The 57671-nt window shown below is 45.2% G+C and carries 50 protein-coding genes and 1 pseudogene (2 of these 51 only partly in view); 40 read left to right on the plus strand and 11 right to left on the minus strand.

The features are described from left to right. The 3 genes from purN to purD form a co-directional block, all read left to right on the plus strand. On the plus strand, positions 1-480 hold the 3' portion of the coding sequence (purN, locus tag HWX64_RS01245) for a phosphoribosylglycinamide formyltransferase (protein WP_175986590.1). It extends 96 nt beyond the left edge of the window; the window shows 480 of its 576 coding nt (coding positions 97-576); the start codon falls outside the window, past its left edge; the stop codon is at positions 478-480. 105 nt (positions 481-585) lie between these two features. Beyond that, positions 586-2121 (plus strand): bifunctional phosphoribosylaminoimidazolecarboxamide formyltransferase/IMP cyclohydrolase, encoded by a 1536-nt coding sequence (purH, locus tag HWX64_RS01250; protein WP_175986591.1) that lies wholly within the window; start codon positions 586-588, stop codon positions 2119-2121. A 348-nt stretch (positions 2122-2469) separates the two neighbouring features. Continuing rightward, positions 2470-3741: a phosphoribosylamine--glycine ligase gene (purD, locus tag HWX64_RS01255; RefSeq protein ID WP_175986593.1), complete on the plus strand. Its 1272-nt coding sequence runs from the start codon at positions 2470-2472 to the stop codon at positions 3739-3741. On the opposite strand, the gene HWX64_RS22150 is transcribed toward purD, so the two are convergent. Both HWX64_RS22150 and HWX64_RS21820 read right to left on the minus strand, forming a co-directional pair. Further along, complete coding sequence (locus HWX64_RS22150) at positions 3719-3832, minus strand: EYxxD motif small membrane protein (RefSeq protein ID WP_341985401.1); 114 nt, start codon at positions 3830-3832, stop codon at positions 3719-3721. The two genes, purD and HWX64_RS22150, sit on opposite strands and share 23 nt — an antisense overlap. Positions 3833-4215: 383 nt before the next feature. Then, positions 4216-4410 (minus strand): annotated as a pseudogene (locus tag HWX64_RS21820) (DUF2892 domain-containing protein); the annotation flags it as partial. 225 nt (positions 4411-4635) lie between these two features. Between HWX64_RS21820 and HWX64_RS01265 the strand changes: the two are divergent. From HWX64_RS01265 to HWX64_RS01360, 20 genes are all read left to right on the plus strand, one after another. Beyond that, positions 4636-6375 (plus strand): adenine deaminase C-terminal domain-containing protein, encoded by a 1740-nt coding sequence (locus HWX64_RS01265; RefSeq protein WP_175986594.1) that lies wholly within the window; start codon positions 4636-4638, stop codon positions 6373-6375. A 43-nt stretch (positions 6376-6418) separates the two neighbouring features. Continuing rightward, positions 6419-7459: a DUF3048 domain-containing protein gene (locus HWX64_RS01270; RefSeq protein ID WP_175986596.1), complete on the plus strand. Its 1041-nt coding sequence runs from the start codon at positions 6419-6421 to the stop codon at positions 7457-7459. 21 nt (positions 7460-7480) lie between these two features. Beyond that, complete coding sequence (locus HWX64_RS01275) at positions 7481-7783, plus strand: YerC/YecD family TrpR-related protein (RefSeq protein WP_175986597.1); 303 nt, start codon at positions 7481-7483, stop codon at positions 7781-7783. 517 nt (positions 7784-8300) lie between these two features. Then, positions 8301-8987: a heptaprenylglyceryl phosphate synthase gene (locus HWX64_RS01280; protein ID WP_058299112.1), complete on the plus strand. Its 687-nt coding sequence runs from the start codon at positions 8301-8303 to the stop codon at positions 8985-8987. An 83-nt stretch (positions 8988-9070) separates the two neighbouring features. Beyond that, the gene (gene pcrA, locus HWX64_RS01285; protein WP_175986599.1) at positions 9071-11308 is read left to right on the plus strand and encodes a DNA helicase PcrA; all 2238 of its coding nucleotides are present in this window, start codon (positions 9071-9073) and stop codon (positions 11306-11308) included. A 394-nt stretch (positions 11309-11702) separates the two neighbouring features. Next, positions 11703-13709: an NAD-dependent DNA ligase LigA gene (gene ligA / locus HWX64_RS01290; protein WP_175986600.1), complete on the plus strand. Its 2007-nt coding sequence runs from the start codon at positions 11703-11705 to the stop codon at positions 13707-13709. Positions 13710-13724: 15 nt separating this feature from the next. Next, entirely contained in the window at positions 13725-14879 is a 1155-nt protein-coding gene (locus HWX64_RS01295; RefSeq protein WP_175986602.1) for a CamS family sex pheromone protein, read from the plus strand. A gap of 105 nt (positions 14880-14984) precedes the next feature. Then, on the plus strand, positions 14985-15245 hold the full coding sequence (locus HWX64_RS01300) for a DUF3949 domain-containing protein (RefSeq protein ID WP_175986603.1): 261 nt from the start codon (positions 14985-14987) through the stop codon (positions 15243-15245). 480 nt (positions 15246-15725) lie between these two features. Next, positions 15726-17234: a sodium/proline symporter PutP gene (gene putP, locus HWX64_RS01305; protein ID WP_175986605.1), complete on the plus strand. Its 1509-nt coding sequence runs from the start codon at positions 15726-15728 to the stop codon at positions 17232-17234. A 335-nt stretch (positions 17235-17569) separates the two neighbouring features. Further along, positions 17570-18853 carry an isocitrate lyase gene (aceA, locus tag HWX64_RS01310; protein WP_175986607.1) on the plus strand — a complete coding sequence of 428 codons (1284 nt, stop codon included), beginning with the start codon at positions 17570-17572 and terminating at the stop codon, positions 18851-18853. A gap of 179 nt (positions 18854-19032) precedes the next feature. Then, entirely contained in the window at positions 19033-20067 is a 1035-nt protein-coding gene (argC, locus tag HWX64_RS01315) for an N-acetyl-gamma-glutamyl-phosphate reductase (protein WP_175986608.1), read from the plus strand. 195 nt (positions 20068-20262) lie between these two features. Next, positions 20263-21495 carry a bifunctional ornithine acetyltransferase/N-acetylglutamate synthase gene (argJ, locus tag HWX64_RS01320; protein WP_175986610.1) on the plus strand — a complete coding sequence of 411 codons (1233 nt, stop codon included), beginning with the start codon at positions 20263-20265 and terminating at the stop codon, positions 21493-21495. Further along, positions 21458-22264, plus strand: a complete 807-nt coding sequence (argB, locus tag HWX64_RS01325) for an acetylglutamate kinase (RefSeq protein WP_254871008.1) — start codon at positions 21458-21460, stop codon at positions 22262-22264. The genes argJ and argB overlap by 38 nt, the downstream gene beginning before the upstream one ends. Further along, the gene (locus HWX64_RS01330; protein ID WP_175986612.1) at positions 22261-23421 is read left to right on the plus strand and encodes an acetylornithine transaminase; all 1161 of its coding nucleotides are present in this window, start codon (positions 22261-22263) and stop codon (positions 23419-23421) included. The genes argB and HWX64_RS01330 overlap by 4 nt, the downstream gene beginning before the upstream one ends. A gap of 71 nt (positions 23422-23492) precedes the next feature. After that, positions 23493-24557: a carbamoyl phosphate synthase small subunit gene (locus tag HWX64_RS01335; protein ID WP_175986614.1), complete on the plus strand. Its 1065-nt coding sequence runs from the start codon at positions 23493-23495 to the stop codon at positions 24555-24557. After that, positions 24550-27633 (plus strand): carbamoyl phosphate synthase large subunit, encoded by a 3084-nt coding sequence (locus HWX64_RS01340; protein WP_175986615.1) that lies wholly within the window; start codon positions 24550-24552, stop codon positions 27631-27633. Before HWX64_RS01335 ends, HWX64_RS01340 begins: the two co-directional genes overlap by 8 nt. 2 nt (positions 27634-27635) lie before the next feature. Next, positions 27636-28595 (plus strand): ornithine carbamoyltransferase, encoded by a 960-nt coding sequence (argF, locus tag HWX64_RS01345; protein ID WP_175986617.1) that lies wholly within the window; start codon positions 27636-27638, stop codon positions 28593-28595. A 214-nt stretch (positions 28596-28809) separates the two neighbouring features. Then, the gene (locus HWX64_RS01350) at positions 28810-30186 is read left to right on the plus strand and encodes a VWA domain-containing protein (protein ID WP_175986619.1); all 1377 of its coding nucleotides are present in this window, start codon (positions 28810-28812) and stop codon (positions 30184-30186) included. Between the two features lie 950 nt (positions 30187-31136). Then, entirely contained in the window at positions 31137-32348 is a 1212-nt protein-coding gene (locus HWX64_RS01355; RefSeq protein ID WP_175986621.1) for a hypothetical protein, read from the plus strand. Positions 32349-32468: 120 nt separating this feature from the next. Further along, a complete protein-coding gene (locus HWX64_RS01360) occupies positions 32469-32915 on the plus strand; it encodes a YueI family protein (protein ID WP_175986622.1) in 447 nt (148 codons plus the stop codon). On the opposite strand, the gene HWX64_RS01365 is transcribed toward HWX64_RS01360, so the two are convergent. Beyond that, positions 32912-33970 carry an AbrB family transcriptional regulator gene (locus HWX64_RS01365; RefSeq protein WP_175986624.1) on the minus strand — a complete coding sequence of 353 codons (1059 nt, stop codon included), beginning with the start codon at positions 33968-33970 and terminating at the stop codon, positions 32912-32914. The genes HWX64_RS01360 and HWX64_RS01365 overlap by 4 nt on opposite strands. A gap of 248 nt (positions 33971-34218) precedes the next feature. Here HWX64_RS01365 and gatC point away from each other — a divergent pair, with 248 nt between their 5' ends. The 4 genes from gatC to HWX64_RS01385 all read left to right on the plus strand — a co-directional run bounded on the left by gatC (position 34219) and on the right by HWX64_RS01385 (position 39374). Beyond that, positions 34219-34509 (plus strand): Asp-tRNA(Asn)/Glu-tRNA(Gln) amidotransferase subunit GatC, encoded by a 291-nt coding sequence (gene gatC, locus HWX64_RS01370; protein WP_175986626.1) that lies wholly within the window; start codon positions 34219-34221, stop codon positions 34507-34509. 12 nt (positions 34510-34521) lie between these two features. Then, a complete protein-coding gene (gene gatA / locus HWX64_RS01375; protein ID WP_175986628.1) occupies positions 34522-35982 on the plus strand; it encodes an Asp-tRNA(Asn)/Glu-tRNA(Gln) amidotransferase subunit GatA in 1461 nt (486 codons plus the stop codon). 12 nt (positions 35983-35994) lie between these two features. Continuing rightward, on the plus strand, positions 35995-37425 hold the full coding sequence (gene gatB, locus HWX64_RS01380) for an Asp-tRNA(Asn)/Glu-tRNA(Gln) amidotransferase subunit GatB (protein WP_175986629.1): 1431 nt from the start codon (positions 35995-35997) through the stop codon (positions 37423-37425). A gap of 284 nt (positions 37426-37709) precedes the next feature. Next, positions 37710-39374: a M4 family metallopeptidase gene (locus tag HWX64_RS01385; RefSeq protein ID WP_175986631.1), complete on the plus strand. Its 1665-nt coding sequence runs from the start codon at positions 37710-37712 to the stop codon at positions 39372-39374. A gap of 91 nt (positions 39375-39465) precedes the next feature. Here HWX64_RS01385 and HWX64_RS01390 read toward each other — a convergent pair whose 3' ends face one another. Further along, positions 39466-39618 carry a hypothetical protein gene (locus tag HWX64_RS01390; RefSeq protein ID WP_175986633.1) on the minus strand — a complete coding sequence of 51 codons (153 nt, stop codon included), beginning with the start codon at positions 39616-39618 and terminating at the stop codon, positions 39466-39468. Positions 39619-39719: 101 nt separating this feature from the next. On the opposite strand from HWX64_RS01390, the gene HWX64_RS01395 reads away from it, so the two are divergent. The 5 genes from HWX64_RS01395 (at position 39720) to HWX64_RS01415 (ending at position 42956) form a co-directional block, all read left to right on the plus strand. Beyond that, positions 39720-40148: a DUF4257 domain-containing protein gene (locus tag HWX64_RS01395; protein ID WP_175986635.1), complete on the plus strand. Its 429-nt coding sequence runs from the start codon at positions 39720-39722 to the stop codon at positions 40146-40148. After that, positions 40114-40299, plus strand: a complete 186-nt coding sequence (locus HWX64_RS01400) for a hypothetical protein (RefSeq protein ID WP_175986636.1) — start codon at positions 40114-40116, stop codon at positions 40297-40299. Before HWX64_RS01395 ends, HWX64_RS01400 begins: the two co-directional genes overlap by 35 nt. 379 nt (positions 40300-40678) lie before the next feature. Beyond that, a complete protein-coding gene (locus tag HWX64_RS01405) occupies positions 40679-41245 on the plus strand; it encodes a thioredoxin family protein (protein WP_175986638.1) in 567 nt (188 codons plus the stop codon). Positions 41246-41481: 236 nt separating this feature from the next. Continuing rightward, positions 41482-41862, plus strand: a complete 381-nt coding sequence (locus HWX64_RS01410; RefSeq protein ID WP_175986640.1) for a helix-turn-helix transcriptional regulator — start codon at positions 41482-41484, stop codon at positions 41860-41862. 296 nt (positions 41863-42158) lie between these two features. Then, positions 42159-42956 carry an arylamine N-acetyltransferase gene (locus HWX64_RS01415; protein WP_175986642.1) on the plus strand — a complete coding sequence of 266 codons (798 nt, stop codon included), beginning with the start codon at positions 42159-42161 and terminating at the stop codon, positions 42954-42956. Between the two features lie 83 nt (positions 42957-43039). Here the strand turns inward: HWX64_RS01415 and HWX64_RS01420 are convergent, their stop codons facing one another. After that, positions 43040-43495: a DUF2269 family protein gene (locus HWX64_RS01420; RefSeq protein ID WP_175986644.1), complete on the minus strand. Its 456-nt coding sequence runs from the start codon at positions 43493-43495 to the stop codon at positions 43040-43042. 396 nt (positions 43496-43891) lie between these two features. On the opposite strand from HWX64_RS01420, the gene HWX64_RS01425 reads away from it, so the two are divergent. Beyond that, positions 43892-44806 carry a diacylglycerol kinase gene (locus HWX64_RS01425; RefSeq protein ID WP_175986645.1) on the plus strand — a complete coding sequence of 305 codons (915 nt, stop codon included), beginning with the start codon at positions 43892-43894 and terminating at the stop codon, positions 44804-44806. Positions 44807-45052: 246 nt separating this feature from the next. Here HWX64_RS01425 and HWX64_RS01430 read toward each other — a convergent pair whose 3' ends face one another. Then, entirely contained in the window at positions 45053-45403 is a 351-nt protein-coding gene (locus tag HWX64_RS01430; RefSeq protein WP_175986647.1) for a hypothetical protein, read from the minus strand. 293 nt (positions 45404-45696) lie between these two features. Here HWX64_RS01430 and HWX64_RS01435 point away from each other — a divergent pair, with 293 nt between their 5' ends. From HWX64_RS01435 to HWX64_RS01455, 5 genes are all read left to right on the plus strand, one after another. After that, positions 45697-46002 (plus strand): antibiotic biosynthesis monooxygenase, encoded by a 306-nt coding sequence (locus tag HWX64_RS01435; protein WP_175989580.1) that lies wholly within the window; start codon positions 45697-45699, stop codon positions 46000-46002. Beyond that, a complete protein-coding gene (locus HWX64_RS01440) occupies positions 46002-46373 on the plus strand; it encodes a hypothetical protein (protein ID WP_175986649.1) in 372 nt (123 codons plus the stop codon). Before HWX64_RS01435 ends, HWX64_RS01440 begins: the two co-directional genes overlap by 1 nt. 260 nt (positions 46374-46633) lie before the next feature. Continuing rightward, on the plus strand, positions 46634-48007 hold the full coding sequence (rlmD, locus tag HWX64_RS01445; protein ID WP_175986650.1) for a 23S rRNA (uracil(1939)-C(5))-methyltransferase RlmD: 1374 nt from the start codon (positions 46634-46636) through the stop codon (positions 48005-48007). Positions 48008-48031: 24 nt separating this feature from the next. Further along, on the plus strand, positions 48032-48262 hold the full coding sequence (locus HWX64_RS01450; RefSeq protein ID WP_175986652.1) for an excisionase family DNA-binding protein: 231 nt from the start codon (positions 48032-48034) through the stop codon (positions 48260-48262). A gap of 344 nt (positions 48263-48606) precedes the next feature. Further along, positions 48607-48801 (plus strand): YwbE family protein, encoded by a 195-nt coding sequence (locus HWX64_RS01455; RefSeq protein WP_175986654.1) that lies wholly within the window; start codon positions 48607-48609, stop codon positions 48799-48801. Positions 48802-48888: 87 nt separating this feature from the next. Here the strand turns inward: HWX64_RS01455 and HWX64_RS01460 are convergent, their stop codons facing one another. From HWX64_RS01460 to pxpB, 3 genes are read right to left on the minus strand one after another with little or no spacing between them, the layout of a single operon-like run. Continuing rightward, positions 48889-50073 carry an NRAMP family divalent metal transporter gene (locus tag HWX64_RS01460; RefSeq protein ID WP_175986656.1) on the minus strand — a complete coding sequence of 395 codons (1185 nt, stop codon included), beginning with the start codon at positions 50071-50073 and terminating at the stop codon, positions 48889-48891. A 35-nt stretch (positions 50074-50108) separates the two neighbouring features. Then, the gene (locus HWX64_RS01465) at positions 50109-51110 is read right to left on the minus strand and encodes a biotin-dependent carboxyltransferase family protein (protein ID WP_175986658.1); all 1002 of its coding nucleotides are present in this window, start codon (positions 51108-51110) and stop codon (positions 50109-50111) included. Further along, complete coding sequence (gene pxpB, locus HWX64_RS01470) at positions 51107-51814, minus strand: 5-oxoprolinase subunit PxpB (protein WP_175986660.1); 708 nt, start codon at positions 51812-51814, stop codon at positions 51107-51109. The genes HWX64_RS01465 and pxpB overlap by 4 nt, the downstream gene beginning before the upstream one ends. 435 nt (positions 51815-52249) lie before the next feature. On the opposite strand from pxpB, the gene HWX64_RS01475 reads away from it, so the two are divergent. Next, positions 52250-53410, plus strand: a complete 1161-nt coding sequence (locus HWX64_RS01475; RefSeq protein WP_175989581.1) for an MFS transporter — start codon at positions 52250-52252, stop codon at positions 53408-53410. Positions 53411-53675: 265 nt separating this feature from the next. Beyond that, positions 53676-56420, plus strand: coding sequence for a GTP-binding protein (locus HWX64_RS01480; protein ID WP_175986662.1), 2745 nt, complete (start codon positions 53676-53678; stop codon positions 56418-56420). 295 nt (positions 56421-56715) lie between these two features. On the opposite strand, the gene HWX64_RS01485 is transcribed toward HWX64_RS01480, so the two are convergent. Then, on the minus strand, positions 56716-57252 hold the full coding sequence (locus tag HWX64_RS01485; protein ID WP_175986664.1) for an RNA polymerase sigma factor: 537 nt from the start codon (positions 57250-57252) through the stop codon (positions 56716-56718). 30 nt (positions 57253-57282) lie between these two features. Then, positions 57283-57671, minus strand: the 3' end of a protein-coding gene (locus HWX64_RS01490) for a DUF6449 domain-containing protein (protein ID WP_175986666.1). Its footprint extends 1609 nt past the window's final position; 389 of the gene's 1998 nt are visible here — the last part of the coding sequence; its start codon lies off the right edge, out of view; it ends in the stop codon at positions 57283-57285.

Below are 57671 nucleotides of genomic sequence, written 5' to 3' on the forward strand. Positions count from 1 at the left end.
CTTCTGGTATGTGACCAGCCTGGTGCGTTTGTCATCCACAGGGCGCAGTCAGCAGGAATCCCCGCTTTTGTTTTCCGGGCAAAAGATTACGAAAACAAACAAGCATTCGAACGTGAGATTTTGCATCAGCTCGAACTTGCAGGAGTAGATTTCATTGTGCTCGCAGGCTATATGAGGCTGATCGGCCCTGTACTGCTTGAAAGCTACGGGGGCAGAATCGTGAATATTCATCCGTCCCTCCTGCCTGCTTTTCCGGGCAAGGATGCCATCGGGCAGGCACTTGAAGCCGGAGTGAAAATTTCAGGGGTGACCGTTCATTATGTAGATGCAGGGATGGACACAGGGGAAATCATCGCTCAGGAAATTGTCCGCATCTCAACGGGGGAGTCGAGGCAGTCACTTCAGGAAAAAATACAGCATGTCGAACACTTCCTATACCCGACCACCCTGAACCACCTCTTCCTCACCACCGGCTACTGACCGATAACAGAAATCATATTGCTTTATTATGGTAGTGTGGTAAAGTGGTGAGGGACGGGCCTTGGAAGAGGCAGATAAAAAGTGACTAGTCAGAGGAGGAGCCATATGAAAAAGAGAGCGTTAATCAGTGTTTCAGATAAAAGCGGGATTGTGGAATTCGCACAAGAGTTAAAACAATTGGGTTACGAAATTATTTCTACAGGGGGAACCAAACAGCTTCTCCTTCAAAATAATGTTGAAGTCATGGGAGTGGAAGACGTAACAGGATTTCCTGAGATCCTTGAAGGACGAGTGAAGACTCTTCACCCATCGATTCATGGAGGACTGCTTGCGAAACGCGGTGAAGAATCCCACCGTCAGCAGCTTGAAGAACAAGGGATTGAAGGAATCGATCTTGTCTGCGTCAATCTGTATCCTTTTCAGCAGACAATCGCCAAGCCGAACGTAGGCGTTGAGGAAGCGATTGAAAATATCGATATCGGCGGACCGACGATGCTTCGTGCAGCAGCCAAGAATCACGCGTATGTGACGGTTGTCGTCGATGCACTTGACTATGATCATGTCATTGCCGAATTAAAGCTGAACGGAGAGGTTTCTCATGAAAACCGACGGAAACTTGCTGCGAAAGTGTTCCGTCATACAGCAGCTTATGACGCGCATATCGCAGGGTACATGACGGAAGTGTCCGGTGAGGAGAACCCTGAACGTCTGACGATGACGTACGAACTGAAACAAAACTTGCGATATGGGGAGAATCCTCATCAGAAGGCTTCCTTTTACCGGGCGCCGCTGGGTTCTGAATTCTCAGTTGCGATGGCAAGGCAGCTGCATGGGAAAGAGCTTTCCTATAATAATATCAATGATGCAAATGCAGCCCTGCAGATCGTAAAGGAATTCACCGAGCCGGCAGCAGTCGCTGTCAAGCATATGAACCCATGCGGAGTCGGTGTGGGTGAAAACATTCATGAGGCATTCTCGAAAGCTTATGAAGCGGACTCGACGTCAATCTTTGGCGGCATCATCGCATTGAACCGCGTAGTTGACGAAGAAACGGCAAAACAGCTTCATGAAATCTTCCTGGAGATCGTCATCGCTCCATCTTTCAGTGATGAAGCCTTCGAGATTCTCTCAAGTAAAAAGAACATCCGGTTATTGACGGTCCCGTTCGAATCCACGAACAAACTCGAGGAGAAAATCACCACCGTGGAAGGCGGACTTCTTGTACAATCAGATGATACCTTCACACTTGAGGATGCTGATGTAAGAGTCGTGACCAAACGTGAGCCTACAGCCGAAGAGTGGGCAAGCATGACATTGGGATGGAAGGTCGTTAAGCATGTGAAATCAAACGCGATCGTTCTGACCGATTCCCAGATGACCGTCGGAGTAGGAGCAGGACAGATGAACCGTGTCGGTGCTGCCAAGATTGCAATTGAGCAGGCTGGAGAAAGAGCAGTCGGATCAAGTATGGCTTCAGATGCTTTCTTCCCGATGGACGACACCGTTGAGGCAGCAGCCAAAGCAGGCGTCACAGCCATCATCCAGCCGGGAGGATCGATCCGTGATGAAGACTCGATCAAAAAAGCGGATGAATACGGAATTGCCATGGTATTTACAGGGGTTCGTCATTTTAAGCATTAAGATTATTAGCCGGTTGGTGCCGGGTACGGATTAGGGTTTTTGTGCCAGGCACCATTCGACTGATTTGAGCCAGGCACAAATGGTGTAGTTTGTGCCAGGCACAAATGGTGTAGTTTGAGCCAGGCACAATTTAGCCGATTTGTGCCTGGCACCAGCAGAATCCCACTGAACTGCGGGATGCCAGGTACATATATGGAGGTGTGTACCAGGTACACCGACCCTCATTTGTACCAGGTACAACCAACACGTTCTGTACCAGGTACAACCATTCCATTCAAACAATCATTCCACCCCTCATCATTCCGTAATAATGGGGGGTTCACTCATTTATAAGGGGGGCTTTTTCTAATGAAGGTACTTGTAATCGGGCGAGGCGGCCGTGAGCATGCCATAGCCAGAAAGCTGGCTGAGAGCGAAAGTGTATCAAGTGTTTTTTGTGCACCGGGTAATCCCGGGATGGCGGAGGTCGCAGAATGTTTCCCTGTCCAAGAGACAGACTTTAACTCACTCATTTCCCTGGTGAAAGAGAAGGAAATCGATTATACGTTTGTCGGACCTGAAAACCCTTTGCTTGAGGGGATCGTAGATGAGTTTCAAGCTCATGGATTAAAAATATTCGGCCCAGCAAAGGACGCTGCCATTATAGAAGGAAGCAAATCCTTTTCAAAGGAACTAATGAAAAAGTACGATATTCCGACTGCTGAGTATGAAGTGTTTACAGACATAGAGGCTGCGGAAGCCTATATCAAAAAAACAGGGGCTCCGATCGTCATCAAAGCAGACGGGCTGGCAGCAGGTAAAGGTGTGGTAGTGGCTCAGACGGAAGAAGAAGCGCTGCAGGCGCTGGAAGAAATGCTCCTGGATAAAAAATTCGGGAATGCTTCCGTGAAAGTGGTCATCGAAGAATGTCTGGTGGGGGAAGAATTTTCGCTGATGGCCTTTGTGCAGGGCGAGAATGTGTATCCGATGGTCATCGCTCAGGATCACAAGCGTGCATTCGATGGGGATCAAGGTCCTAATACAGGCGGTATGGGCGCCTATTCACCGGTGCCTCATATATCAGATGAAATTGTGAAAGAAGCTGTATCAACCGTACTTTACCCTACAGCTAAAGCGATGGTAAAGGAAAATCGTTCATTTACGGGTATTCTTTATGCAGGCCTCATGCTGACAGCCGATGGTCCGAAGGTGATTGAATTCAATGCGCGCTTTGGAGATCCGGAAACACAAGTCGTTCTGCCGCGTTTGAAATCTGACCTGGGGCTGATCATCAGGGATCTGCTGGATGGCCAAGAGATCAACCTCGATTGGAAGGAAGAAGCGGTTGTTGGAGTGGTGCTGGCATCGGACGGGTATCCTGAAGGATATAAAAAAGGCGTCAGCCTGCCGGATTTGCAACATGTTAAGCAAGGTACACTCATCTATCATGCAGGAACAGCCCGCAACGAAGAAGGGGAACTGGTTACAGACGGTGGCAGGGTGCTATTAGCAGCTGCAGAAGCTGGCACAGTTGAAGCAGCCTATCATGCTGTTTATGAAGAATTGAACAAACTTAAATGCAAGGGTCTCTTTTACAGAAGGGATATCGGGAAGAAGGCTATCGAACACGTCTCTTCCTAGTTCTGCGGATGAACACATAAGCAATGGCGATGATTCCGCCGATCAGTGAAAACAACACATAAGACATATCAGTCAAATACTCCCAAAACATAACACGCATCTCCTTTTAATGATAATGTAACACGTTAATGTGGCGAGGGACGGGCCTTTACCGTGGTAAAGGATGTCCCTCCCTGATTAAATTTGAGTGAATCCCTGGTTATCGAAGCTGCTCGTCTTGCTGGATGATGTACCAAGATCGCCGTTCAGAGCTTCCTGGACTTCTTTATTAGTGAGGTCTTCCGGATTGAAGTCAGCGTCTTTTTTAGTCGCAGTTGATTCAGTTTTGTTTATACTGTTGTCGGTGCCGCCGAAATTCCCGCTTTCGTTTTTCTTTTTGTCTGATTTCAGCATGTCTTTCACATTGAACATGTCCATTGCTTTCAAGCTTCCCAAGCCCTTAGACTTTTTGTCCCCATCGTTGTCCCCGCTCTTTTCCAAAAGATCGGTAACTGGGCAGTACCGCAGGATTCCTTCTCCCACTTTCATGGCTCCGATCATCGCCATTACAAGGTACGAATCTCTCCAAGGGCGTTTAACAAGCTTGGATGTGGCCCATGTCAGAATCGTGAAGCCTACCGTAATGCGGATTAAAGCATTGATGATCCCGATGTTTGATGATACTTTCATTTTTAAACTCCTCCTTAATAGAAAATTCACATAATTGTTGTAAACCTTTAATGCGTTAAAAGACAAAATATGTTAACATAAATGAAAGCCCTTTCTTTTTGAGGGGAAAACTCAATTAAGTGAGTATCAAGGGTGATTTCATAGAGTTTTTCAACCAACATACAATGACTAAGAAAGCCTATATATTAAAATAGACAAAACCATTCCACCAGAGGAGTGTTCGCCTTGGAACAGCGCTACAGATGGAAGAATAAACAACTGCGGGAACACGTACAGGTTCTCGACGGAGAGCGATCTCCAACCATCCTTTTGAAAAATGCAACATATCTGCATTCAACATTGAAAAAATGGGTGCAGGGTCATATCTGGGTGTATGAAGACCGTATCGTTTACACTGGTGACCGGCTCCCGGATCTCATGGGTGAATGTGAAGTTGTAGATTGTACCTCACAATACCTTGTCCCCGGATATATAGAGCCGCATGTACATCCGTTTCAGCTTTATAATCCCCAATCTTTTTCCAAATATGCATCCCAAACAGGTACAACTACATTCGTGAATGATAACCTTATGATGTTTTTGCAATTGGAAAAAAAGAAAGCGTTTTCTTTATTGGGGGAGTTTAATACACTGCCGTATTCAATGTACTGGTGGACACGCTTTGATTCACAAACCGAGATGGCAGAGGAAGACACCATCTTTTCAAACGGTGATGTGAAGTCCTGGCTCGAACACGAGTCGGTCTTACAAGGCGGGGAATTGACTGCCTGGCCGCGTCTTCTTGAAGGAGACGATCTCATCCTTCATTGGATGCAGGAAGCAAAAAGAATGGGCAAAATCGTCGAGGGCCATCTTCCGGGATCTTCTGATAAAACGATCGCAAAGCTCGGGCTGCTTGGAATCGACGGCGATCATGAATCAATGACAGGGGAGGATGTCTATAAGAGGCTGATTCAGGGCTTGACGGTCACGCTTCGCCATTCATCCATCCGTCCGGATCTGCCAGTCCTTTTGGATGGTCTTAAAGAGAAGGGGGTTGAGAATTATGATTCCATTCTTCTGACAACCGATGGCTCCACACCTGCTTTTCATGAAGAAGGTGTCCTGAATGTATTGATCAAAATGATCATCGATAAAGGCATTTCACCGATCGAAGCATACAATATGGCCAGCTACAATGTCGCGAATTACTATAATCTCACACACCTGCACGGAATGATTGCCACCGGGAGGGTCGCCAATATCAACTTCCTGAAGAGTAAGGACGATCCGACACCGGTATCGGTGCTGTCAAAAGGGGAATGGGTGTGGAGAAACAACCAGCCTGTCGACCATGATGATACGATAAACTGGGAGGAACATGGCTTCTGCCCGCTATCACTTGACTGGGATGTAACGCATGACGATCTCCAGTTCTCCATGCCTTTTGGAATTGAAATGGTAAACGACGTAATAACAAAGCCATATTCTATCAATATCAATCCAGCCACTGATGAACTGCCTGCAGACCATGACCAGTCCTTCCTTATGCTCTTGGACCGGAACGGTAAGTGGAGGATCAGTACACTGCTGAAAGGCTTCTCGGACGGGGTGAAGGGGTTTGCCTCTTCTTACTCCAATACGGGGGACATCATCTTAATAGGAAAAAGCAAATCGGATATGATCGCTGCTTTTAATCGAATGAAAGAAATAGGCGGAGGCATCGTCCTGACTGAAAACGGGGAAGTGCTGCACGAAATTCATCTTCCGCTCAGCGGCCTTCTGTCTAAAAAGGAAATGCCTGAACTGATTGAAGAAGAGAAAACTATGAAAGCATTGTTGTCTGAACGAGGATACAAATTTGCCGATCCCATTTATACGCTGCTCTTCTTGCAATCCACTCACCTGCCTTATATAAGGGTGACACAAAAAGGAATCTATGATGTAATGAAGAAAACGGTACTCTTTCCAACGATAATGCGTTAAAATATGAAAGTATAGAGATAACATTTAGGGGTGTTACGATTTTATGCTTAAAAAGCCACTTATTATTTTGTTAAGTGCTCTGACCCTTGCAGCGTGCAGTTCAGATAAAGAAGAAGCAGGAAAAAAACCTGCGAAAGACGAGAATGCTGCGCCCGTGGCTAATGAGAATGTAGAGAATGTGATGAAGTTCCAATCACCTCTTACAGGTGAGGAAATGAAAAAAGAGCCGGCTGATCGTTCGGTCGCTGTCATGGTGAATAATCACCCGAAAGCAAGACCTCAATCAGGCCTTTCCAAAGCGGATATTGTGTATGAAGTGCTGGCAGAGGGAGATGTGACAAGGTTCCTGGCCATCTACCAAAGCAGGAAGCCTGAAGAAATCGGTCCTATCCGGAGTGCAAGAGATTATTATATCGACCTTGCTAAAGGCTACGACAGCCTTTATATCGCCCATGGGTACAGTCCCGATGCAAAGGAGAAGCTTGACAGCGGGGAAATCGATCACTTGAACGGCATCAAATACGATGGAACGCTGTTCAAGCGGGCGGATTTCCGGAAGGCTCCTCATAATTCATATATTTCTTTTGAACATATCCAAAAAGGGGCAAAAGAGAATGGTTTCTCAATGGATACTCCCCCTGAACCGTTAAGCTTTTTATCAAAAGAAGAATCCTTGAGTGGAGAAGAAGCAAACTCAATCATGATTTCTTACTTTAATAACCCGCTGTTTGATGTCGTCTATGAATACAATCAGGACGAAGGCAAATATGAACGATACTCGAACGGGGACCAGACGAAAGATTACGGAACTGAAGATCCCGTTCTGCTTGAGAACATCCTGATTGCCGAAACGCCTCATAGAATCATTGACAGTGCCGGCAGACGTGATATCGACTTACAATCCGGCGGCAATGCTTATCTCATCCAGGATGGAAAACTTCGTGAGGTACAGTGGCAAAACGAAGGGGGTAGAATCCTTCCATATGAAAATGGCAAGCAGATCCCACTCGGAAAAGGGGCTACCTGGATCAACATCATACCGAGCTCTCCTGGATTATCAGGATCTGTCTCGTATCAGGAATAGAGAAGGAAAAGGAGACTATTTATGCAAATAAACAAACTAAGAGGAAAAGAACTGGATCAGCTTTTTAACGCGATTCTTTCTTTGCAGGATATGGAAGAATGCTATCGTTTCTTTGATGATTTATGTACGATCAATGAAATTCAGTCCCTTGCCCAAAGACTTGAAGTGGCACGCATGCTTCAGGAAGGAAAGACGTATCATAAAATCGAAACCGAAACGGGAGCAAGCACCGCAACGATTTCCCGTGTGAAACGCTGCCTGAACTACGGCAACGATGCGTACCAGCTTGTTCTGGACCGTGTACATGAAAAAGAGGAAAAATAATAGGAGGGCCGTTATCTTTAGGGATAGCGGTTTTTTTATTGATTTGAAATTGTAATGCTGTAGGGGATAGTCGTTTTTTTGATTTGATTGAATTTTAGGCGGAATGTGCGGTTTATGTATCAGATTTAGAAGTTTTTCATGGTTATGGAGTGAAAGGGAGTTCTGAAGGCGAAGCAGTGGGTGCGTTTTCGCCAAATCTAGTGGATGGAGAGTCTGGATTTACTCCTGTGTCAGGATTTACGATCCAATTTCAGTTTTTATGATCCTGATCCACGATTTATGATCCTGAATCGAAATTTACAATCCTAAAACGAAATTTATGATCCTAATCCTGATTTTACGATCTCCTAAGAATCATTCTAAAGAAGCGGCCCGGCAAACCCTCATCACCAGCACCTACTGTAATGCGTCCATCAAACCCGCCTAATTTCAATTTTTAACAAAAGACGAGGTAATGCGACTCCCTTCTGCACATGATATAATACGTTAGATGGATGTATGAATGGAGGAACAATCGATGTATGATGTTCAAAAGTGGAGACATGCGTTTAAGCTGGATCCCGATAAACATATAGATGATGATGAGCTGGAGGCTGTATGCGAGTCAGGAACGGATGCCATCATTGTAGGGGGAACGGACGGTGTAACTCTCGAGAATGTCCTCGATTTGATGGCGCGGGTGCGCCGCTATACAGTGCCGTGTATCCTGGAGGTTTCCAATTTGGAGTCGATCACCCCGGGATTTGATTTGTATTTTATCCCGATGGTGATGAACAGCCCGAATGTTGACTGGGTCACCGGCCTTCATCATCAGGCGGTGAAGGAATACGGGGAGATCATGAACTGGGATGAAATCCTTGTTGAAGGGTATTGTATCTTGAACAGTGACTGCAAAGCAGCAAAGGTGACGGAAGCCAATACGGAACTCTCAGGCGAGGATGCCGCTGCGTATGCGATGATGGCGGAAAAGATGTTCAACCTGCCGATTTTCTATCTGGAGTACAGCGGTACATACGGTGATATTGATATTGTAAGAGAAGTAAAAGATTCACTTGAAAATACGACACTTTTCTATGGCGGCGGCATCAAGACCACTGAACAGGCCCGGGAAATGGCTGGGGTATCAGACGTGGTCGTCGTTGGAAATATTGTATATGAAGATTTAAAGGCGGCTCTAAAAACAGTTAAGGCTGTAAAAGGATAGATTCGTGCTGGAGGTTCAGCCCTCCTTAAGATATAATGGAAGACAAATACAGAACAAATGTTCGTTATGGTGGTGAGAATGTTATGCAATTTTTGACTGATCGGTTATTGAACGGAATGAATCCGCAGCAGGCGGAAGCGGTGAAAGCGACAGAGGGTCCCTTATTGATCATGGCAGGTGCGGGGTCAGGTAAGACAAGAGTGCTGACGCACAGGATTGCGTATCTAATGGTGGAAAAAGGAGTGAATCCTTACAACATACTGGCGATTACTTTTACAAATAAAGCGGCCCGGGAGATGAAGGATCGTATCAATAACATCCTGGGTGGCGCATCCGAGAATATCTGGATTTCCACATTCCACAGCATGTGTGTGCGTATTTTGCGCCGGGACATCGACCGGATCGGGATGAACCGTAATTTTACGATCCTGGATTCGACGGATCAGCAGTCCGTAATCAAATCCATCCTGAAAGATAAAAACATCGACCCGAAGAAGTTCGATGCACGTTCCATCCTCGGGTCCATCAGTTCGGCGAAGAATGAATTGACTACTCCCGAAGAGTTCTCCAAAACAGCGGGAGGCTATTATGACCAGGTGGTATCGGATGTTTATACAGAATATCAGAAGCGTCTCCGGAAGAATCAGGCACTCGATTTCGATGACCTGATCATGACGACGATCCAATTGTTTCAAAGGGTACCGGAAGTTCTCGAGTTCTATCAGCGCAAATTCCAATATATCCACGTGGATGAGTATCAGGATACGAACAGAGCTCAGTATATGCTCGTTAAATTACTCGCTTCACGTTTTCAAAACCTTTGCGTGGTCGGTGATTCCGATCAATCCATATATCGCTGGCGCGGGGCGGATATTGCCAATATCCTTTCGTTTGAAAAAGATTACCCGCGTGCCAATGTCATTTTGCTTGAGCAGAATTACCGTTCGACGAAGCGTATTTTACAGGCAGCGAACGAAGTGATCCAGAAGAACTCTAATCGGAAGCCGAAAAACCTTTGGACAGAGAATCACGAAGGTGAAAAGATCTCTTATTACAGAGCGGATTCCGAGCAAACGGAAGCTCAGTTTGTAACCGGCAAGATCAAGGAGATGGTGGATAGCGGGAAACGCAAATACTCTGACTTCGCCATCCTGTATCGTACGAATGCGCAGTCCCGTGTAATGGAGGAAGTGCTACTTAAATCGAATATCGAATACTCCATCGTCGGCGGTATCAAGTTCTACGATCGTAAAGAGATCAAGGATATCCTAGCTTATCTGCGTTTGATTGCCAATCCGGATGATGATATCAGTCTGCAGCGTGTGATCAATGTACCGAAACGCGGAGTCGGTGCGACCTCAATTGATAAAATCGCCCGCTACTCGCAGGATCATGATATTTCCATGTTCTCTGCGCTAGAGGAAGCAGATTTTATCGGACTCAGCCCGAAAATCACGAAAGCAGTGATTGAATTCAAGGAAATGATCAAAGGCTATACAGGTATGCAGGAGTATTTATCGGTCACCGAACTCGTAGAAGAAATTCTTGAGAAATCCGGCTACACGGATATGCTGAAAGCAGAAAAATCCATCGAGTCCCAAAGCAGACTGGAAAACCTGGATGAGTTCCTGTCCGTAACGAAAAGCTTTGAGCAATCGAATGATGATAAGAGTCTGGTAGCCTTCTTGACGGACCTGGCACTGGTTGCGGATATCGATAAGCTGGATGAAGATGACCAGCCTAAGGAATCGGTCATCCTGATGACCCTCCATGCTGCGAAAGGGCTTGAATTCCCTGTCGTATTCTTGATGGGGATGGAAGAAGGTGTGTTCCCTCACAGCCGTTCACTGATGGAAGAAGACGAAATGGAAGAAGAACGCCGCCTAGCATATGTGGGGATCACGCGTGCGGAAGAAGAGCTTTATATGACAAATGCACAGATGAGGACCCTGTTCGGTCAGACGAAAATGAACCCCGTATCAAGGTTCATCAGTGAAATCCCTGCAGACCTGCTGGATGATGTCATGGCCGAAAGCAAGAGTAAAGGCCCATTCTCTTCACCGTTTGGCAGACCAGCCGGAAACGGCCCTTCCCGTCCTGCACCAAGGAAGCCTGTCACCCGTCCTGTCGTCCAAAAGACAACCGGCGGCGAATCAGTATCCTGGCAGGTCGGCGACAAGGCATCCCACAAAAAATGGGGCACAGGCACCGTCGTAAGCGTAAAGGGTTCAGGCGACAGCGTCGAACTCGACATCGCCTTCCCAAGCCCAACCGGAATCAAACGCCTATTGGCAAAGTTCGCTCCGATAGAAAAAGCATGATAAGCAATTTAGCTGCGATAAAAGATAGATTGATCTAAGGCTGATTCCAGCTGTTGATTGGAGTGCGAGACGAAGACTCCTATCAGAAAAGCGGAAGGGCTTTGCTCAGAGGCGTGTGGCATAAGACGAATCGGCCACGAAGGCGTTTTTTGCCTTCTTGGTCGGTTTGGCTTATGACATGTGCCTCTAAGCCCTGCAGCTAGACAGTTAACCTCGGAGGCTCCCCGCTCGCCCGCGGAAAGCGAAGTCTTGCACGGAAATCAACAGCGGTGTTCAATGTACGGTCAATTTAAACAAACGTTTGATTAACAACAAATAACGTTGATAAATCAACGATCACAGAGTTAAACACTTGTTTAATAAACGTGAAGATTAGCAAGAAAGGGTTGTTAGAATGGATCAACAATCGGCTGAAAAACGTGTACAGGAACTGCATGAATTATTGAATCAATATAATTATGAATATCATGTCCTTGATAAACCCTCAGTGCCGGATTCAGAATATGATCAGCTGTTGCGAGAGCTTATCGACCTCGAGGATCAATACCCTGAATTACAAACTTCCGACTCACCTTCTCAAAGAGTCGGAGGCACGATCCTTGATGCATTTGAAAAAGTAGAGCACCGCAGTCAAATGCTGAGTTTGGGGAACGCCTTCAATGAAGAGGATCTCCGTGATTTTGACCGGCGTGTCCGTCAGGCGGTCGGCGATGGTTTTTCCTATGTCTGTGAGCTCAAGATTGACGGCTTGGCCGTTTCCCTGCGTTATGAAAAAGGAGTGTTTGTACAGGGTGCCACCCGCGGAGATGGGTCGATTGGGGAGGATATTACATCGAATCTGAAGACGATCCGTTCGATTCCATTAAAGATCAAAGAACCTCTTTCGTTTGAAGTACGCGGGGAAGCCTTCATGCCGAAACGCTCATTTGAAGCCTTAAATAAAGTGAAAGAGGAAAAAGGGGAAGAACCGTTCGCGAATCCCCGCAATGCCGCCGCAGGTTCATTGCGTCAGCTGGATCCTAAAATAGCCGCTTCACGAAATCTTGATATCTACCTATATGCCCTTGCTGACATTGGTGATACAGGGATAGACTCTCACAGTGAGGGCCTCGATCAATTAGATAAGCTTGGTTTCAAGACGAACCCTGAACGCAAGCGCTGTGCTGATATTGAAGAAGTGCTGGAATATGTGGAAAGCTGGACGGAGAGACGTCCGGATCTTTCGTATGATATCGATGGAATCGTCATTAAAGTTGATTCATTGGAACAGCAGAAAGAACTTGGGACAACAGCTAAAAGCCCGCGCTGGGCCATAGCATTCAAGTTTCCTGCAGAAGAAGTCATCACGATATTGAAAGAAATCGAACTGAGTGTCGGACGCACCGGAGTGGTTACTCCCACTGCCATTCTTGAACCTGTAAGGGTTGCCGGTACAACGGTTCAGCGTGCTTCCCTGCACAACGAGGATCTCATCAGGGAAAAAGATATCAAAATCGGAGATCATGTGGTCATTAAAAAAGCGGGGGACATCATCCCTGAAGTGGTAAATGTACTGGAAGAAAAGAGAACAGGCGATGAACAGGAATTCAGTATGCCGACTCATTGTCCTGAATGTGAAAGTGAGCTTGTGAGGCTTGAGGGGGAAGTGGCGCTTCGCTGTATCAACCCTAAATGTCCTGCTCAGATCCGTGAAGGTCTTATCCACTTTGTCTCCAGAAATGCGATGAATATCGATGGGCTTGGAGAAAAGGTCATCAGTCAGCTGTTCAGGGAGCAATTGATTGTAGATGTGGCAGACCTTTATAAATTGGAGCGTGACCAGCTGCTTCAACTGGAGCGGATGGGTGAGAAGTCGGTGGATAACCTCCTCCAGGCTATCGGCGCATCGAAAAAGAATTCACTCGAGAAACTTTTGTTCGGGCTGGGGATCCGTCACGTAGGGGCGAAAGCAGCCAAGACCCTTGCCCAGGAGTTTGGGAATATGGATCGACTGATGGAGGTTTCCAAAGAAGAGCTGACGAACATCAACGAAATCGGGGAGAAAATGGCCGATGCAGTCGTGGCTTATTTTGAAAATGATGAAGTCAAAGAGCTGGTTCAGGAGCTTAAAGATGCTGGGGTTAATATGGAATATAAAGGTCCCAAGCCTGTGGCGGCAAATGAATCGGATTCTTACTTTGCAGGAAAGACCATCGTATTGACGGGGAAAATTGAACAATTGAGCCGGAACGAAGCGAAAGAAAAGATTGAAATGCTCGGGGGTAAAGTGACGGGAAGCGTAAGCAAGAAAACAGATCTTGTCATAGCTGGAGAAGATGCAGGCTCAAAACTCAAAAAGGCAAACGAGCTCGAGATAGAAGTCTGGGACGAGGATAAGCTGATGGAAGAACTTAACCGATAAGAGGTGTAGAAAGTAATGAAAAAAAGGCTATCGGCAGCTTTAGCCGCCTTATTGATTTTGGGAGGCTGTGCACCGACGTTTGAAAAGCAGGATCAAGTCGTTCAGGAAAATCAGGATAGTGAATCGAAGAAGGCGATCATTCCTAACTTTCAAATTTCAAACGATTATTATAAGACCATGCTTCCTTATGATACTAGTAAAACACGTGGAATAGTCGTGAATGACCTTGGCTCACGATATGATATAAACGAAATAGAGAATGGTTTGCTGCGTGTTGCCCAAAGACGTTTTTCAACCGATGATTATTTTTTCAAAGAAGGGCAATTCTTAACCAAGAAGACGATCGACAGCTGGCTTCAGCGTAAGTTCACAAGTGAACAGCTTGCCGAAAAAAAGCTGAAGGAAAGCGACAATCTTGGCTTGAATCCAGTGCAGACAAAAGGAAACAATGCCCCGATCTATTTAGCTCATATTGTTGAACATAATTACTTGATAAAAAAAGAAGATGACAACAAAGTGCAGCTTGGAGGCTTGGTCATTGCCCTGTCGCTGAATTCCGTCAATTATGAGACCAATCTCAGCAATGGAACGAGAACCGTCAAAAATATCAGCAATGAAGTACTCAAGGAGCAGGGAGCCAAAATGGCTGAAGAGGTGCTGAAAAGATTGCGTCAAAGAGAAGAACTTCGAAATGTTCCCATCATGATCGCTCTATACAAGCAAGCGCCAAAGCAGCAGGTGGTCCCTGGCCAGTTCTTTGGGTATACAACAGTGGAAGCCGGGACGGACGCGATTCAAAATTGGGAAGGGATCAATGAAGAATACTACATCTTCCCATCCCCGGAAGCAGCGGAGAATCATCCGAATGATAATAAAATATTCCAGGACTTGAAGAAGGAAATTGAAGAGTACTTCCCTGTGTTTACAGGCATAACGGGTGAAGCACTCTATCAAAATCAAGAGCTGACAGACATGAAGTTGGAGGTGGCATTGACCTTTAACGGAAAGACAGAGACAGTTGGATTTGCCCGCCATCTATCCAATTTGATCGGAAAGAATACGCCTGAAAGCTGGAATGTGGAAATGCTCATTAATTCTTCTTACGGACCTGAGGCGTTGGTCGTGAAGAAAAAAGGAAGTAAAGAAACATACCTGCACATTTATGAATGATGAAATTGGACAACGTTGAACAGAACCGATCTTGCTTTTGCAGGATCGTTTTTTTTATGAAACCCGGCTTTCATTCATTCGTATACTAACAAAGGGGGATTAATTATGGATGAAATGTATTCTGTCGGGTTGCTCATTGCATCGGTTTTGTTTGTCATAACGCTTGTCATGATTCCTATTCAATATCGTTACATTAAGGCAATGGAAGAGGAAAAGAAAAAGAAAAAGCGCGAATCCGGTGAGGCCTTTGATAACATGCCTTTCGGAGAAGCATTCCTTCACCAAAATGCCCAAAGTAACCCTCTATTTCTACCAGCCAATTTGATTGCCTATTTAATTTACAGAGTGAAACATAAAGATAGATGAATGGAGGGGGGTCCCTCCATTTTTTTTTTTGGTTATTCATACATATTTCAAGCCTTTTGGTACAACCTAAAAGAGCTAACGTTAGTTAATTTTTCTGAAAACGACACAGATTTGTCAAACAAGTCAATTTAATTTTATAAATTTTTATGAATGAATATAGCAATTTAAGCGCTTTCATAAAAATATATGCAAAATAAGTGTATAAAAATGCATATAGGTCCATATATTCAGAAAATTCCGTATGGATTTTTTTGAAATGTATGTTAGCATTAATAACGTTGTGAACTTGTTACGGAAACATCGCTTCGCAGAAGAAACTTTTTCAAACAATTTTGAGTGAATAAGTTTACAACCTGTATGCATAGGGTAAAGAATTGCTGGACTATATTTACAAAAGGTCTTTTAGCATGTATCAAAAGTCGGATTAAGCACCTGGCAAAATGAAAACAAATTTATTGAAAGGGGAATGCTGACAACACAATGGATATAGCTACTTTAGTCACGTTTATCGTATATTTAGTTGGAATGCTTGCAATTGGTATTATTTCGTACAGATTAACAAGTAATTTATCGGATTATGTTCTTGGAGGACGTAGTTTAGGACCGGGGGTAGCAGCATTAAGTGCTGGTGCATCTGATATGAGTTCATGGTTATTGCTTGGACTTCCTGGTCTGGCTTATGCAATTGGATTAGGTTCCATTTGGTTAAGTATTGGGTTGGTAATTGGTGCTTATTTAAACTGGAGATTCGTTGCTTCAAGGCTTCGTGCTTACACGGAAGTTGCAGACGATTCAATCACGGTTCCTGATTATTTTGAAAATCGTTTTAAAGATGGATCTCGTCTTCTTCGTGTCATTTCAGCAGTAATCATTCTGGTATTCTTTACCTTCTATACATCTTCTGGTCTTGTAGGCGGAGCGTTATTATTCCAGGAAACGTTTGGTATGACTTACAATACTGCATTATGGATTGGTGCCATTGTAATCATTTCTTATACTTTCCTTGGAGGATTCTTGGCGGTAAGTTGGACTGACTTTGTACAAGGGATTCTGATGTTCCTTGCATTGATCGTGACTCCGATTGTTGCGATCACTGAGCTTGGCGGCTGGAATGCGACAGTGGATGCTGTACGTTCAGTTGACCCTGCGAACCTTGACACAATGAACACGATGACTGTAATGGGTGTTATTTCATTATTGGCATGGGGTCTTGGTTACTTTGGCCAGCCTCACATCATCACACGCTTTATGGCATTGCGTTCAACAAAGGATGTGCCAAAGGCACGCTGGATCGGTATGAGCTGGATGACGATCTCCATGATCGGGGCAGTCATTACAGGATTTGCGGGAATTGCATACTTTGCAGATGCTCCATTAATTACTGGAGATGTCGATAACTCTGAGAAAGTATTCATCTTCTTTACAGATGTCCTGTTTAACCCTTGGGTTTCAGGTATCCTGTTAGCAGCAATCCTGTCTGCTATCATGAGTACAATTGACTCTCAATTACTTGTGTCTTCAAGTGCTTTAGCGGAAGACTTCTATAAAGCGATCATCCGTAAAAATGCTTCTGATAAAGAGCTAGTATGGGTAGGTCGTATCGGAGTGCTTCTGATTGCTTTCATCGCCATTCTGCTTGCTATGCAAGGGAACCCGGCAAATGGAGGCGGAACGAAGATCCTTGATCTTGTAAGTTATGCATGGGGTGGATTCGGTGCTGCATTCGGACCAATCATCCTATTGTCTCTATACTGGAAAGGCATGACACGCAACGGTGCGCTTGCTGGTATGATCACTGGAGCTGTAACAGTCGTTGTGTGGAAGCAGCTTACAGTAGCAGGAGCAATTCCTTTCGAATTATATGAAATCGTTCCAGGATTCTTCCTGGCAATGCTTGCGATCGTCATCTTCAGTAAGGTTGGACCACAGCCAAGTGAAGAAGTTAAAGCTGAATTTGATGAAGCTGTTGCAAAAGATATTGTAAAATAAACAGGTAATGAGCCTGCCGTCACCGCTGAATAATCGGTGACGGCAGGCTTTTTTGTGTCTTAAGATGTCTTTTTCCGGATCTGCAAAATTTGTCGAAGAAAAAATAATAAAAAAAGGTTCCATCTCAAAACACACTGTTATATAATACAAACAAGTTAAATAATCTGTATTATAACAAAATGCAATATCACCTTTACTCAACTCATCATGATGACCGCTCAGGAATCCTTCACAGCACAGAAACCTTCAAATGCAGACGTATTCAACCTGTATCCATACACCAACGCATACTTAAGCTTAAAAAACGATAAAATTTGAAAAGGGAGAGATATTCTATGACAAAAAACAGTGTGAATGAACGTGCAAAAGCTTTACAGGAAAGCTGGGAACTTGACGAAAGATGGCGCGGGGTCACCAGACCTTATTCCGCAGAGGATGTCATTCGATTAAGAGGTTCCATTGATATAGAACACACGTTAGCGAGACGCGGTTCTGATAAGCTTTGGAATTTATTGCACGAAGAAAACTATATCAATGCTCTGGGAGCTCTAACAGGAAACCAAGCTGTCCAGCAGGTCAGAGCAGGTCTCAAGGCCATTTACCTGAGCGGATGGCAGGTAGCTGCTGACGCCAACCTGTCAGGCCAGATGTATCCGGATCAAAGCTTGTATCCTGCAAACTCGGTTCCATCTGTTGTTAAGCGCATCAATCAGGCTCTCCAGCGTGCCGATCAGGTCCATTATGTAGAAGGAGACGAATCAATTGATTGGTTTGTTCCGATTGTCGCAGATGCAGAAGCAGGATTCGGAGGGCAGTTGAACGTATTTGAATTGATGAAAGGGATGATTGAATCCGGGGCATCAGCCGTTCACTTCGAAGATCAGCTTTCCTCGGAGAAAAAATGCGGTCACTTGGGCGGAAAAGTCCTGCTGCCTACTCAAACCTCTGTGAAGAATTTGATTTCAGCCCGTCTTGCGGCGGATGTGATGGGGGTTCCAACCTTGATTGTGGCACGTACAGATGCCAATGCAGCGGATTTGATCACGAGTGATTTCGATTCATATGACGCACCATTCATCACCGGTGAGCGTACTCCTGAAGGCTTCTTCCGTACAAAGGCGGGTCTTGATCAAGCAATCGCGAGAGGCCTTGCTTATGCTCCTTACGCCGACCTTATATGGTGTGAAACTTCAGAACCGAGCCTGGAGGAGGCCCGTCAATTTGCGGAAGCCATCCACAAGGAACACCCTGGGAAACTTCTAGCGTATAACTGTTCTCCATCCTTCAACTGGAAGAAGAAGCTCGATGATGATACAATCGCGAAGTTCCAAATCGAGTTGGGCAAAATGGGCTATAAGTTCCAATTTGTTACGCTTGCAGGATTCCATGCACTCAATCACAGCATGTTCGAATTGGCGAGAGGATATAAAGACCGCGGTATGGCTGCGTACTCCGAGCTTCAGCAAGCTGAATTTGCGAGTGAAGTACACGGCTACTCTGCAACAAGACATCAGCGTGAAGTAGGAACAGGCTACTTTGATGAAGTGTCCATGGTCATTTCAGGAGGTACTTCTTCTACTACAGCCCTGAAAGGATCTACAGAAGCGGAACAATTTTAATCAAACAAGAACAAAAAAATTAACGCCCGTCCCTCGGTGCTTTAAAGCGCTGAGGAACGGGCTTTTTCTTTAGGATAGAATGTTTGTGATTAATTTTTAATAAATATACTATTGATTTTATTTTTATGCAGTCATATAATAAGACCTAATTTAAATCTATAGTGTGTGGTGAGTGACTGATGAAAGTTGGAATTGTTGGATCTACAGGTTATGGTGGTGTAGAACTGCATCGCCTCCTGTCGAATCACCCTTCAATCGAAAATTGTATTTTGTATTCATCAACGTTGAATGGGAATTCATATGTTGAGCAATATCCCCATCTGACTGATCTATCGAATGAATCGGTCCATGTCATTCAGTTTGATGAAATGAAACGGCTTGATGCGGTGTTCCTGGCGGTTCCGGCAGGTATCTCCAAAGAGATGACGCCAAAGTTGCTGGGAGGGAAGGCAAAGATAATTGATCTGTCCGGGGATCTTCGATTGCAGGATCCAAAGGACTATGAGGACTGGTATAAGGGAGTCTCGGCAGAAACCTCCGTCTTAAGCAAAGCTGTTTACGGGCTGACAGAATGCAATCAGGGTGCCATTAAAGAAGCGGACCTCATCGCTAACCCGGGCTGCTTCCCTACCGCGACCCTGTTGGCGCTTGCCCCGCTGGTCCAGCAAAAGCTTATACAGCCGGATTCATTGATCATCGATGCCAAGACGGGTCTTTCGGGAGCAGGACGGAAGCCGTCGCTATCCAGTCATTTTTCCGAAACACAGGAAAACTTAAGGATCTACAAGGTTCATGAGCATCAGCATACCCCGGAGATCGAACAGCAGCTGAAGCGTTGGAACCCTGATTCGGCACCTGTGACCTTTACGACTCATCTAATTCCTATGACGCGCGGCATCATGACAACCATTTATGGTGAGCTTCCGGCGAAGCAAACGACAGAGGAGCTGCATGAACTTTATCAAGACTTTTACAGCGGCAGTCCCTTTGTACGGATTCGGCCAATCGGCCAATTTCCAAGTACCAAAGAAGTGTTCGGCACCAATTTCTGCGATATTGCTATAAAAGTAGATGAGAGGACGGGCAGAGTGACAATCGTTTCCGTCATTGACAATTTGATCAAAGGTGCAGCAGGCCAGGCGGTACAAAATATGAATCTCATGTTCGGTCTCGAAGAAACGGCCGGACTTCAATACTATCCAATTTATCCATAGTCTTTTTTTCTAATAGATTGTTGCTTTTCGTACATACTGGGAGCCTGAATGGTGCATGTCCACGTACTCTTTTCAGATTCAAGCCTATAAGAGGTATAGTCATAAATCCCGAAAATGCCCAAGATCCGGTATTTTCTTGTTTATAAATCAACCCAGTAAGCGAAAAGAGCTTATCCATAAAAGGAGGAGAGAGAAATGAGCGTCATGGAGAAAAAAGCAGTGCAGAAGGTAGCGGGGGGGAGCATATTATCCCCTGAAGGTTTCAAAGCGGGCGGCCTCCATATCGGTCTGCGTTACGAAAAAAAGGATTTTGGCGTGGTGTACAGTGAAACACCTGCCCAGAGCGCAGCGGTTTACACAAAAAGTCATTTTCAGGCAGCCCCACTTAAAGTGACGCAGGAAAGCATCTCAGCTGCCGGCATACTCCAGGCAGTCGTATGCAACAGTGCGATTGCCAATGCCTGCACCGGCGAGCAGGGATTGAAAGATGCATTGAAAACAAGAGAACTGATTGCAAAGCGCTTCAAGCTGCCTGAGGAGTATGTTGCCGTCGCTTCGACAGGAGTGATCGGTGAATGTCTCCCGATGGAAAAAATGGAGCAAGGGTGCAGCGATATTGCAGTCCACAGGGATTACAACAGTGCTAAATCTTTTCAGCAGGCGATCTTGACGACAGACACAGTTGAAAAAGCCAGCTGTGTCGAGGTGGTGATCGATGGAAAGACCGTCACGATTGGCGGTGCTGCCAAGGGATCGGGGATGATTCATCCGAATATGGGAACGATGCTCGGCTTTATCACGACGGATGCCAATATCGCCTCCCCAGTCTTGCAAAGTGCCTTGAAAAAAGCGGTCAATACTTCTTTTAATCAGATTACAGTGGACGGGGAGACGTCTACGAATGACATGGTCATTGTTATGGCAAACGGAGCGGCTGGGAACAAGCCGTTAAATGAAAATCATCCTGACTGGGTTCATTTCCAGGAAGGGATCACTCTTTTATGCGAAGATCTGGCAAAACAGATTGCCCGTGACGGGGAGGGGGCGACAAAGCTTGTGGAGGTTGAGGTGAATGGCGCTCATTCCACTGAAGATGCCAACATCATCGCCAAGAAGATAGTCGGATCGAACCTCGTCAAGACAGCCATTTACGGCGCAGACCCTAACTGGGGGAGAATTGTCGGTGCAATGGGTCACAGTGATGTAACCCTCCAGCCTGAAACATGTGACATTCACATTGGCGATGAACTTGTTTTCTCAAATGGCACACCCCAGGTTTTCAATGAGCAGAGTGTAAGTGAATATATGAAAAATGAAGAGCATGTGGTCATCAAAGTTCTTTTGCAAGATGGTCAGGGAGATGGAAAAGCTTGGGGGTGCGACTTAACATATGACTATGTCAAAATCAATGCCAGCTACCGAACGTGAGATGCTCGTCATCAAACTCGGGGGGAGCATCCTTTACAGCCTTTCCCCGCAATTTTTTGAGAGTATGGCCGAAATGATGAAGAAATATAACGCGGTGATTGTTCATGGAGGCGGACCTGAAATAACGAATATGCTAGAAAAGCTGAATATAGAAACGACCTTTATTAACGGACAGCGTAAGACGACGGAACCTGTTTTAGAGATTGCGGAAATGGTTTTAAAAGGGAAAGTGAACAGCTATCTCACCAACCAATTGAATTCACATGGGATGAAAGCGGTCGGGCTGTGCGGGTATGATGCCCATTTATTAGAAGCCGTCCTGATTGATGAAGAATCACTTGGGTTGGTCGGTGAAATTGAAGACGTGCAGAATGACTTGCTTACCGGCATGACCTCGGCAGGGTATCTCCCTGTCATTGCGCCCCTTGCCCTTACAAAAGAGGGTACTAAAGTGAATGTGAACGCTGACCTCGCCGCTGCTTCGATTGCGAAAGCAGCTGGAGCAGGGAAGCTCCTATACGTAACGGATGTACCCGGTGTCCTGCAAGATGGCGAGATGATTTCGGAGGCAACAGCTGAAGAAATCAATCAATTGATTGGAACAGGAGTGATCTCGGGAGGCATGATCCCGAAGGTCAAATCCGCACTTTCCGTGTTATCGCCGAGCCTGAAAGAAGTGATGATTGTCGGAGGACAACAGGCGTTTTTCCAAGACGGAAATATTCTGGGTACAAAAATTACTGAAAAAGGAGCGGTTGCAGCCTCATGAGCCATTTATTCCCTACGTATAATCGATTGGATATGGAACTGATTTCGGGTGAAGGGACCAAGGTGAAAGACTCTGACGGACAGACGTACATGGATTTCATTGCCGGTATTGCCGTCTGTAATCTCGGTCACTCGCCGGCAGTGGTAAAAAAGGCTGTGGAAGAGCAGCTGGATAAAATATGGCATGTGTCCAATCTCTTTCAACTGTCCCTGCAGGAAGAAGCCGCTGAGCTTCTGGCAGCCGCCAGCGGGATGGATGCCGTCTTCTTTTGCAACAGCGGGGCGGAAGCGAACGAAGCCGCTATCAAACTGGCAAAAAAGCATACAGGAAAAACAAAGATTCTTACCTTTAAACAATCCTTCCACGGGCGCACGTTCGCGACGATGAGTGCGACAGGGCAGGAGAAAATCCACGGCGGATTCGGCCCGCTGCTTCCGACGTTTGAGTACCTGCCGTATAACGATGTGGAGGCTCTCTCGAAAATCGAAGCTGATGATATTGCAGGGATTATGGTGGAAGTGATTCAAGGGGAAGGCGGAGTGATTCCCGGAACAGAAACCTTTTTGAAAGAAGTACAGAATAAATGCAGGGAGATCGGTGCCCTCTTGATCATCGATGAAGTGCAGACAGGGGTTGGACGAACCGGAGTACCTTTTGCCTATCAACACCATGGTTTACATCCGGATATCGTCACAGCCGCTAAAGGTCTCGGAAGTGGATTCCCGGTCGGAGCGATGATCGGACGGAAAGAGCTCATCCAGACTTTTTCACCAGGCACCCATGGCTCCACGTTCGGCGGAAATCCCCTGGCGATGGCTGCTGTGAAAGCGACTCTTGAAACAATTATGGATGAATCGTTTTTAAGTGGCGTGAAAAGTAAATCCAACACATTCATCCAGTCCCTTAAAGATAAAATGGAGCCTTTATCGCTTGTGAAAGAAGTGAGGGGAGAAGGTTTCATGATCGGGATACAAGTAGAGGGTGAAGCGAAGGAAGCCATTGAACACCTGAGGAAAAACGGACTGCTGACACTGCCGGCAGGTCCCGATGTCATCCGGCTGCTGCCTCCATTGACGGTTACGGAAGCAGAGCTTGAGGAAGCACTCACGATACTGGAACAGTCCCTTAAGCAGCAAACCGAAGAAGCAGTCCGATAAATTTTTTTACTTATAATTGCATAAAAATACTTATTCAATAATAAAAATTCATTTTTAAGGAGGGATTAGTCATGACCGGCTACTTAAGTTTAGAAAATGGGACAGTTTTCAAAGGAGAGCTGTTTTCCGCCAGCAAAAGCCCCGTTATAGGAGAAATTGTCTTTTTTACAGGAATGACGGGGTATCAGGAGGTTCTCACTGATCCTTCTTATAAAGATCAAATCGTTGTATTCACCTATCCGCTGATCGGTCAGTACGGAGTCAATGAAGGTGATTCGGAAAGTGCAGTGCCGCAGGTGAAAGGTGTGATCATGCTGCATTGCCCGGACACTTATTCCCATTATCAAGCGACGTCTTCTCTTAAAGAGTATCTACACAAGTGGGAAATTCCATATATGACCGGAGTGGATACCCGGCAGGTGGTCAAAACGATCAGGGAGCTGGGAAGTCAAAATGCATGTATAAGCACTGCACCTGATATTCCAGCATCGGAAAAGCTGAAGGGACAGATCCAAAAAGTGGCTTCTGCAGAATTAAATCATGTTGGAAGCGGGGAGGTGCATGTTGCACTTCTTGATTTCGGGGTGAAAAAATCAATCATCACGAGTCTCGTGAATATGGACTGCTCGGTTACCGTGGTCCCTTATGACCGCATCGAGTTACTTGAAACGTTGAAAGTCGATGCACTCGTCATTTCGAATGGTCCCGGCGATCCGAAAGAAATGGCAGACGTGCTGCCGAAGTTGAAAGAATATATTCTTGCATTGCCGACACTTGGGATTTGTCTGGGACATCAATTAATCGCCCTTGCGTTAGGGGGCAATACGCGGAAGCTCCTATTCGGGCACCGGGGAGCGAACCATCCAGTCATCGACCATGAAACCGGCCAGGTTTACTTGACCTCGCAAAACCATAACTATGTGGTGGAGGATGAAAGTTTACAGGATACCGGGCTTAATCCGCGTTTTTTCAATGTAAATGACGATTCTGTAGAAGGGCTGCAGCATAAGACGAAACCGATCCTTTCTGTGCAGTTTCACCCTGAAGCAAGACCGGGTCCTGAAGATGCATCATACATCTTTGAAGAATTCTATCAATCCATCAAACAACCAGGGAGAGAGAAGATTTATGCCTAAAGATTCAAGTATACAGAAGATCCTTGTGATAGGATCAGGTCCGATCATCATAGGGCAGGCAGCAGAATTTGATTATTCCGGAACGCAGGGCTGTCTTGCCCTCAAAGAAGAAGGATATGAAGTCGTCCTTGTGAACCATAATCCGGCTACCATCATGACCGACACCGAAAATGCCGACAAGGTCTACTGTGAGCCCCTCACGGTTAAAACGGTCACCTCCATCATTGAAAAAGAGAATCCCGATGGGGTGGTCGCGAATCTCGGCGGTCAGACAGCTCTCAATCTTGCGGTGGAGCTACATGAGAAAGGGGTGCTTGAGAAATACGGTGTGAAGCTCCTCGGCACCTCGGTGGAGTCGATCCAGAAAGGGGAAGACCGCGAGAAGTTCCGCAACCTTATGAACGAGCTCGGTCATCCTGTCGCTGAAAGTGAGATTGTGGAGGACGTTGATGCAGCCCTTGCTTTCTCGGAAAGAATTCCGCTTCCGATCATTGTCCGCCCCGCCTATACATTGGGAGGCAGAGGAGGGGGGATCGCCTCCACGAAAGAGGAGTACGTCAAGCTTGTGCAAACCGGATTGAAAGCAAGCCCGATCAATCAGATCCTTGTGGAAAAAAGCATTGCCGGCTTCAAGGAAATCGAGTATGAAGTGATGAGAGATTGTAAAGGAAACTGTATATCAGTGTGCAACATGGAAAACTTCGATCCTGTAGGTGTCCACACGGGTGACTCCATCGTCGTTGCACCATCCCAGACCCTCAGGGATCAGGAGTTCCATATGCTCCGTACGGCGGCTTTTGACATCATCAATGCACTGGATGTGGTGGGAGGCTGCAATATACAGTTTGCTTTAGACCCTGACAGCAATCAGTACTATGTCATTGAAGTCAATCCGCGGGTCAGCCGTTCATCGGCGCTCGCATCGAAGGCGACCGGCTATCCGATCGCGAAGATCGCCGTCAAGCTTGCCGTCGGCTTTACACTGAATGAAATCATCAATCCGCTGACGAGAACGACTTATGCAAGCTTCGAACCTGCGCTTGATTATGTGGTCGTCAAGTTCCCGCGCTGGCCCTTCGATAAGTTCCCGGAAGGAAACCGCCGTCTCGGGACTAAAATGAAAGCGACCGGAGAAGTCATGGCCATCGAACGTACGCTGGAAGCGGCTTTTCAAAAAGCGATTCAATCCCTTGATATTGGCGCAGGAGGCCTTTCCCTGAAAGAAGAGCTGTCTTCCTTCACGGACGATGACTTGCTTGAGGCAATCGTAACACCGACGGACCTTCGCTTCTTTCAGCTTGTGGAGCTTTTGAGAAGAGGTCATGGTATGAAAGAACTTCATGCCAGAACGGAAATCGACTTTCTGTTCCTGTCTCTCTTGCAAAATCTTTTAGCTGTCGAGGAAAAACTGATAGAGGGTCCCTTAAATGAGGACCTGCTGGAGCAAGCGAAGAAATACAGGTTTGAAGATTGTGAGATTGCAAGACTATCAGGCATAGCTGAAAGTGAGGTCACTGCATTAAGAAAGCAATTCGGAATCAGCCCAAGCTTTAAAATGGTCGATACATGCGCAGGCGAGTTCGAAGCCATAACCAACTATGCATACTCCACTTACTATGGAGAAAATGAAATCCAGCCGCTCGATGGCGGGAAGAAGGCGCTCATCATCGGCTCGGGCCCAATCAGGATCGGCCAGGGAGTGGAGTTCGATTACAGCGCGGTTAAAGCGAATCAACGATTGCAGAAGCACGGCTACAAAACGATCATCGTCAATAACAACCCTGAAACGGTCAGTACTGACTATGAAACAGCTGACCGCCTGTATTTCGAACCGGTCACTCTGGAGAGCGTCTTAGCGATCATTGAACATGAAGGAATCGATACCGTGCTTGTCCAATTTGGAGGGCAGACGGCATTGAATCTTGCCCCGCTTTTAGAAGAGGAAGGGGTCCGCCTTCTTGGAATCAACTCTGACACGATTGACGCTGTCGAAGACCGTGACCGATTCTATCAATTGCTTGACGGGCTGTCGGTTCCCCGGGTGGATGGGGATATCTGTCATAGTAAAGCGGAAGCGCTGAAGGTAGCGAAGAATTTACATTTTCCGATTCTATGCCGTCCGTCTTATGTCATCGGCGGTAAAGGGATGGTGAAAGTGGAAACCCTGGGTGAGCTTCAGGAGTGGCTTCAAGGAGCGGATGATGACTATTTCCCTGTTCTGGTGGACGAATTTAAAACGGGCCGGGAAGCTGAAATCGATCTGGTTGCAGATGGGGAAAACGCCTATATTCCAGGAATAATGGAGCATATCGAACGAGCGGGTGTGCATTCAGGAGACAGCATGGCTATTTTTCCGGCCGGGTCACTTTCTGAGAACGTAAAGGAAGCTATTGAAGAATATGCCGGAAAAGTGGTCTCTGCCCTCAGTTATACAGGCATCATGAATATCCAGTTCCTTATCCAGGGAGAAGAGGTATTCATTTTAGAAGTCAATCCGCGGGCCAGCCGTACGGTCCCGATCATCAGCAAGGTCATCGGCTTCTCGCTGATTGATATGGCAACAGACCTGTTATGTGATGAAAACCTGAAAATAGATTCGTTCATGGCGCCGTCCACTGATGAGTTGACGATGGTGGCAGTCAAATATCCGGTATTTTCTTCTCATGCACTGCCTGAGCTTGACCATATCCTGGGTGCGAATATGAAATCAACAGGAGAAGGGATGTGTCTCGGGCATACGGTGGAAGAAGCTTTGTTTAAGGTGTTTGAACCTTTACATGATCAAATGCAGGGCGGAGGCACTATGTTCATCGATGGAGACATAGGCAGTCTCCAAGCCTATCAAACTTCCGGCAAAGCTGAATTCAGTGAGTGGGTGGATTCTCCCGCGGCAGCAGTCTACTTCAATAACCAGGATACCGAAGAAATGAAGAAGAAACGCATTCAAGCATTGGAAGCGGGAGTCGCCGTCATCACGGAAAAAGAAACCCTGCTTGCGTTTATAAAGAGTATGGAGGCTGCCGATGTTGCTCCGATCCCATTGGCGAAACCTAAAACGATGCAAGGAGTGAAGTGAACATGACGAAATCAAATGCTGTCTTGTCCCCGTTTAAGAAAATCTCACTAAAAGGAAGAGACGTATTGACGTGGCTGGACTATACAACAGAAGAGGTGCATGAACTCCTGTCACTGGCAGAGCATCTGAAAAAGAACCCGGTCACAAAGCAGCTTGAAGGCAAAACACTCGGAATGATCTTCGAGAAATCATCGACAAGGACCCGCGTATCCTTTGAAGCTGGCATGCTGCAGATGGGCGGCCATGCGATCTACCTGAATTCCCGGGATATCCAGCTTGGCAGAGGTGAATCGATCGCAGATACCGCAAAAGTCCTCTCTTCGTATCTCGATGCCATCATGATCCGTACCTTTGAACATGAAAAAGTCGCCGAGCTCGCTGAACATGCAAGTGTGCCCGTCATCAACGGCTTATGTGATACGTATCATCCCTGTCAGGCACTTGCCGACGTATTGACCATTTATGAATTAAAGGGTCAGCTCGCTGGACTGAAGGTTGTCTATATAGGGGACGGGAATAATGTCGCCCACTCCTTCATGATCCTGTGTGCGAAGCTTGGAATGGATGTGGTGGTGTCATGTCCTAAAGGCTATGAGCCGTCTCAAGCAATAATCGATGCCACAGTTGAACTGGCTCAGCATAGCAGCGGAAGCTTCACGCTTACCTATGATCCAGTGGAAGCGGCTGCCGGCGCCGATATTGTCTATACAGACGTATGGGCCAGCATGGGTCAGGAAGAGGAGACGGACGAGCGACTTCAGGTATTCGAGCCTTACCAGGTAAATGAAGAATTACTTTCCTATTCCTCGGACGATGTGAAGTTCCTGCACTGCCTCCCTGCTCACCGCGGGGAAGAGGTGACAGCGGAAGTCATCGATGGCGGGAAGTCGGCCGTGTTCCAGCAGGCGGAGAATCGTTTGCATGTGCAGAAGGCGATTTTGTTGTCGGTTCTGGCAGGATAAATATAGATGGATGAACCCCGTTTCTATTTTGATGGAGCGGGGTTTTTTTATGTGTGAAATAACATTCATTACTTAATACCTGTAAAAAAATACGGGATATTATGATAAAGTCATGAAGGGATTTTGAAATATTGTAAATAAATGGTTTGATTCTGTCTGATTTGGGCTACTTATTAGTGGAACATATTCACAGAAAGAAAAGCGGGGAGGAAAGATGATGAAACAAAAAAGCTGGGCATTCATCTTGATGGTCGTTTTGCTGGCAGCAGCAGCGGGATGTTCACAAGATCAGAAGGTATCAGAATCTAAAGAAACCGGCTCGGAGCAAACGAAAGAATCGAATAAAGAAAAAACCGATAAAGAAGAAAAAAAGAATATACCGAAAGCGGCTGTATATAACGTAGAAGAAATCGTAAAAGAAAAAGGGAAGTACGATCCTGAGAAATTGGGTTCAGATGAACAATATAAGAAAGAACTCCTGGAAGAAATAGAAAAAGCACCTGATAATCTTACTGGAGAAGAAGCATACTCGCTGGTGGTCTCCCTGGTCGCCGCTGATATTGAGAAGGAAGCGGAAGGATTTGAGAAGGTCGATCCCGTCATTACGATAGACTCCTCTACACCTGAAGATGATATCGATATTCCTGAACAGGAAAAAGTGAATGTGGCCATCCTCTTGGACGCAAGCGGGAGTATGGCAGGAAAAGTCAGCGGCGGCCAAAAGATGAAGCTCGCCAAGCAGGCGATACAGAAATACGCACAGGATCTGCCGGAGGGTTCGAACATCATGCTCCGTGTTTACGGTCATAAAGGAACAGGTTCTGATGCTGACAAGGAAATGTCCTGCAAGAGCAATGAGGTAGTTTATGATTTGGGTACTTATGATGAAGAAAAGTTTGCGCAATCGCTCGACCGCTTTGATCCTTCAGGCTGGACGCCGTTAGCCGGTGCTATAGAGGCTGCACAGAAAGACCTGGAGAATCAAAAAGGAGAGAATATAAAAAATGTCATCTATGTTGTAAGTGATGGTGTGGAAACTTGTGACGGCGATCCTGTATCGGCGGCAAAGTCCCTGAATGAGTCCGATATCCAGGCAGAAGTGAACATCATCGGTTTTGACGTCGACAACGAGGGCCAGGTCAAACTGAAAGAAGTCGCGGAAGCAGGCGGAGGCCAGTATAAATCCGTCTACTCTGAAAGTGAACTGAATGATTATTTGAAAGAAGAATACAGCCGTTTATATTGGGAATGGCTCTCATGGGGGAACGACCGGTACTTTGACATTCTTGGCCAGAGCAATGATATCTACTTTGACATGCTTGGATACGGCAACGATATTTACTTTAAATCACTCGGAGCTAAAAATGTCATGAGCAGCCTCCGCTATGATTTAAAGGATATGAATAAATTCAAAGATGAAGAAGCGGAAGACAAATACAGGGAACTGATCAACATCAGACATGAAACAGTGGATGAATATTTCGATCAGGAAGAAGAAAGGAAAAATAAAATCCGGAAAGAAATGAAAGAGAAGCTTGAGAAAAAAGTAAAAGAACTGAAAGAAAAAAACACGGATAAATATTCTTCCTGATTCGAACAGCGTTGCACAGGGATTTTAACTGTTGGGATTGCTGAATTTTAAAGACACTTTCTAATAAAAGTAGGTAGTTCACTTTAGAGGTACAAACCATAAAAATTCATAGTCTTTAGCATACGAATTCGCACCATTATTCGTATGCTATTTTTAATTGATATTACAGCATATCTTTTACTTTCAAGTGTGTTTTCTTATCTAAGATCGCATCACGTTTTGCAACACTGAAATATATTTTGTAGTCTTTTAATCTACGTGGAGAATTCACTTGCGGAATGGTTTAAAAAAGCCAACTATGATTAATTCGTTTTTATAGGAATTAAAATAACTTAACAAGTTTACTATGATTCTTTCTTTGAAATAAGCCCTTTGTTTATTCAATAAGCGATTCTTTATTCCTGGCCCCCTCCCCCATAGAAGCAAGTACCAAAAAAGTGCCAGCACCATGAGATCATATATAAGGGAAGAAATTTCCCTTAATGAAGAAATGTCGAGGAAAAAAGGTCAAATAGGGGAAAAATTTTCAGCTATTAACTTAAAAACATGAAAAATTGGGTCACTGAGCATGCTTAACGGTAAATCATTCCCTTATTTACCTCTCCCAAGCTAAATTTTGCAGTTTAACGGAAATATTTCCCCTTATTTTAAGGACCCTTCCTTTTACCTTGGTTACTTTCTCAATTAATGGATTAATTATGTGATTTTTATTACGAATTCATAGTAAAAAAGCAGTCCTTTTTGGACTGCTTTTTCTAGTTTTACACTCCAAAACTGAACTACTTATAATTAAAGAAGGTGTCTTTTTTCATGTTAAACCAGACATTTAAAAACAACTTGCTTTCTGCCAGGTTGGGGTATTGCTGTTATAATGAGTTCATGTAATAATTTTCCTGTTCGAGTGAATAAAATGCTTTATGATATTCATTCTTGAAAGGGGGGGAGTGAAAATGGTGGAGCTCATTTTGTTCATGCTTTCCTTTGTTGTTGTCATCATACTATACCGTAATTCTGAAGAAGAAGAGCCATACTTATTCATGAAGCTTTTGGGATATACCATCCTTGGAGCTTTCATGTTGGAAATAAACAGGGTGAAGCTGCCCCTGGGATTTGTTGTGTTCCTTTTGTTCTTTCGCGGCATACCAATCAATGCCTACGGTAAAAAGCGTGCGGCTTACTTAGGGCTTACGGTCTTTCTGTTATCCGTGATCATACCGTTTGTCGAGAAAGAGTGGTATGAGCGTCCGAGAACCGTGACGCTCCAGCAGACTAACTTTTACGAAGGAAGTCTGTTGGAAGAATGGAAGAATATCAAGAAGGAACTGGATGTGGAGAATGAATATGGTGTTAAGTTGACTGATATGAGAATGGTCATAGATACGCAGGGAGAGTATGAAGCATTAGACATGTCGATCGTCGATGAATCCCACCCTTATACTGTCTTTTATCGTATGACACTGACTAGTGACGGTGAAGCGCTGAGGGTGAAAAGAAGCAGATACGAAGCGGAACAATGGATCACATCCCCTCACACAGAAGCTGATTTTGTCCTGACGCAATTCGACCTGGTAACAAAACCAATGTTGCAAGATGACCGTATAAACTACTACGAATTGAGGTCGGATGGACAGCGGATGGGCTATGCTGTGGAGGACCAGAAGAAGTTCCGTATCGACACGGCAGGGAAAAAGGAGCTCGAGGATAGTGAACTCCCGGTCGATGCCATCGTAGTCGATGTGTGCGGCACGGAGGGGGCCATTGATGAACACGGCATGATCTTCGAGTGTGATACGATTGAGCATTATCTTTTCGGTGTAATGAAAAGAGAAGTGGAATTGAATTCAGGGACCGTACTTGAAACGGCAGGGAAGATATCCCCGCAAATAGGCCAGTGGCTGAAGGAACACACCGGTGAGTATATCGGCAGCGAAAAAAATGGAAAATTCATCTTGAAGGTAGATGGTAAGGAGAGGCCGGTAACTCAACAAGAGTATATGAAAGCATTGAAAGAAATGCCTGTAGTCGAAATCATTGAAGAAGGGCACGACAAATGGAAAGTGAAGGTCGAGAATCCTTATGGGGATGCACCTCATCTCATGGAGTTTGTATTAATCAAGGAAGGGCCAGAAGTTTCTGAGCTGCATTTCGGAAAGATTCCATAACCGGCCCGTTTCACTTGTCTGAAAGTGTTTGCATACGAGAGAATGGGGGAGAATAAGCAAATGAGCGGTCCCTGACATATAGTGTAGGGAAATTAACCAAAAGCCTCGGAGGTGCCGGAAGTGAGTAAGCCAACGATTGATGATTATTTGGAAAATGGGATGTACGGCCAGAAACAGACGAAGCCTGACGAACGGCGGAAGTTTCTGGGAAGCTTGCGGGAACGGATCGTTATTGCCCTGACACAGAATCAGGTGCGCGAGAAAAAGGTATACCGGGAAGTCGAGGCAAGTCTGAAGGAACACCCGGGTGCGAAACTTCTTTTAAATGGAAACATGAACTATGACTATCTGACGAAATATATAAAACTTGCCAATCAGCACGGAGTATCTTTTTCCATGGTAACGAATAAAGAGTCTCAAACCGATATCGGTCTGCTTCTCGCATACGATCATGCCATCAATAAAGAAGAAATCTATGTGGAAAAACAGTCGGCAAAACCGGTCAACAATAAACCTGAGCCTAAAAAGAAAAGCCTGTTTTCAAAGATTAAAAACAAGCTTTTTTAATGGTCCTTTTCCAGAAAGAATGAAGATTTGAACAGCCATCTGAGTACGAATGGAATGATAAATAAAATGAAGAGAATCCTGAACAGATGGTAGCCGGTGATAATCGAGAGGTCGGCATTCACCGACTGGCCGACAATCGCCATCTCGGCCATACCGCCGGGGGCGAGGCTGATGAAGGCCGTCAAAAATGAAATGTCATGCCATTTGCTTAAGATAAAGCTCAATCCGATACAGCTTATCAGTAAGCATAGCGATGTGACGATGGATAAGGGAATGAATTTCGATAATCCTTTTGATGACGAAAAATCGAGCATGAAGCTGAAGTAAATCCCCAGGCACAGCTGTGCAAGTATGATCAGCAAATCAGGCATGAATGGAACTTCGACACCGGCAATCACCAAACCTCCCACCACCATGATTGGCCCAAGCATGGGGGCGGTGGGGAGGTGTATTTTTTTTGCGGCAAATGCGGATGCAGCCGATATACCTAAAAACAGGATAAAACTCCAATGCACAAATGACGGGTCCCCTGGTCCAGCCACTGATGAAACCGGAGCGGTTCCTGCGAGCAGAGGGCTGAACACCAGAAATGGAACGACAAATATCACAGACAGCAGCCGGACGACTTGCAGGATGGTCACGACGGTAAGATCGATATTCCGCATTTCTTCCCCGAGCACGACCATCTGAGAAAGCCCGCCCGGAATACTTCCTGTAATGGTCGACTGCAGATTGATACCCGTTACTTTAGATGTAAGATAAGCGAGTATGGCTGAAATGATGATGACAGCCACGGTCATGGTAAGCATGGAAGGAAGCTGGGTGCCGATTTCAACGAGCGTCTTCATGCTGAAAGACTGACCGATGGCATAACCGACAATGACCAAGCCGACATCCCTAAGCAGGGGTGGCCATTGCAAATCGATGCGGCTCCATTTTTGAAAGACGAAAGTCAAAACCATTGAACCGAGCATCCAGGATAAAGGAATATGCAGCAATGTGAACATTCCGCCACCTGTAAGTCCAATCAAGAACGTGATGAAGATCGCGCGCATTTTGGAAAATCCTTTCTACTTATACTTAATTTAACGTTATAGAAATGAAAGCCTGGAATCAAATGGTTTGACCTGAGGGGAATGAACTTTTTTATGCTGCCTCCCCAGCCATCCTGAGCCCCGCCTTTTCCATACTGGCCATCAACTGGAATCTGCTTCATCCAGTCCTCGCCTATTGCTTTAACACCGCGAATTTTGGTATTATCAATAGTATTGCAAGTGTTCGAAACTTTATGGAGGTGAAGAGGATGTCTAGAATTTCAGAAGATCAGGTGAAGCATGTTGCCCACCTTGCACGACTAGCCATCACGGAGGACGAAGCGAAGAAGTTTACAAGTCAATTAGATGCGATCATCGGGTTTGCCGAGCAGCTGAATGAATTAGATACAGAGAATGTAGAAGCGACAAGCCACGTGCTTGATATGAAGAATGTAATGCGTGAAGATAAGCCGACAGAAGGGCTTCCACGTGAAGAAGTGTTAAAGAACGCACCAGACAAACAGGATGGACAAGTACGCGTTCCATCGATTTTGGACTAAGGAGGGCAACTCATGTCATTATTTGATCATAAATTATCAGAGCTTCATCAGCTTTTACATAAAAAAGAAGTTTCTGTTTCAGATCTAGTTGATGAATCATACAAGCGTATTGATTCCGTCGAAGATAAAGTGAAAGCATTTCTTACATTAGATGAAGAAAATGCACGTGCGAAAGCGAAGGAAATGGATGCGAAGCTTGGGACGGATGAATCGAAGGGTCTTCTATTCGGGATGCCGATCGGAATTAAGGATAATATTGTCACAAAAGGACTTCGTACGACTTGTGCAAGTAAGATCCTTGACAACTTCAATCCAATCTATGATGCAACAGTCATCAATAAACTACATAGTGCCGATACAATCACAATCGGAAAACTGAATATGGATGAGTTTGCCATGGGTTCATCCACTGAGAACTCAGGTTTTCAAAAGACAAGCAACCCTTGGAATCTTGAAACGGTTCCAGGCGGATCTTCAGGTGGTTCTGCAGCTGCGGTTGCAGCCGGGGAAGTTCCATTCTCTTTAGGTTCGGATACAGGGGGATCGATCCGTCAGCCGGCATCATTCACGGGTACGGTCGGATTGAAACCAACATACGGACGTGTGTCCCGTTTCGGACTTGTGGCTTTCGCGTCTTCACTTGACCAGATCGGACCGATCACGCGCAACGTAGAAGATAATGCCTACTTATTACAGGCAATCGCGGGCCTTGACCCGAACGATTCGACTTCGGCAAACGTTGAAGTTCCAAACTATGCAGAAGCATTGACGGGAGATATCAAAGGCCTGAAAATCGCTGTCCCGAAAGAATACCTGGGTGAAGGTGTAGGGGAAGAAGCACGCCAATCGGTCCTTGCTTCACTTAAAGTACTGGAAAGCCTTGGAGCTACTTGGGAAGAAGTTTCACTCCCTCACTCCAAATATGGTGTAGCGACATACTACTTGCTCGCTTCATCGGAAGCGTCTGCAAACCTTGCCCGTTTTGACGGTGTCCGTTACGGCTACCGCACGCCGAACGCAGATAACCTTCTTGACCTTTACAAAAAGACGCGCGCCGAAGGATTCGGTGATGAGGTTAAGCGCCGTATCATGCTCGGTACGTTCGCCCTCAGCTCCGGTTACTATGATGCTTATTATAAAAAAGCACAGCAGGCCCGTACACTGATCAAGAAAGACTTTGAAGATGTATTTGAAAAGTATGATGTCATTGTTGGTCCGACAACACCGACTCCTGCGTTTAAAATCGGTGAAAAGGTCGATGATCCGCTTACCATGTACGCAAATGATATCCTGACGATCCCTGTCAACCTTGCAGGTGTACCGGGAATCTCTGTTCCAAACGGTTTCTCTTCAAATGGACTTCCGCTTGGACTGCAAATCATCGGGAAGCACTTTGATGAAAGCACAATCTACCGTGTAGCTCATGCATACGAGCAGGCTACAGATTTCCATACAAAAAGACCACAACTGTAAGGGGTGAAATCAATGAACTTTGAACCAGTAATCGGACTAGAAGTCCACGTAGAATTAAAAACTGACAGTAAAATGTTCTCGCCTGCACCAAACCATTTCGGGGCGGAACCAAATACAAATACGAACGTGATCGATCTTGGGTATCCAGGCGTGCTTCCGGTGGTGAACAAGCGTGCCATTGAGTTCGGAATGAAAGCCGCGATGGCATTGAACTGTGAAATCGCACAGGATACGAAGTTTGACCGTAAGAACTATTTCTATCCGGATAACCCGAAAGCATATCAGATTTCTCAATTTGACAAGCCGATCGGTGAAAACGGCTGGATTGAAATCGAAGTGAACGGTGAGAAGAAACGGATCGGGATTACACGTCTTCACCTGGAGGAGGATGCAGGTAAGCTGACTCACTCAGGAGACGGTTATTCCCTTGTAGACTACAATCGTCAAGGAACTCCTTTGATCGAAATCGTTTCCGAGCCGGATATCCGGACCCCTGAAGAAGCATATGCTTATCTTGAAAAATTGAAATCCATCATTCAATACACAGGCGTTTCTGATTGTAAGATGGAAGAAGGATCCCTTCGCTGTGACGCCAATATCTCCCTGCGTCCAATCGGGCAGGAGCAGTTTGGTACGAAAGCTGAGCTTAAGAACCTTAACTCCTTCAACTTTGTTAAAAAAGGATTGGAGTATGAAATCGTCCGTCAGGAAAAGGTTCTTCTATCCGGCGGCCTGATCCAGCAGGAAACTCTTCGTTTCGATGAATCGACGGGTAAAACGATCCTGATGCGTGTAAAAGAGGGATCGGATGATTACCGTTACTTCCCGGAGCCGGATCTTTTGAACCTGCACATCGACCAAGAGTGGATGGACCGCATCCGCGCAGAAATCCCTGAACTTCCTGATGCCCGTAAACAGCGATATGTGGAAGAATTGGGACTGCCTGCATACGATGCGATGGTACTGACATTGACAAAAGAAATGTCTGATTTCTTCGAAGAAACGGTCAGTGAAGGTGCAGACGCTAAGCAGGCTTCCAACTGGCTGATGGGTGAAGTTTCAGCTTACATGAACGCCCAGCAGAAAGAACTTCACGATCTTAAACTGACTCCTGCAGGTCTTGCCGGCATGATCCAGCTGATCGAAAAAGGAACGATTTCCTCCAAGATCGCGAAGAAGGTATTCAAAGAGCTTGTTGAAAACGGCGGAAACCCTGAGCAGATTGTGAAAGATAAAGGTCTTGTTCAAATTTCTGATGAAGGCGCCCTTCTGAAGATCGTCACTGAGACACTGGATAACAATCCACAATCAATCGAAGACTTCAAAAACGGTAAAGACCGTGCAATCGGATTCCTTGTAGGACAAATCATGAAAGCTACAAAAGGCCAGGCGAATCCGCCGATGGTAAACAAATTGCTTCAGCAGGAAATCCAAAAACGCTAAATTCGAAAATCAAAGGCCCGTCCCTCGCTGCTTTAAAGCGGTAGAGAGTCGGGTTTTTTTGTTTGGGGTTTGATGGAAAACCGAAAAGATTAAAGGAAAAGGCCTTCATTTTGTTCAAGTTTTCCTAAAATAAAGGTTTTCTGGGCTTTGTGTATAGGTATTGAGGCACGGGGTTGAGAAAGTTATATAATAGGTATTTTAGCTCATTCGTTGGATGTCAGGCTTGTACTATAGTTTTATCTACAGTTTGAAAAGTTAGAAAATTCTAAAAAGAGGTGTTGTAATTGAAGAAAAAAGTCGTAGCATTAAGTTTGACAGCAGGTCTGATGATGAGTCCGGTATTATCTGCTGATGCATTGGGGGCACCTGATTTAAGCCAAAAGGTGAATTTCAACGAAAAGATTGGAGCTCCGCAATTCATTTCCGGGAAGCTTACAAAGCCTTCTGCCAACGCGCCTGAAAAAGTCGTGATGGATTATTTCAATCAAAAACAGGACGTATTCAAGTTCAAGGGAGATGCGTCGCTTTCTTTTAAAGTGGTAGAAAAGAAGAAAGATAAACTTGGATTTACATATCTTCGCGTTCAGCAAATGTATAAAGGGACTCCTGTGTACGGTGCCGTATTGACAGCTCATGTTGATAAGGACGGAGTACTGACGGCGGTATCCGGCGCACCTGTTCCTGATCTTGCAGAAAAGAAATCTCTTAAAGCAGCGAAAAACGTCTCAAAGCAAGACGCGGTTGCAGCAGGTGAGAAGGACCTAGTTTCTGTACTTGGCGGTCAGCCTTCATATGAATATGCTCCAAAATCTAAAACAGTTATTTATGTGAAAGATGGCAGTGCCCACCAAGCTTATCTTGTAAACTATAATTTCTTAGATCCAAAGCCGGGTAACTGGAATTACTTCATTGATTCGGCGAGCGGGGAGATTTTGGATAAAGTAAATGAAATTCACGAAGCAAACGGAAAAGCCGGTAAACCGGGCGGACCGGGTGCAGCGGGATCTGATGCGGTGGGTTCCGGGACAGGGGTACTTGGTGACACGAAGTCGTTAAACACGTACCTTTCATCTTCGACCTATTATTTACAGGATAATACAAGAGGGGGCGGAGTCTTTACGTATGATGCGAGCAACCGTCAGCGCCTGCCGGGATCCCTTTGGGCGGATGCGGACAACCAGTTCCATGCAAGCTATGATGCAGCGGCAGTGGATGCTCATTATTATGCAGGTCAAACATACGATTACTATTTAGATACTCATAACCGCAACAGCTATGATGGCAACGGTGCGGCGCTGGAATCTACGGTCCACTATGGAAGAAGCTACAACAACGCATTCTGGAACGGCCAGCAGATGGTATACGGAGATGGTGATGGATCGACATTCGCTCCATTATCCGGAGGGCTTGACGTCGTGGCTCATGAGTTGACTCACGCCGTGACGGATACAACGGCTGATCTAATCTATCAAAACGAGTCTGGTGCGATTAATGAGTCGATGTCGGATGTATTCGGAACGCTTCTTGAATACCATACAGGTAATAATCCGGATTGGGAGATCGGGGAAGACATCTATACACCGGGACAAAGCGGGGATGCACTGCGTTCCATGTCAGATCCAACGAAATATAATGACCCGGATCACTATTCTGTAAGATATACCGGTACAGGGGATAATGGCGGTGTCCACATCAACAGCGGTATCGGAAACAAAGCGGCTTATCTATTAAGCCAGGGTGGTACTCACTACGGGGTGAACGTGACTGGTATCGGAACAGATAAAGTGGGGGACATTTACTATCGTGCATTGACGCAGTATCTGACTCCATCTTCTACATTCAGCCAGCTTCGTTCAGCTGCTGTACAATCGGCGACTGACCTTTACGGATCAGGCAGTGCCGAAGTGGCAAGTGTAAATGCTGCATTCGATGCAGTTGGCGTATATTAATTGATACTCGTGATCAAGGAAGGGCTTTTTCAGGCTCTTCCTTTTTCTGTGGAAAAAACCTTAAAGGTCATTATATAAAAAACCGACTATTCTAAGCCTGTTTTCTGCCTCTTTCAATGATCTTTTTTGCCATCCGGTAATACATATCTGCTTCTGCTTTTGACTGCGCGCTTTTTAGCTGCATCATATAGTTTTGGAATCGAAGTTTGTCGATAGACGAGACTTTCATCACAATTTTTCTCATTTTTGCTCTCCTTTGGTGGACAAATTTGCGTCCAATTATCTATTCTGAATATTCTGTAAATAATATATAATAATAGTAAATGATTCCAGAGGGTGGATAGAATGTCCTTAATTGAAGTGATCTTGTTGCCAATGTTGATGGGCGGTATCGGGGGCTTAGGACATATTTTGATTTTCAAAAATGGTCATTTCACCTTTCCAAGAAAGTTTATCGATGACCAAGGTGAGAAGCACTACCTATTTGGCTCAACAAAGGATATTATCATAGGCGTTCTAGCAGGTTATCTCTCTGTACTTCCAGTCATTGACACGATCCCGATGTGGTATGCGATCTACATTAGTTTATTATCAGGAATCGGGGGAAGTTCCGTCATTACCAGAAAAATGGAGCAAAGTTTAGCTACCACGAAAGCATCCTATATCCAAGAGCTATCACAATATCAGCTCGAATTGACCTCTAAGGGAGGATCTTCAAATCACAATGAGGTGAAACCTGTTGGCAAAGTGGAAGAAAAAAAGAATCAAGGTTGAACTGCCGCCTGAAGATTATGAGAAAGCGAATCTCTATATGAAAAGGCTGAAGGAGGCAGACAGTGTGATCGAGCTGAACTACTACTATAAAAAAGTGGCACAGATAATAGAGAGTTCCAGACATTTTGAGGATGGTTCAATTGAAAAGTAATCCTATAATCATATACATTAACCAAATTGAAAAGGATTAAACTGACTTTTGAGTCAGCTTTTTTTGTGAGAGTCTGTTTTTCGTTTTTCTGTATAGAACGTCAATTCTATAAGGACAGTTGGTTACAACACCCTATTCCCCACTGGATCTTCCTTTGAATAGCCCTATGGCTATTCCTTTTTTTTCATGGACGTCGGTCTTAAATTGAAGCTGCTTTCTTATATTATATTCCTACAGGCATAATCGTACAATTGAAATTTATGAATCAGCAGGAAGAGATATTACTTGTGGAATCAGGTGGACATGAATAAGATATAGAGAGAAAATGAGAAATAGGTAAGTACAATTTTTATAGAGAAGCAGCCTAGGAGGAGTAAAAATGACCTTGCAAGATTGGTTCAATAAAGGAAAGTCATCAAGTGAATATTTAGAATATATGAAAACGCATAAAGAAAATACATTGTCTATCTTAAATAATTTTAGAATTCCCCAAGAAGATAAAGAGGTGCTCTCGAAGCTTGCCGAAAGATCTTTACGAGTGATTGTACTCACAGAAGATTGGTGCGGTGATGCGATGCTGAATATTCCGATTCTGCTTAAGGTCGCTGAAGAAGCTGATATGGAAGTGAAAATGATTCTTCGTGATCAGAATTTGGAACTGATGGATCAATACCTCACAAATGGCATATCAAGAGCGATCCCGATTTTTATCTTCATTGATGAGAATGGTGAAGAGAAGACAGTGTGGGGGCCGAGAGCACCCATGGTGAAAAAAATCGTCGATGATGAAAGAGCGAAATTGCCACCGAAGGATCATGAGCAATTTCCGGAAAGGCAAAAAGAAATGATTGAACGCTTGACATCGCAATATATCAGGGATAAAAACATTTGGGATGAAGTGTATGAAAGCCTTAAGACCACCCTGGTACAGAAAGTGTTGATGTAAAGGGAAGACACAAAAGCTGAGGAGAACCTGTTCTCCCGGCTTTTTTTTCTGAGAGGATTTCCGTACGATTCTATTCCAAGCAGTGAAGCAGGACAAACTATTTAGGGTTGTATTGAACAGGGGTATTGCCATTCTGATAGGTATGGTATAAAGTGCCCTCGTGATTGGAACTTTTTCCCGGTTCACGAAAGACGTAATTCACGGTACTATGGTATAGGATGAGGAGTTGAAGCATCATGATTCACCAAAAAACAAATACGATTGTCATTGAATCACTGGATAAATTTCCCCATAAAATTCACATTAAATTGGGAGACATCCTTCGTGAAAGAGGATTGACACAAGGTGATTTACATCGCATGACAGGTTTACGGGTAGCGACGATCAATGAATTAGTGAATTTCAAGAAAAAATCATTAACTGTTGCTCACCTTGTTTCTATAATGATCGCCCTTCGAATCACTGATATTCGTGATCTTATTGAAATTGAATTCGATGAAGAGGTACAAGCCTACTTCAAAGAAGAAAACGAGCGAATGAAAAATGGTTTCACTCCAGACCTGACGAAAACAGCAGAGACAAACGTAAAGCGCATCGCAGCTGGAGTCAAAAACTAAATCACCGACATAATTCAAGGCCATCTCTGATAGGCCTTTTTTTCTTGCCCTTATCCTGATTGGTGAAAGGAAGTCCCTTTATCTCGCTAAAGGCCCGTCCCTCACTGCGCTAAAGCGATTGTGAAGATGACATGAAAACGTAACGTGTTTTGGAAGGGATTTGGTTTATGATAGGAGTAGAAGTATGAAAGGCAGTATACCGTTATTTTCTTGGGAAGTATCGGTTGAATTGGTTGAATCTATACTTTTACAGGATTATCATAATATACATAGCTTGGAATAGAAAGAGTGATAGGATGAACGCTGTAGAAAAGTACGTAAACTACTTGAACATGGAAATCGAGCAGCCTACAATAAATTATTTACAACGATTGATTCAACAGCATCTTATTCGGATTCCATATGAAACCTTCAGTAAATTTTATTATTTTTCTAAAGGGGGCTCCTATGTCCCTTCGCTTGAGGACTTTACAGAACATTTATATTCAAAGGGCTGGGGAGGAACATGCTTCACCCTGAATATCAATTTCGGAAGGCTCTTAAAAGAATTGGGCTTCGATTGCCAGTTTGTGAGGGTGAAGCCGGGGCACCTCGGCCTCATGATTACAATCGATGGCAAAAAGCTGTACGTAGACGTCGGATATGGCTCGCCCATTATGAAACCGGTTGAACTGGAATCAAGGCATAAACACCTTCTGCACGGATTCGGGGAAGAGATCATCTTCACCCAGCGTGATCAGTTTGAGTTCGAGGTGGACCGCCGTTCTAACGGAAAATCCTTCGTGAAGAAACTGATTGAGTGGGTGCCGCTTGAGGAAGAGGATTTAATAAAGGATATCGAAGCATCCTACCAGGACACAGATGATAATATTACGATGAGACGCATCACGGCCGTCCGTTTTCAGGGTAATCAATGCTATTTTCTCCGCAACCATACGCTGAAGGTCATGACGTACCGCAACATCCGTGAATATCAAATGAGGGACCTTGAAAAGTGGAGAGAAATAATCCAGGAAGTGTATCATTTCGACGACAGTTCCCTTCATGACTCCCTGCAATTCCTAGAACATCGCAATATAAAACTGTTTTCATAAGCCACCTTGAATGACCCGTTCATTCCCGGTGGCTTTTTTGTGGTTCCGTTAAGCACAATTACACTTCTTAAGGACTACTCTAATCACGGTTTAAGAATCATAAAAATAAAGAGAAGGACTCCCAATGAGGAGGCAAGATAGAATCGACGATAAATGCTTACAAGAGCAGTTTGGATCTCTTCAGGAGGGGCACCTGTGAGTTCGAGATTTTCCGGGCGGCCGAGCCATTCATTCACTTTTTTCGTTGGAGGAGTGATAAAGCCTATGACGATGATTTGAATGAGAATATAGAGAATCAGAGAGCCCAGCAGCCAAATCTGGGTGAATGAGCCGTAATCTCCCAAGAGAACAAGGGCAATTCCGGTCAAGACGGCTATACTTCCGCCAATTTTGGGGAAGAATTCTAATAACTTGTTGTATTTCATCGCGACGCGCAATTCATCCACATTCTTATCTGGTCTCGTCAATAGGTGCGCGAAGAACGTGGGACCAACACCGATAATGGCAGAAAGCACATGAATCAGAATCAATACCTTCATAAATGACCTCCATCACAGTATTTTGCAATCTCTTAATAGTACGATAGTTGGAGTTCTTTTATGAAAAGGTTTTTCTTTTGTTTATGCCCGGAGGAGACCTAAATCGAAGGGTTGAATAGAAGCAATCCTGATTAATTGCTAAAATACTCTTAAAAAGTCATAAAACCTTCTTTAATTTCCTAAATTTTTATTAGATTTTTTTCCGGAAAAGAGTTATGATATTGAGCGGTAGATGCTTAGGTGTGAATGAAGGCATCTATTTGTCATTTTATAAAAGCAGGACGCCTCGAAGTGTTATTGCAAGTGAAGGCTTATTTTAATATGATGTTAAAAGATGGAATTTGAATGTAATCTCCGAGATCAGGTAACTTAACTTAAAGATTAGGATGATGGTGTATGAAACGCGCAAGAATTATATACAATCCTACTTCAGGCCGGGAGCTTTTCAAAAAGCATCTTGCCGAGGTATTAATTAAATTGGAACAGGCAGGTTACGAAACCTCTGTTCACGCTACAATCTGTGAAGGCGATGCGACGGAAGCCGCCCGGATTGCTGTTGAACGTAAGTATGATATCGTCGTCGCTGCAGGCGGGGACGGAACTTTGAATGAAGTGGTAAATGGTTTAGCGGAACAGGACTACCGTCCGAAGCTTGGAATCGTACCGATGGGAACGACCAATGACTTCGCGAGAGCCCTCCATATTCCGAGAGATATCGGACAGGCAATCGACGTCATCACAAAGGGTGAATCCATCCCTGTGGATATCGGGCGCATGAACGAACGATACTTCATCAATATTGCAGGCGGCGGGCGAATCACAGAGCTGACATACGAGGTTCCAAGTAAACTCAAGACCATGATGGGACAGCTTGCTTATTATTTAAAAGGCATCGAAATGCTGCCATCCATCAAACCGACAGATGTAACGATCGAGTATGACGGAAAGCTCTTTGAAGGAGAAGCGATGTTATTCTTGATCGGACTGACCAATTCGGTCGGCGGCTTTGAGAAGCTCGCACCGGATGCGTCCATCAACGACGGCTTGTTCTCTCTGTTGATCCTGAAGAAAACAAATCTCGCTGAATTTATCCGCATCGCTACACTTGCCGTCCGGGGTGAGCACGTGAAAGACCCGAACGTCATCTATACCCAAGCGAACCGCATCAAAATTCAAGCCAAAGAAAAAGTGCAGCTGAACGTGGACGGCGAACTCGGAGGGGTACTGCCTGCCGAATTCGAAAACTTATACCGCCACCTTGACGTATTTGTCCCGCTGGATAAAATTCGTCCAGAAGATAAGGCGCTTTGATTTGAAAAGGAATGCCCATTATGGTGGCATTCCTTTTTTTGTGGTGTGTGATCTCCTGTTTGCATATAGTTGTAATTTTTTTAGTGAATGATGGAATTATTTTTAAAACTCGAAGATTATCATCATTAACGAAAGAATCATGTTTAAAAACAACCGTCAAATAACCTCTGCAGGGGCCGGCGTGGTGAAATCACATAAAAATGGCCACCCGATACACATCCGGGAGGCCATTTTCAACAACAATATCTAACGAACCAATAAGAAAATTAAAAATACCAGCGGGAACCCCATCAGAAAGCCCCATCCAATCTGCTGTTTATGACGGAAAGGCACCTTTCTGACGATGAATGAAAGAATATGGGCAATGATGACGAAGACAAATGCCCATATCAGCTGACCGACGACAAATACAAATAAATAAGACAAGATTGATTGTTTGTTCAGTACAAGTGAAAGCCCGAATCCAAAGGTCAGGATTAAAAATGTGAGTCCCATCAGGATATAAGGGAGCCACCAGCGGCGTGATTTTAACGTAAAAAGCACACCAAGGAACACATTCCCAACCAGGATCAGGTTTACTAAGATGTCTGGATTCATATGATCTACCTTCTTTTACATGTTCTTTTTTAAGTCATAATTTTAAGAAAGAATGATATACAGCATTCCCTTTTTCCTTCTGAATGAATCTTGAAACGAGGTAAGTTTTGACAGGTTGCTCAGCTTGTCTTTCTTAAAATATCTTTCTATACTAGCAACTCCCTCCGATTCTTTTCAAGTGATAACATAGAGCTTCCAGAAATAGTTATGACCGATTGTTTCCCTGAGTCCTCCGTTGTGTTAAAGTGGGGAAAAGCATGTCGGAAGCAAAAGCCAGGGGAGGAGTGGATTTCATGTATATCGTACATTCAACATTCGTCGTTCCGGACGATAAGGCGGAAGAAGTCATATCAATCTATCATTCGCGTTCAGGGCTCGTGGACGAAGCAAAAGGATTTCAACGATTCCTGCTGCTTCAAAATGAAAAGAAGCCCGGCGAAATCACCGTGCATATGGAGTGGGATACGAAGGAGCATTTCATGACGTGGATACAAAGTGAGGACTACAAGCGCATTCATGAGCTTGAGAAAAAGTATCCTGATCAGGAACTCGCATCGATCATCCCTTCGATTGATAAGTATAAGGTGGTGGCTTATTGATGGAGATTAAGTATAAGGCCGTGATTGACAGCGCGGTTATGAAATTGTATGAACGCTATCCTGAACTGGAAGAGAGATTCGGGGAAATCGGTAAACAGAAATGTTACGAGGATAATGTCCACCATTTTAATTACCTCAATACAACGGCCGCAGCAGGGGATGAAAAGGTCTTTATCGACTATGCATTGTGGCTGAACAATGTATTGATCAGCAGGGGCATGAAATCCGATCACCTGATCGATAACTTCCAGTGCATAGTAGAAGCGCTTGAAGTGAGTGACATCGAGGAAGCCGGTCGTTATCAGGGTTATCTGAATGCCGGGATCACGGCCATCCGCGAAAATGATTTGGCGGAGCAGCTAAGATCATAGAATATGTGAAAGAACATCGGAGACGGAATGTGTTCGGTGTTTTCTTTTTGAATAAAAAACAAGTTTGTCATGTTACCTTGATTTGTCCAGCTCCGGCGGCTAGAGGCTCGAGGTCATAAGCTAAATGGTCCAAGAAGGCAAAAAGCGCCTGTCCCATTCATCTTATGCTTGTCGCCTCTTGGCGAGCCGCCTCCGCTTTTCTATCCCGATATGGTACAATCAGTAGAGTCTTAACTAGGAAGCAGAAAAGGAAGATCACAATGAGTAAAAAAGCACCTGTTCAAAAGAATGATTATATAGATGGCGCCTACTTCGAAGATTTGACGCATGATGGGAACGGCGTGACGAAGGTGGACGGCTACCCTTTATTCGTCCCCAATGCTCTGCCCGGGGAAGAAGGGAATGTAAAAGTCGTAAAACCGAGTAAGGGCTACGGTTTTGGCCGCCTGATGGAGCGGACGAAGGAAAGTCCGTACCGTCAGGAACCGCCTTGCCCGATATACAAGGAATGCGGCGGCTGCCAGATTCAGCATATGACCTACGAAGGCCAGCTGCAGGCAAAAGAAAAGAATGTCCGCGATGTGATGCAGCGGATTGGAAAGCTTCATGACGTAAAAATCCATGAAGTCCTCGGGATGGAAGAGCCATGGCGCTACCGGAATAAAGCACAGGTACCGGTCGGGGAAAAAGACGGACGGTTTGTGGCAGGCTTCTATCAGAAGCGAAGCCATGAGATCATCGATATGGACAAATGCATCATTCAATATGAAAAAAATGATGAAGTGATCCAGCATGTGAAGAACATCTGCCAGAACCTTGGCATCCGTCCGTATGATGAAAAGAAACACAAAGGGACGCTCCGCCATATCATGACCCGCACGGCTTATACGACAGGTGAGGTCATGGTTGTCCTGGTGACGAGAACGAACGAGCTTCCTCATAAGAATAAAATTGTTGAAGAACTCGTCGAGAACATTGATGGATTGAAGTCCATCGTTCATAATGTGAACGGTAAAAAAACGAATGTAATCATGGGTGACACCACACATGTCCTATGGGGCGAAGAAGTCATCCACGATATGATCGGTGACGTGAAGTTTGCGATTTCCGCACGCTCCTTCTATCAGGTGAACCCTGAACAGACGAAGGTTTTGTATGAAAAGGCGCTTGAGTACGCTGATTTGGGAGGAGAAGAAACGGTCATCGATGCCTACTGCGGAATCGGTACCATCTCCCTTTTCCTTGCCCAGAAAGCCAGGAAAGTGTACGGTGTGGAAATCGTCCCGCAGGCGATTGCGGATGCCAGGCAGAATGCCGCACTGAACAATATGACCAACGTTGAATTCAAAGCAGGTCCCGCCGAAGTCGTCATTCCCGAATGGTACGAAGAAGGGATCAGCGCGGATGTACTCGTCGTCGATCCGCCGAGGAAAGGCTGTGATGAAGCGCTTCTCAACACGATCCTCGCCATGAAGCCTAAAAAGGTCGTATATGTTTCCTGTAACCCTGCCACACTGGCGCGCGATCTGCGCATCCTCGAAGACGGCGGTTATAAAACAACGGAAATCCAGCCGGTCGACATGTTCCCGCAGACGATGCACTGTGAGGCAGTCGCGAAAATCGAGCTTGTATAAATAATCATAGTCGAGGCGAAATACATGTATCTCACAATTGCAGAAACGGCAGAGTATCTATCCCTGCCCGAATCCTATATCGAAGTTTTGGTGAATGAGAAAAAAATAAGAGCGGTCCATGACGGTGAACAATATTTGATCTATCGTGAACAATTCAACCAGCACCTCGAACAGATGGAAAAGGCAAAGAAACAGCTGGCCGAATACCTCAGCGAGCCGATTCCGGAAGATCCTGATGTGAAGGATGAGGATTGACGATCAGTGGTGATCCGGTAATAAGAAAAAGCAATCGAACGTTCGTTTAACAAACAGGCTGGATAGGGTGACTTTGAGTCGCTTATAAGTGAAATAGGTATGTTAGAGACAGGCTCCTTTTAAAAATGGGGGGTAGGAGTTAAGAAAAGCAGGTTCGATTTAAGGAATTGCGCAGGAATTAGGATTATTGCGCCACAATCTAAATAATTGCGCAGGACTTCACGGAATTGCGCCTGTTTTTCATTCATTGCGCCAGTATCTAAATAATTGCGCCACTTGTCGAATCTCATTTAACGACAACAAAATAGAATCCGCCCGAAATAAAACATAGACAGGAGAATCCCATGAACGGACAACAGCGAGCGAATATCAAACCTGGACTTCAAGTTGAAATCGTGCTGAAAAAAGACCAGCGCACCGGCCGGCTGACTCAGGGAGTCGTGAAAGACATCCTGACGAACTCGGCCAACCATCCTCACGGAATCAAGGTGAGGCTTGAAGATAGTCAGGTAGGAAGAGTAAAAAACATTTTATCTTAAAACTTTAAAAGAAGGACAGTCCCTCGATTACGAAAGGGCTGTCCTTCTTTTTTTACATCATAACCTCACGAGGTTTCATAAGACTATCTAAAACAACTTCGGTATTTCATTGATCATCGTATAAACACCCATATAAGACATCGCGGCCACAATGACGAGACCGAATACAGTAAGCCAGATCGGATGCTTATAATCACCGACGATTTTTTTCTTATGTGCCGCAAGAAGCATGACGCCAAGGGCTATCGGCAGAATCAATCCGTTCAGAGCACCGACGAGGATCATGACGGCAACAGGTTTACCAATCGATACAAATACCAGTGTCGAGATGACGATGAAGCCGATGATCAGCCACTTATGGTATTTTTCCAAAAGAGGGCTGAAGGTGCGGATAAATGAAACGGACGTATAGGCTGCACCGACCACGGATGTGACGGCAGCTGACCACATGACGATCCCGAACATTTTATATCCGATGTTTCCGGCAGCAAGATTGAAGACGGATGCCGGCGGGTTTGACGGGTCAATCTGCAAACCCTGCGCAACGATTCCGAGCGAAGCCAGGAATAAGAAGATACGCATGAGGGAAGCGATCCCGATGGCAGAAACGGAGCTCTTCGTAATTTCCGGAAGAGCGTCCCTGCCGGTGATGCCTGCTTCGAGCAGACGGTGTCCGCCTGCGAATGTGATGTAGCCGCCGACCGTACCACCTACCAGCGTAATGATGGCCATGAAGTCGATCGTATCCGGCATGAATGTCTTAGTGACTGCTTCTCCGACGGGAGGGCTCGATGTGAACATGACATAAAGGGTAAGAAGAATCATTAAAAATCCGAGAATCTGTGCAAACTTGTCCATCAATCGGCCAGCTTCTTTGAAAAGGAAGATGCCGATGGCGATAAGGCCGCTGAATAAAGCTCCCATCTCGGGGGCAACCCCGAACAATACATTCGTTCCAAGTCCTGCTCCGGCGATGTTCCCGATATTGAAAGCAAGTCCGCCGGCAACGATCAGGAATGCAAGGAAATAGCCCAAGCCGGGGAGGATATCGTTGGCGATGTCCTGGGCCCTTTTTTCAGATATGGCAATGATCCGCCAGATGTTCAACTGGGCCCCGATGTCAATGATGATGGAAATGAGGATGACGAAGCCGAAGCTTGCTGCCAATTGTTCCGTGAACACAGTCGTCTGTGTCAGGAACCCCGGGCCGATGGCCGACGTGGCCATCAAGAAGGCAGCCCCGAGCAAAACGCTGAGATTTGAAGTTTTCATGTATTTCTCTCCTTTTCTGCTGATTCTGTGATGATTTATTTAAGCTTCAGTGCAATTCCCTGCTTCAGATGGCGAAGCTGCTTTTCCCTGTCTATGAGAAGATTTTGCGCTTCCTCGTGGGTGATGACAGTAAACGATAGCTCCTCACCCGGTTTTGTCTGGGCGATGAGAGGGAGGTCGACGGAAGCAATCTGCCCGATGCGGGGGTAGCCTCCCGTCGTCTGCCGGTCTGCCAGCAGGATAATGGGATTTCCGTCCGAAGGAACCTGGATGGTCCCGAATGAAACGGCTTCGGATATCATATCCCTATCCTGTTCCAGCTCGAGCTTTGTCCCCTTCAGCCGGTAGCCCATGCGGTCGGACTGCGGCGACACTTTGAACGGCTTTTCGAAGAACGCCTGTCTGCTGTCTTCTGTGAAAAGATCGAATTCCGGACCTTCCATTACCCGGATTGCCTTTTGTGACCGGTGGATGGAGATGAATTCGGAAGAAATCGACCAGTCGATTTCCGTAAAATGACCGTCTTCCAAGTAAGGGGTCAGATACTCGATGATTTCCTGGGAACCTTCAAGAATTTCACCTGAATGAAGAAGGTCTCCTTCTTTTATGCTGCGGCCCTCAAGGCCGCCGATTTCAGCCCGTAAATAGGTAGAACGACTGTTCATCACAGAAGGCACGTTTATGCCGCCTGCAAGGGCGAGATATGCCCGTGCACCACTTTTGCATCCGCCGAATTTCAAGGTGGACCCTTTTTTGACAAGAACGGATCTCCATAATGGGACCGGCTGTCCATCAATGGAAGGGGACAAGTCGCCTCCGCAGATGGAAATGAGGGAGGTTTCCTGGAATTCAAGTACTGGACCGGTGAGGGTCATTTCAATTACGGCTTCGTTTTCATCATTCCCGACAAGCCAGTTCGAAATTCGGTGGGCGATCGGATCCATGCTTCCGCTGACGATGACCCCGTATTTTTGATAGCCATACCTTCCGAGGTCCTGTACGGTGGAAAGGAGTCCTGGTTTTACAACTTTAATCATGCTTTTCCCTCCATTTCTTTAAATTCATCTTCTGAAATGGAAACGAATTTAATGTGGTCCCCTGCATGAAGGAGACTCGGGGTCTCTTCATCCGGCTGGAACAATCGCAGGGGAGTCCTGCCGATCAGCTGCCATCCGCCGGGCGTTTCAATCGGGTAGACGCCTGTCTGGTCACCGGCGATCCCTACTGAGCCGGCAGGGATTTTCAATCGCGGCGATTTTCTTCTCGGTGTGGCTAAATCGGGATCCAAACCTCCGACATAAGGGAAGCCCGGGGCAAATCCGATCATGTAGACAAGATAGTCTCCATTTGTATGTTTTGATATGACTTCTTCAGGCGATAACCTATGGATCTGTGCCACTTCTTCTAAATCAGGACCGTATTCTTCCCCGTAGCATACTGGGATTTCTATGACCCTGGGAGAAGCAGAAACGTTTTCAACGTCATCAGAAAGCAAAGCTGCCAGAGTGGAACAGACTCCTTCGTAAGGAAGTTCTTCATTCTTTTCTTGTAAAACGGTTACCGGATCATAATAAAGGGTGACTGTCGTGAAAGCAGGGATTATGTCGACAAGCCACTTTTGAGGATTTTTTTCTAATAATGATGTCACTTTCTTTACTTTCTCGTGAGTGTCAATTTCAATCGCATCTCCCAATTGAATGACTACTGCACTGTCTCCTAAAGGGCGCAAAGAATAGTTCAAGTTGTTTCCTCCTTATTGGCGAATGTATATTTATGTTTATTTATCTATAAAAATTCAATGATGAATAGTAAGTGGGATTTTTCTGAACTTTTGGTCACGTTGTCTATTATAGTATAAATCGTGAACTTTTCAACGAAGGTATTTTTATAGATTTAAATATAATAAGATGAAAATGCATAGATGCATCGGGGTCAGGTGCATTAGAAACTGGTCGTTTTGGTATATTACGCATGCATCGAAGAAAAAACTGAAGTGAAATAATTGTAATAAAATAGCAGGAAACTTTAAGTTGAAATCATATATCTTTCACCTGGAATGTGCTATTATTTAGTAATTCGAAATAAATTTGGGCGATTCCCAAGAATAGATGAATAATAGAAAGGGGGATTTCCTGTGACGAAAATAAAAGAACCTCTATGGACAAGGTCTTTTATCATGTTAATGGTAGGAAATCTTTTTGTATTTATGTCGTTTCAAATGCTGATTCCGACATTGCCTCCATATATTAAGTCCCTTGGTGCGTCAGGTTTGGAAATAGGTCTGGTAACGACTTTATTTTCAATCGGAGCGGTATTGAGCAGGCCGTTCATCGGTTTTATGCTGGAATACAAGGACCGTAAACCATTGGTCATCATCGGGGTGGTCTCATTGCTGCTCGTTACAGTGATTTACCCGCTGTCTTCCATTGTCGTGATCTTTTTGCTGTTCCGGTTCGTACACGGGCTTGCCTGGGGATGGTCCACAACCGTCAACGGTACCGCGGCAGTCGATGTCGTACCGAAATCCCGCCTTGGTGAAGGGATGGGCTATTACGGGCTGTCGATCACAATCGGAATGATCATCGCTCCGAGTCTTGGAATCTATTTGTTTCAAGTGACTACATTTACGAATCTGATCATCACCTCCAGTGTCCTCGGAGTCATTGCGATCATCCTGTTGGCGCTGGTTCGTTATCAGACACCAGAAATCGTGAAAGAAACAAAGAAAGAAGACCTGAAGTTTTCATACATGGGATCACTGATCGAAAAATCAAGCTGGTTTCCTGCTTTCATCACCATCATGGTTACATTCGGCTACGGCTCGATCGTAACGTTCATCGTAATCTTTGGTGAAGAACGCGGCATACAGCATATCTTCTTGTTTTATTTGTTCAATGCCATCATGGCCTCCGTATCCAGGCCGATTGCAGGGAAATGGTTTGATGAACGCGGACCTAAAGGACTTGTCCTTTTCTGCATCTCACTCACGTTTGTGGGAATGTGGGTATTATCGTTTGCGCATTCCGATGCCTTGATCATCATCTCAGGCATTCTGTTCGGAATAGGCTTCGGTTCCCTGATCCCGACGCTTCAATCGTGGACATTGTCCATGACCCCGGATAACCGCAGGGGAGTGGCGAACGGCATGTTCTTCTCCTCCATCGACCTGGGTATCGGATTAAGCGGACTCGTATTCGGTGTACTGGCGCAATTTGTAGACATCGGCATCCTATTCCAAATCTCAAGCTTCTTCCTGCTCATTGCATTCGTAGTGGCAGTAATGGAAGGACGTAAGCAGCAAAAGCGGAAGCGCCTTGGTCAGCCCCGGCAAGCATAAAAAACAATTCAACTCTATAGTTTACACCTCCAAATAAGGTGGTAAATATTTAGGACTATCTATTTTCTCTAAGGGTGTAGCCTTTTGGTAATGGATAGTCCTTTGTTGTGTAATGAATATAAGGCGAATGAATCACGGTAAAAAGAATCAATTAGAAAATGAAAACGAATTGAAATTTTATCCTTGTGAAATTCTGATAGAATGATAGCCATAGACTAGTCTGTGAGTCCTTTTTCATAAGGGTTCACGTATAACGGAGGACATTATGATAGAAGAAAAGTTATTGATGGAGAAGTCATTATATGAAACTTTTTTAATAGAAAATGAATCAACCCTTCATCCTATTGAAGTACTGGGTGAAGCGTTTGTAGAAGAGCAGCAGAATGAACCGTATGACTTGACCTACATCCGTTACGCGCAGGGGGAGGTTTATTTTCACAGTAAGGATTACGAAGCGGCCATTTTTAAATGGGAGAGCATCTTGAATGAGCTCGAGCCCTGGGCAAAGAAAAATATCGCCGATTCCTATTATGCTTTGGGCATGCTTTCTTCCGCGGAGGACGTGTATACGGCGATCTCGACGGAAGATACAGTGCTGACGATGGAGATCTCCCTTCAGCTGTTCCATCTTTACATAGAGAGAAACAAGCTGAAGTCGGCGTATCGGATCATTGAGAAGGCACTGAATACCGATCCCGACTATCCGCTTGTCGCTCAGCTGGCGAAATCTTTTTATGAAGAACAGCAGGACTTTAAGAACGCTGTGGAACTTGCTGTGAGCGAGTCGATCAGAACAGGGGATCAGTCATGGTTCCGCTACCTGCTTGAGTATGCTGAAATGGGCTATACGTCTTCCTTCACACCGAACTATTTTTACGATGTGCTGATTACCGTCTATGAGAAAGACCGCCCGTTGTTCAGGGAGCTCATCCAGAGCTTATGGGTATCCTTCAAAGAGGTGCCGGCAGTCCATATCGAGTGGATGACCACGGTCAACAGACTATTTGAATATGTAGAGACAGAGCCCGGTGAACGCTGGGAAGATATTGCATCCCAATTCCAGCATGCCTATCTTCATTTCCTTGAAAAAGGATACCTTGTGAAAGAAATTGAAGGGATCATGCCGGATCTCCTGACCCATTGGCTTAAAATCAGTAAACAGGAGCAGCCGCTATTTGCGTCTGCGGCTGTGATGGCATGGAATGATGTATTTTCCTATTCCATTGATCCAATGGTCGTCGAGGAAGCGGAAAGTCTGCTTCTCCATGGTGAATATCCAACATTTAAAATGGAAGAGGCGCTCCTTCTCCTGAATAAAATAATGGACTGGTCCGAAAATAATGAGGCTCCAGTTTCCTATAAATCAACATGGATCGCGGAACAGCTCCTGGACACCAGCCAGCAGTATCTTTTGGTTGCAGGCAGCGAATCCAGCGGCAAGTCATCCTTTGTACAATCCGTACTTGGCGAGAGCGTGGGGGAGGCAGAATATTCGACCGTTGTCTACAGATATCACCGTGATCAGGTAGAAGTCACAGAGGTCCATGACCGCGGTGCAGAAAAAGTGGAAAGTATTGCAGACTTCGAAGAGTTGATGGAAAGGGAAGCATTCGTGGAGTACAAGCTGCCTTCCGAATTCCTTCAGAAAAATGGAAGTGCCTTGATCGATGTTCAGGCGAACAGCCAGGGACTGAAAGACCTCACGTCATTCTACCCAGCTGCCGACGGACTTCTTTACGTGCTGAACGCCGATTCCCCTTTCAATGCTGAAGACCGCCAGACGCTCAGGACACTGACTGAAATCGGCCAGCCTGTAAACGTACACTTCCTGCTGAATAAAATGGATAAAGTCGATCATGCAGGCCGCTCTGAAGAAATCATCAACTCAGTCCAGGCGAAAGCCAGAGAATGGTTCCCGAATGCTGAAGTCCTCCCGTATTCATCGCTTGAAGCGGTACACCTTCAGCAAAGAGACGTGGAAGCCTTCCTGAGAAAGCAATACATCCTTAACCCGGGAGCGTTGAAATCCGAGCGGAAAGTGAAGCTATTCTACCTGGTGAGAAAGACGCTGAAAGACTTATTCGCTCAACGAAAGAATCAGGAACTCGGATTAAAAGATTCAATCGAGAAAAATAAAGATATTCTTGTCCGCTTAAACGGCTTCCATACGTACTTGGAAGATATGCAGACGGACAAGACAAAGGGTATAAGAGAGTCGTTCCGAAAAAAGAAAGAAGAAATGAAAAAAGAAGTCTCCAAGAAAATCCCTGAGATCCTGAGCGGGTGCTCAGAACTGATTACGGAAGAAAGTGACTTCAGACAAATCCATACAGAATTGAATGAAGCCATGAACGCACGAATCCAAACGTACATTCAGGAAGACCTCATGCCGCGCTACATGGTCATATTGGAAAATTGGCTCCAGTCCTCAAGACAGGAGCTGCAGGATGGGCAGGACTACTTAAATGAGATGAGCACGACCTTTAATGAACTGTTTGGGAAAAACCGTGTCGTCCTCGAGTGTGACTTCCAGGTCATCGATGACTGGAGAAGGGATGTAAGCCGGATGGGGACCAGGGCACAAATCGATAAGGAAAATATCCTTCTCAAATTCAAGCCCGGTCAATTCCTGTTGAAGAGTGCCGGCAAGCTGTTCGGAGGAATCCCTCAGAACAAAAACCTTCTCTATAACCAGTACAAACGCTATCTGGAAAACGAGGATTACTCTGAGACCGCCAAATCCGTTGTGAACAAGTTCTTTGTTCAGTTCGACTTGTTTGAAAAATCTCTGGATCAGGATGTGAGATCCTTCTTTGCAGGACCGTTCAATCAGCTCGACCTTACGATTAAAGAGACGGAAGCAGAGATTGCTGCAGAAGAAGAAACATTGAAAAAAATGAAGGAGCATCCTGAACGCTATTTCGATCCGATAACCTTATTCGAAGTGAAATTGCTTCATGATGAATATAGGATGAAGGCCGGTTCGAAGAGTACGCGGACTTCGTATTGATGGTTAAAACGGATAAGCTGATTCGCTTGGGGGATAACCCCTGGGCGAATCGGCTTTTTTTGTTTGATGTATTTTTGCGAACGGGGCGGGGAGTGATTGGATATTATTAGTAAGTAATGGAATTAATCGTAAAACTCAAAGATTTTTCCGCCGAACTCGAAGATTATTGGCTTAAACTGAATGAAAAAGTCCAGTTTCCGAAAGATTACAACACAAAACTAAAAGATTAACGCTCATCATGTATATAAAAAACCCCCGGAGCAGCCGTCGCTCCGGGGGTCCACCCAAGAAGTCGTCAAGCGGACTTCTTTATCAACAAATTCAACTGTTTTCTCGCCCGGTGGTAGCGGGTTTTGACAGTGGAAGGATTAAGGCCCAGCTTCTGAGCGATTTCCTTATCGCTGAGACCATGGATCACCTTTAATCGCAGGACTTCCTGCTGAGTTGCAGGCAGCTGCTCTATTCCCTCTGCAATCTCTTCTTCAAAAAAGTGCAACTCCATTTCTGTTTCTACCATTCTGGTTGAACTTGCAATAAATGGAGAGTCATAAGCTTCCTGATCGTCCACAAGATCCTCTCTGCGCTTCGATTCTTTTCGGATGAAGTCAATGGCTGTCCGGTTGGCGATCGATGACAGCCACGACTGGATCTTTCTGAAGTCGATGAGTGTATCCCATTTACGGTAAGCTTTCATGAACGTTTCCTGAACGATGTCCTCTGAAAGATGGGCGTCTTTCGTCAGTTTATAGGCGATGTGATAAATCAATCGATGAAATTGAATATACACATCATCGAATGTTGGGGACTCAATGTGTATGAGTTTGGCACTCACTGGATATCACCTCGATTCTTTATTTTCACATTATTCAAAGGCCTGTTTTACAAAGGAAGGGGCGTCTTCTTCGGTCAACCCCATAACCTCAACATGCGACTGTCCTTTGTATTTAATGCCGACGAGATACGGATTTTTCTGTCTTTCATAGCTGAGTTTCTCGAGTACCTCATTCAGCTTTACTTTTTCATCAATCTCAAGCCCGGTTCCCTGTTCCTTCAGTGAAGGGAAAATATCGCCGGGGTAATCTGCTTTCATCAATTCACGGGTATGTTCTTTTTTATCGATGACATAGATCCACTCGATGTCATCCGCTGTCACCTTTATTTTCTCCAGGTATCCTTTATCGCGAAGCCATTGTTCAAAGTCATCATACGTATTGGGGACGCGGATGCCTGTTCGCTGGTTATTAGATAGAA

The organism is Bacillus sp. Marseille-Q1617, from assembly GCF_903645295.1.
Lineage (GTDB): Bacteria > Bacillota > Bacilli > Bacillales > Bacillaceae_B > Rossellomorea.

Coding starts and splice junctions, on each gene's coding strand:
- argJ (WP_175986610.1), top strand. CDS start 20,263: ATGAGCGTCATGGAGAAAAAAGCAGTGCAGAAGGTAGCGGGGGGGAGC.
- HWX64_RS01390 (WP_175986633.1), bottom strand. CDS start 39,618: ATGAGAAAAATTGTGATGAAAGTCTCGTCTATCGACAAACTTCGATTC.
- gatA (WP_175986628.1), top strand. CDS start 34,522: ATGTCATTATTTGATCATAAATTATCAGAGCTTCATCAGCTTTTACAT.
- argB (WP_254871008.1), top strand. CDS start 21,458: ATGACTATGTCAAAATCAATGCCAGCTACCGAACGTGAGATGCTCGTC.
- argC (WP_175986608.1), top strand. CDS start 19,033: ATGAAAGTTGGAATTGTTGGATCTACAGGTTATGGTGGTGTAGAACTG.
- putP (WP_175986605.1), top strand. CDS start 15,726: ATGGATATAGCTACTTTAGTCACGTTTATCGTATATTTAGTTGGAATG.
- HWX64_RS01350 (WP_175986619.1), top strand. CDS start 28,810: ATGATGAAACAAAAAAGCTGGGCATTCATCTTGATGGTCGTTTTGCTG.
- HWX64_RS01450 (WP_175986652.1), top strand. CDS start 48,032: ATGTATCTCACAATTGCAGAAACGGCAGAGTATCTATCCCTGCCCGAA.
- HWX64_RS01460 (WP_175986656.1), bottom strand. CDS start 50,073: ATGAAAACTTCAAATCTCAGCGTTTTGCTCGGGGCTGCCTTCTTGATG.
- purD (WP_175986593.1), top strand. CDS start 2,470: ATGAAGGTACTTGTAATCGGGCGAGGCGGCCGTGAGCATGCCATAGCC.
- HWX64_RS01270 (WP_175986596.1), top strand. CDS start 6,419: ATGCTTAAAAAGCCACTTATTATTTTGTTAAGTGCTCTGACCCTTGCA.
- HWX64_RS01405 (WP_175986638.1), top strand. CDS start 40,679: ATGACCTTGCAAGATTGGTTCAATAAAGGAAAGTCATCAAGTGAATAT.
- argF (WP_175986617.1), top strand. CDS start 27,636: ATGACGAAATCAAATGCTGTCTTGTCCCCGTTTAAGAAAATCTCACTA.
- HWX64_RS01415 (WP_175986642.1), top strand. CDS start 42,159: ATGAACGCTGTAGAAAAGTACGTAAACTACTTGAACATGGAAATCGAG.
- HWX64_RS01465 (WP_175986658.1), bottom strand. CDS start 51,110: ATGATTAAAGTTGTAAAACCAGGACTCCTTTCCACCGTACAGGACCTC.
- HWX64_RS01475 (WP_175989581.1), top strand. CDS start 52,250: ATGTTAATGGTAGGAAATCTTTTTGTATTTATGTCGTTTCAAATGCTG.
- HWX64_RS01395 (WP_175986635.1), top strand. CDS start 39,720: ATGTCCTTAATTGAAGTGATCTTGTTGCCAATGTTGATGGGCGGTATC.
- purH (WP_175986591.1), top strand. CDS start 586: ATGAAAAAGAGAGCGTTAATCAGTGTTTCAGATAAAAGCGGGATTGTG.
- HWX64_RS22150 (WP_341985401.1), bottom strand. CDS start 3,832: ATGTTTTGGGAGTATTTGACTGATATGTCTTATGTGTTGTTTTCACTG.
- pcrA (WP_175986599.1), top strand. CDS start 9,071: ATGCAATTTTTGACTGATCGGTTATTGAACGGAATGAATCCGCAGCAG.
- HWX64_RS01335 (WP_175986614.1), top strand. CDS start 23,493: ATGACCGGCTACTTAAGTTTAGAAAATGGGACAGTTTTCAAAGGAGAG.
- HWX64_RS01410 (WP_175986640.1), top strand. CDS start 41,482: ATGATTCACCAAAAAACAAATACGATTGTCATTGAATCACTGGATAAA.
- gatB (WP_175986629.1), top strand. CDS start 35,995: ATGAACTTTGAACCAGTAATCGGACTAGAAGTCCACGTAGAATTAAAA.
- HWX64_RS01440 (WP_175986649.1), top strand. CDS start 46,002: ATGGAGATTAAGTATAAGGCCGTGATTGACAGCGCGGTTATGAAATTG.
- HWX64_RS01455 (WP_175986654.1), top strand. CDS start 48,607: ATGAACGGACAACAGCGAGCGAATATCAAACCTGGACTTCAAGTTGAA.
- HWX64_RS01480 (WP_175986662.1), top strand. CDS start 53,676: ATGATAGAAGAAAAGTTATTGATGGAGAAGTCATTATATGAAACTTTT.
- ligA (WP_175986600.1), top strand. CDS start 11,703: ATGGATCAACAATCGGCTGAAAAACGTGTACAGGAACTGCATGAATTA.
- HWX64_RS01425 (WP_175986645.1), top strand. CDS start 43,892: ATGAAACGCGCAAGAATTATATACAATCCTACTTCAGGCCGGGAGCTT.
- HWX64_RS01295 (WP_175986602.1), top strand. CDS start 13,725: ATGAAAAAAAGGCTATCGGCAGCTTTAGCCGCCTTATTGATTTTGGGA.
- HWX64_RS01355 (WP_175986621.1), top strand. CDS start 31,137: ATGGTGGAGCTCATTTTGTTCATGCTTTCCTTTGTTGTTGTCATCATA.
- HWX64_RS01340 (WP_175986615.1), top strand. CDS start 24,550: ATGCCTAAAGATTCAAGTATACAGAAGATCCTTGTGATAGGATCAGGT.
- HWX64_RS01435 (WP_175989580.1), top strand. CDS start 45,697: ATGTATATCGTACATTCAACATTCGTCGTTCCGGACGATAAGGCGGAA.
- gatC (WP_175986626.1), top strand. CDS start 34,219: ATGTCTAGAATTTCAGAAGATCAGGTGAAGCATGTTGCCCACCTTGCA.
- aceA (WP_175986607.1), top strand. CDS start 17,570: ATGACAAAAAACAGTGTGAATGAACGTGCAAAAGCTTTACAGGAAAGC.
- HWX64_RS01330 (WP_175986612.1), top strand. CDS start 22,261: ATGAGCCATTTATTCCCTACGTATAATCGATTGGATATGGAACTGATT.
- HWX64_RS01300 (WP_175986603.1), top strand. CDS start 14,985: ATGGATGAAATGTATTCTGTCGGGTTGCTCATTGCATCGGTTTTGTTT.
- rlmD (WP_175986650.1), top strand. CDS start 46,634: ATGAGTAAAAAAGCACCTGTTCAAAAGAATGATTATATAGATGGCGCC.
- HWX64_RS01280 (WP_058299112.1), top strand. CDS start 8,301: ATGTATGATGTTCAAAAGTGGAGACATGCGTTTAAGCTGGATCCCGAT.
- HWX64_RS01365 (WP_175986624.1), bottom strand. CDS start 33,970: ATGCGCGCGATCTTCATCACGTTCTTGATTGGACTTACAGGTGGCGGA.
- HWX64_RS01430 (WP_175986647.1), bottom strand. CDS start 45,403: ATGAATCCAGACATCTTAGTAAACCTGATCCTGGTTGGGAATGTGTTC.
- HWX64_RS01275 (WP_175986597.1), top strand. CDS start 7,481: ATGCAAATAAACAAACTAAGAGGAAAAGAACTGGATCAGCTTTTTAAC.
- HWX64_RS01420 (WP_175986644.1), bottom strand. CDS start 43,495: ATGAAGGTATTGATTCTGATTCATGTGCTTTCTGCCATTATCGGTGTT.